This window comes from Actinomadura sp. CNU-125, assembly GCF_001942465.1.
GTDB lineage: Bacteria > Actinomycetota > Actinomycetes > Streptosporangiales > Streptosporangiaceae > Spirillospora.
Map to the genome: position 1 here is coordinate 1 of NZ_MKJY01000543.1, position 43561 is coordinate 43561.

Annotated in this window: 43 protein-coding genes and 8 pseudogenes; 26 read left to right on the forward strand and 25 right to left on the reverse strand. The window is 73.0% G+C overall.

What is annotated here, in order from left to right; all coding sequences use genetic code 11:
- The 3 genes from BJF79_RS40025 to BJF79_RS40035 form a co-directional block, all read left to right on the forward strand.
- On the forward strand, positions 1 to 1352 hold a 1352-nt coding region (locus tag BJF79_RS40025), incomplete at its 5' end, for an aldehyde dehydrogenase (protein ID WP_075905238.1).
- A gap of 1 nt (position 1353) precedes the next feature.
- Positions 1354 to 2547, forward strand: a complete 1194-nt coding sequence (locus BJF79_RS40030; protein ID WP_075905240.1) for a CaiB/BaiF CoA transferase family protein — start codon at positions 1354 to 1356, stop codon at positions 2545 to 2547.
- On the forward strand, positions 2547 to 3458 hold the full coding sequence (locus tag BJF79_RS40035; protein ID WP_075905242.1) for an HpcH/HpaI aldolase/citrate lyase family protein: 912 nt from the start codon (positions 2547 to 2549) through the stop codon (positions 3456 to 3458). Before BJF79_RS40030 ends, BJF79_RS40035 begins: the two co-directional genes overlap by 1 nt.
- Here BJF79_RS40035 and BJF79_RS40040 read toward each other — a convergent pair.
- The gene (locus BJF79_RS40040; RefSeq protein WP_187357128.1) at positions 3455 to 3862 is read right to left on the reverse strand and encodes a DUF5360 family protein; all 408 of its coding nucleotides are present in this window, start codon (positions 3860 to 3862) and stop codon (positions 3455 to 3457) included. The genes BJF79_RS40035 and BJF79_RS40040 overlap by 4 nt on opposite strands.
- Positions 3862 to 4389, reverse strand: coding sequence for a TetR/AcrR family transcriptional regulator (locus tag BJF79_RS40045; protein WP_083734595.1), 528 nt, complete (start codon positions 4387 to 4389; stop codon positions 3862 to 3864). The genes BJF79_RS40040 and BJF79_RS40045 overlap by 1 nt, the downstream gene beginning before the upstream one ends.
- 136 nt (positions 4390 to 4525) lie before the next feature.
- Between BJF79_RS40045 and BJF79_RS66090 the strand changes: the two are divergent.
- Together BJF79_RS66090 and BJF79_RS66095 are read left to right on the forward strand one after the other, a co-directional pair.
- Positions 4526 to 4996: pseudogene (locus tag BJF79_RS66090) on the forward strand (SAM-dependent methyltransferase); the annotation flags it as partial.
- 71 nt (positions 4997 to 5067) lie between these two features.
- Positions 5068 to 5328, forward strand: coding sequence for an SAM-dependent methyltransferase (locus tag BJF79_RS66095; protein WP_316043539.1), 261 nt, complete (start codon positions 5068 to 5070; stop codon positions 5326 to 5328).
- A gap of 6 nt (positions 5329 to 5334) precedes the next feature.
- On the opposite strand, the gene BJF79_RS40055 is transcribed toward BJF79_RS66095, so the two are convergent.
- Positions 5335 to 6012, reverse strand: a complete 678-nt coding sequence (locus tag BJF79_RS40055) for a hypothetical protein (RefSeq protein ID WP_262403276.1) — start codon at positions 6010 to 6012, stop codon at positions 5335 to 5337.
- A gap of 401 nt (positions 6013 to 6413) precedes the next feature.
- Positions 6414 to 6785: a MerR family transcriptional regulator gene (locus tag BJF79_RS40060; protein ID WP_075905248.1), complete on the reverse strand. Its 372-nt coding sequence runs from the start codon at positions 6783 to 6785 to the stop codon at positions 6414 to 6416.
- Between the two features lie 202 nt (positions 6786 to 6987).
- Between BJF79_RS40060 and BJF79_RS40065 the strand changes: the two genes are divergently transcribed.
- Positions 6988 to 7584: an SDR family NAD(P)-dependent oxidoreductase gene (locus tag BJF79_RS40065; RefSeq protein ID WP_262403277.1), complete on the forward strand. Its 597-nt coding sequence runs from the start codon at positions 6988 to 6990 to the stop codon at positions 7582 to 7584.
- Here BJF79_RS40065 and BJF79_RS40070 read toward each other — a convergent pair.
- The 3 genes from BJF79_RS40070 to BJF79_RS40075 form a co-directional block, all read right to left on the reverse strand.
- A complete protein-coding gene (locus tag BJF79_RS40070) occupies positions 7581 to 7859 on the reverse strand; it encodes a hypothetical protein (RefSeq protein ID WP_075905250.1) in 279 nt (92 codons plus the stop codon). The two genes, BJF79_RS40065 and BJF79_RS40070, sit on opposite strands and share 4 nt — an antisense overlap.
- A gap of 32 nt (positions 7860 to 7891) precedes the next feature.
- Complete coding sequence (locus tag BJF79_RS67835; protein ID WP_083734589.1) at positions 7892 to 8137, reverse strand: twin-arginine translocation signal domain-containing protein; 246 nt, start codon at positions 8135 to 8137, stop codon at positions 7892 to 7894.
- Between the two features lie 105 nt (positions 8138 to 8242).
- Positions 8243 to 9274: an AraC family transcriptional regulator gene (locus BJF79_RS40075; protein ID WP_316043540.1), complete on the reverse strand. Its 1032-nt coding sequence runs from the start codon at positions 9272 to 9274 to the stop codon at positions 8243 to 8245.
- A gap of 352 nt (positions 9275 to 9626) precedes the next feature.
- On the opposite strand from BJF79_RS40075, the gene BJF79_RS40080 reads away from it, so the two are divergent.
- From BJF79_RS40080 to BJF79_RS63915, 5 genes are all read left to right on the forward strand, one after another.
- A complete protein-coding gene (locus tag BJF79_RS40080) occupies positions 9627 to 10256 on the forward strand; it encodes a Crp/Fnr family transcriptional regulator (protein WP_075905252.1) in 630 nt (209 codons plus the stop codon).
- Between the two features lie 63 nt (positions 10257 to 10319).
- Positions 10320 to 10829, forward strand: a complete 510-nt coding sequence (locus BJF79_RS40085) for a hypothetical protein (protein WP_075905254.1) — start codon at positions 10320 to 10322, stop codon at positions 10827 to 10829.
- The gene (locus tag BJF79_RS40090; protein ID WP_075905256.1) at positions 10799 to 11074 is read left to right on the forward strand and encodes a hypothetical protein; all 276 of its coding nucleotides are present in this window, start codon (positions 10799 to 10801) and stop codon (positions 11072 to 11074) included. Before BJF79_RS40085 ends, BJF79_RS40090 begins: the two co-directional genes overlap by 31 nt.
- Positions 11071 to 12861: a hypothetical protein gene (locus tag BJF79_RS40095; protein ID WP_075905258.1), complete on the forward strand. Its 1791-nt coding sequence runs from the start codon at positions 11071 to 11073 to the stop codon at positions 12859 to 12861. The genes BJF79_RS40090 and BJF79_RS40095 overlap by 4 nt, the downstream gene beginning before the upstream one ends.
- A complete protein-coding gene (locus BJF79_RS63915; protein WP_262403278.1) occupies positions 12858 to 12989 on the forward strand; it encodes a hypothetical protein in 132 nt (43 codons plus the stop codon). Before BJF79_RS40095 ends, BJF79_RS63915 begins: the two co-directional genes overlap by 4 nt.
- Here the strand turns inward: BJF79_RS63915 and BJF79_RS40105 are convergent, their stop codons facing one another.
- Entirely contained in the window at positions 12990 to 14216 is a 1227-nt protein-coding gene (locus tag BJF79_RS40105; RefSeq protein WP_075905262.1) for a YncE family protein, read from the reverse strand.
- Between the two features lie 127 nt (positions 14217 to 14343).
- Here BJF79_RS40105 and BJF79_RS63920 point away from each other — a divergent pair, with 127 nt between their 5' ends.
- Positions 14344 to 14568 carry a hypothetical protein gene (locus BJF79_RS63920; RefSeq protein WP_262403279.1) on the forward strand — a complete coding sequence of 75 codons (225 nt, stop codon included), beginning with the start codon at positions 14344 to 14346 and terminating at the stop codon, positions 14566 to 14568.
- The gene (locus BJF79_RS40110) at positions 14565 to 15440 is read left to right on the forward strand and encodes a helix-turn-helix domain-containing protein (protein ID WP_262403280.1); all 876 of its coding nucleotides are present in this window, start codon (positions 14565 to 14567) and stop codon (positions 15438 to 15440) included. The genes BJF79_RS63920 and BJF79_RS40110 overlap by 4 nt, the downstream gene beginning before the upstream one ends.
- Positions 15441 to 15480: 40 nt before the next feature.
- Here the strand turns inward: BJF79_RS40110 and BJF79_RS40115 are convergent, their stop codons facing one another.
- Genes BJF79_RS40115 through BJF79_RS40135 form a run of 5 tightly spaced genes read right to left on the reverse strand, consistent with a single transcriptional unit; the run spans position 15481 to position 21121 of the window.
- Positions 15481 to 16569, reverse strand: a complete 1089-nt coding sequence (locus BJF79_RS40115) for an acyl-CoA dehydrogenase family protein (protein WP_075905264.1) — start codon at positions 16567 to 16569, stop codon at positions 15481 to 15483.
- Positions 16560 to 17501 carry a VOC family protein gene (locus BJF79_RS40120; protein WP_075905266.1) on the reverse strand — a complete coding sequence of 314 codons (942 nt, stop codon included), beginning with the start codon at positions 17499 to 17501 and terminating at the stop codon, positions 16560 to 16562. Before BJF79_RS40120 ends, BJF79_RS40115 begins: the two co-directional genes overlap by 10 nt.
- Before the next feature lie 9 nt (positions 17502 to 17510).
- Complete coding sequence (locus tag BJF79_RS40125; RefSeq protein WP_075905268.1) at positions 17511 to 18275, reverse strand: enoyl-CoA hydratase/isomerase family protein; 765 nt, start codon at positions 18273 to 18275, stop codon at positions 17511 to 17513.
- 27 nt (positions 18276 to 18302) lie between these two features.
- Positions 18303 to 19532 (reverse strand): acyl-CoA dehydrogenase family protein, encoded by a 1230-nt coding sequence (locus tag BJF79_RS40130; RefSeq protein WP_075905296.1) that lies wholly within the window; start codon positions 19530 to 19532, stop codon positions 18303 to 18305.
- Positions 19529 to 21121, reverse strand: coding sequence for an AMP-binding protein (locus tag BJF79_RS40135; protein ID WP_075905270.1), 1593 nt, complete (start codon positions 21119 to 21121; stop codon positions 19529 to 19531). The genes BJF79_RS40130 and BJF79_RS40135 overlap by 4 nt, the downstream gene beginning before the upstream one ends.
- Positions 21122 to 21647: 526 nt before the next feature.
- Here BJF79_RS40135 and BJF79_RS40140 point away from each other — a divergent pair.
- Together BJF79_RS40140 and BJF79_RS40145 are read left to right on the forward strand one after the other, a co-directional pair.
- Positions 21648 to 22565 (forward strand): hypothetical protein, encoded by a 918-nt coding sequence (locus BJF79_RS40140; protein WP_075905272.1) that lies wholly within the window; start codon positions 21648 to 21650, stop codon positions 22563 to 22565.
- A 229-nt stretch (positions 22566 to 22794) separates the two neighbouring features.
- Positions 22795 to 23163, forward strand: a complete 369-nt coding sequence (locus BJF79_RS40145; protein ID WP_075905274.1) for a hypothetical protein — start codon at positions 22795 to 22797, stop codon at positions 23161 to 23163.
- A 54-nt stretch (positions 23164 to 23217) separates the two neighbouring features.
- On the opposite strand, the gene BJF79_RS40150 is transcribed toward BJF79_RS40145, so the two are convergent.
- The gene (locus BJF79_RS40150; RefSeq protein ID WP_075905276.1) at positions 23218 to 24792 is read right to left on the reverse strand and encodes an FAD-binding oxidoreductase; all 1575 of its coding nucleotides are present in this window, start codon (positions 24790 to 24792) and stop codon (positions 23218 to 23220) included.
- Between the two features lie 129 nt (positions 24793 to 24921).
- Between BJF79_RS40150 and BJF79_RS40155 the strand changes: the two genes are divergently transcribed.
- From BJF79_RS40155 to BJF79_RS63930, 3 genes and pseudogenes are all read left to right on the forward strand, one after another.
- On the forward strand, positions 24922 to 25521 hold the full coding sequence (locus BJF79_RS40155; RefSeq protein WP_075905278.1) for a hypothetical protein: 600 nt from the start codon (positions 24922 to 24924) through the stop codon (positions 25519 to 25521).
- Between the two features lie 93 nt (positions 25522 to 25614).
- Positions 25615 to 26052: pseudogene (locus BJF79_RS63925) on the forward strand (family 1 glycosylhydrolase); the annotation flags it as partial.
- 242 nt (positions 26053 to 26294) lie between these two features.
- Positions 26295 to 26777 carry a family 1 glycosylhydrolase gene (locus tag BJF79_RS63930; protein WP_262403284.1) on the forward strand — a complete coding sequence of 161 codons (483 nt, stop codon included), beginning with the start codon at positions 26295 to 26297 and terminating at the stop codon, positions 26775 to 26777.
- A gap of 252 nt (positions 26778 to 27029) precedes the next feature.
- On the opposite strand, the gene BJF79_RS66100 is transcribed toward BJF79_RS63930, so the two are convergent.
- The 4 genes and pseudogenes from BJF79_RS66100 to BJF79_RS40170 all read right to left on the reverse strand — a co-directional run bounded on the left by BJF79_RS66100 (position 27030) and on the right by BJF79_RS40170 (position 29948).
- Complete coding sequence (locus tag BJF79_RS66100) at positions 27030 to 27245, reverse strand: hypothetical protein (RefSeq protein WP_316043541.1); 216 nt, start codon at positions 27243 to 27245, stop codon at positions 27030 to 27032.
- Positions 27246 to 27371: 126 nt separating this feature from the next.
- Positions 27372 to 27512 (reverse strand): annotated as a pseudogene (locus BJF79_RS66105) (fibronectin type III-like domain-contianing protein); the annotation flags it as partial.
- A gap of 170 nt (positions 27513 to 27682) precedes the next feature.
- Positions 27683 to 29236: pseudogene (locus BJF79_RS40165) on the reverse strand (glycoside hydrolase family 3 C-terminal domain-containing protein); the annotation flags it as partial.
- Entirely contained in the window at positions 29217 to 29948 is a 732-nt protein-coding gene (locus BJF79_RS40170; RefSeq protein WP_075905280.1) for a TetR/AcrR family transcriptional regulator, read from the reverse strand. The pseudogene BJF79_RS40165 and the gene BJF79_RS40170, both read right to left, overlap by 20 nt.
- A gap of 162 nt (positions 29949 to 30110) precedes the next feature.
- Here BJF79_RS40170 and BJF79_RS40175 point away from each other — a divergent pair, with 162 nt between their 5' ends.
- From BJF79_RS40175 to BJF79_RS63940, 5 genes and pseudogenes are all read left to right on the forward strand, one after another.
- Positions 30111 to 31643 (forward strand): ABC transporter substrate-binding protein, encoded by a 1533-nt coding sequence (locus BJF79_RS40175; protein ID WP_075905282.1) that lies wholly within the window; start codon positions 30111 to 30113, stop codon positions 31641 to 31643.
- A gap of 83 nt (positions 31644 to 31726) precedes the next feature.
- On the forward strand, positions 31727 to 32668 hold the full coding sequence (locus tag BJF79_RS40180) for an ABC transporter permease (RefSeq protein ID WP_075905284.1): 942 nt from the start codon (positions 31727 to 31729) through the stop codon (positions 32666 to 32668).
- Positions 32669 to 32679: 11 nt separating this feature from the next.
- Positions 32680 to 34079 (forward strand): annotated as a pseudogene (locus tag BJF79_RS40185) (ABC transporter permease subunit); the annotation flags it as partial.
- A gap of 192 nt (positions 34080 to 34271) precedes the next feature.
- Entirely contained in the window at positions 34272 to 34421 is a 150-nt protein-coding gene (locus BJF79_RS63935; RefSeq protein ID WP_262403285.1) for a hypothetical protein, read from the forward strand.
- 140 nt (positions 34422 to 34561) lie between these two features.
- Positions 34562 to 34909 (forward strand): annotated as a pseudogene (locus tag BJF79_RS63940) (ATP-binding cassette domain-containing protein); the annotation flags it as partial.
- A 377-nt stretch (positions 34910 to 35286) separates the two neighbouring features.
- On the opposite strand, the gene BJF79_RS40195 reads toward BJF79_RS63940, so the two are convergent.
- The 5 genes from BJF79_RS40195 to BJF79_RS40210 form a co-directional block, all read right to left on the reverse strand.
- Positions 35287 to 35925: a response regulator gene (locus tag BJF79_RS40195; RefSeq protein ID WP_075905286.1), complete on the reverse strand. Its 639-nt coding sequence runs from the start codon at positions 35923 to 35925 to the stop codon at positions 35287 to 35289.
- 6 nt (positions 35926 to 35931) lie between these two features.
- Complete coding sequence (locus BJF79_RS40200; protein ID WP_075905300.1) at positions 35932 to 37086, reverse strand: sensor histidine kinase; 1155 nt, start codon at positions 37084 to 37086, stop codon at positions 35932 to 35934.
- Between the two features lie 49 nt (positions 37087 to 37135).
- Positions 37136 to 39658 (reverse strand): ABC transporter permease, encoded by a 2523-nt coding sequence (locus BJF79_RS40205; protein WP_083734592.1) that lies wholly within the window; start codon positions 39656 to 39658, stop codon positions 37136 to 37138.
- Positions 39659 to 39778: 120 nt separating this feature from the next.
- Positions 39779 to 40000 (reverse strand): hypothetical protein, encoded by a 222-nt coding sequence (locus BJF79_RS67840; protein ID WP_410050204.1) that lies wholly within the window; start codon positions 39998 to 40000, stop codon positions 39779 to 39781.
- Entirely contained in the window at positions 39961 to 40494 is a 534-nt protein-coding gene (locus BJF79_RS40210; RefSeq protein ID WP_410050205.1) for an ABC transporter ATP-binding protein, read from the reverse strand. The genes BJF79_RS67840 and BJF79_RS40210 overlap by 40 nt, the downstream gene beginning before the upstream one ends.
- Before the next feature lie 125 nt (positions 40495 to 40619).
- Between BJF79_RS40210 and BJF79_RS40215 the strand changes: the two genes are divergently transcribed.
- Both BJF79_RS40215 and BJF79_RS67845 read left to right on the forward strand, forming a co-directional pair.
- A complete protein-coding gene (locus BJF79_RS40215) occupies positions 40620 to 41078 on the forward strand; it encodes a hypothetical protein (RefSeq protein ID WP_075905288.1) in 459 nt (152 codons plus the stop codon).
- A 9-nt stretch (positions 41079 to 41087) separates the two neighbouring features.
- A pseudogene (locus BJF79_RS67845) lies at positions 41088 to 41537 on the forward strand (alpha/beta fold hydrolase); the annotation flags it as partial.
- On the opposite strand, the gene BJF79_RS63945 reads toward BJF79_RS67845, so the two are convergent.
- Positions 41477 to 41875, reverse strand: a complete 399-nt coding sequence (locus BJF79_RS63945) for a hypothetical protein (protein WP_262403281.1) — start codon at positions 41873 to 41875, stop codon at positions 41477 to 41479. The pseudogene BJF79_RS67845 and the gene BJF79_RS63945 sit on opposite strands and share 61 nt — an antisense overlap.
- A gap of 49 nt (positions 41876 to 41924) precedes the next feature.
- Positions 41925 to 43276: pseudogene (locus BJF79_RS40225) on the reverse strand (family 20 glycosylhydrolase).
- Between the two features lie 83 nt (positions 43277 to 43359).
- Between BJF79_RS40225 and BJF79_RS63950 the strand changes: the two are divergent.
- The coding region (locus BJF79_RS63950) for a hypothetical protein (protein ID WP_262403282.1) at positions 43360 to 43561 on the forward strand (202 nt) is incomplete at its 3' end.

Below are 43561 nucleotides of genomic sequence, written 5' to 3' on the forward strand. Positions count from 1 at the left end.
CGTCCGTCGCGGGCGCCGCCCCGGCCGACGTCGACCGGGCCGTCGCGGCGGCGCGCGCCGCGTTCGACGACGGCCCGTGGCCCGGCCTCGACCGGCCGAGCGCGCCGCGCCCGTCCGGACGACTCGCCGGGCTGTACAAGGCGCGCCGCAAGGAGATGGCGCAGCTCATCAGCTCGGAGATGGGCGCGCCCATCACGTTCTCCAAGTTCTCGCAGGCCACGCTGCCGATGGTGCTGATGAACGCGTTCGCCGACATCGCCGACACAGTCCCGTGGGAGCAGGCGCGCCCCGGGAAGTTCGGCGCGGACGTGCTCGTCCGCAAGGAGCCGGTCGGCGTCGTCGCGGGCATCGTCCCGTGGAACATGCCGCAGTTCCTGCTCGTCGGGAAGCTCGCACCGGCGCTGGTCGCCGGGTGCACGATCGTCGTCAAGCCGTCCCCGGAAACACCGCTGGACGCGCTGCTGCTCGCCGAGCTCGTCGCGGAGGCGGGGCTGTCGCCGGGCGTGGTGAGCATCCTGCCCGCCGGGCCGGACGTCGGACGGCACCTGGTGTCGCACCCCGGCGTCGACAAGGTGTCGTTCACCGGGTCCACCGCCGCCGGACGGGACGTCGCGCAGGCGTGCGGCGCCGCGCTGAAGCGGGCGAGCCTCGAACTCGGCGGGAAGTCGGCCGCGATCGTCCTGGACGACGCCGACCCGGCGGCCGTCGCCGAAGGCATCAAGGTCGCGGGGCTGATGAACAGCGGGCAGGCGTGCGTCGCGCAGACCCGCGTCCTCGTCCCCCGCAGCCGGTACGACGAGCACGTCGGGGCGCTCGCGGACATGGTCGCGGCGCTGCGGACCGGCGACCCCGCCGACCCCGCCACCGAGGTCGGGCCGCTCGTCGCGCGCCGCCAGCAGGAACGCGTCCAGGGGTACATCCGGGCCGGACGGGACGAGGGCGCGCGGATCGTCGTCGGCGGCGACGGCACGCCGGACGGGCTCGACCGCGGCTGGTACGTCCGCCCCACCCTGTTCGCCGACGTCGGCAACCACATGCGGATCGCGCGCGAGGAGATCTTCGGGCCCGTCCTGTCGGTGATCGCCCACGACGGCGACGACGACGCGCTCAAGATCGCGAACGACTCGGAGTACGGGCTGTCGGGGTCGGTCTGGACGGCCGACGGCGACCGGGGCCTGCGGGTCGCGCGCGGCGTCCGCGCCGGCTCGTTCGGGATCAACCAGCCGTACAGCATGGACCCCGCGGCGCCGTTCGGCGGCATGAAGGCCAGCGGCATCGGGCGCGAGCTCGGCCCCGAGGGGCTCGACGGCTACCTGGAGTCGAAGGCGATCTCGCTCGCGGCGGAGGGCTGAGGTGGCCGGTCCGCTGGAGGGGGTCCGGGTGGTCGAGGCGGCCACGCTCGCCGCGGGCCCGATGGTCGCCACCGCGCTCGGCGAGTTCGGCGCCGAGGTCGTCAAGATCGAGCAGCCGCGCACCGGCGACCCGATGCGCACGTGGGGCGAGCGCCGCGACGGGATCGGGCTCGTCTGGAAGAGCATCAGCCGGAACAAGAAGTGCGTGACGCTCGACCTTCGCCGCCCCGAAGGGCAGCGGCTGCTGTACCGGCTGCTCGGCACCGCGGACGTCCTGGTCGTCGGCAACCGGCCGAGCGCCCTCGCCCGCTGGGGCATCGACTACGAACCGGTGCACGCCGCGCACCCGCACATCGTGTACGCGCACATCAGCGGTTACGGGCGCGGCGGCCCCAAGAGCGACCGTCCGGGATACGGGACGCTCGCCGAGGCGATGAGCGGGTTCGCGCACCTCACCGGGCAGGCCGACGGCCCGCCGACGCTCCCCCCGTTCATGCTCGCCGACGGCGTCGCGGGCCTCGCCGCGACGTACGCGGTGATGATGGCGCTGTACCACCGGGACGTCCACGGCGCCCCGGGCCAGCTCGTCGACGTCAACCTGATCGAGCCGCTCACCCGGCTGCTGGAGACCTCGACGCTCACCTACGACCAGCTCGGCGTCGTCAAGCGCCGGGCGGGCAACCGGCTCGACGCCAGCGCCCCCCGCAACGCCTACCGCACGTCCGACGGCGAATGGCTCGCGATCTCCAGCGCGTCGCCGAGCATCGCGGTGCGCGTGTTCCGCGCCATCGACCGTCCCGACCTGGCCGAACACCCCGACTACGTCGACCCCGTCCGCCGCCAGGAACGGGCCGTCGAGGTGGACGGGCTCGTCGCCGCGTGGATCGCCGACCGCACCCTCGACGAGGCGATGGCGGTGTTCGAGAAGGCCGAGGTCACCGCCGCGCCCGTCTACGACGCGCCCCGCCTGCTCGCCGACGAGCACCTGCGGGCGCGCGGCACGTTCCTGCCGGTGGACGACCCCGACTTCGGCAGCGTCACCGTGCAGGCCCCCGTCGCCCGGCTCAGCGACACGCCCGGACGCGTCGCGCACCTCGGCCGCCCCCTCGGCGCCGACAACGACCACGTGTACGGAGAGCTGCTCGGCCTCGCCCCCGGCGAGATCGGCGCCCTCGAATCGGAAGGGATCATCTGATGCGGCCGAGACGCTCGGAGCTGGCGACGCCCGCGAACGACGCGCACATGTGCGAGAAGGCCGCCGCGTCGGGCGCCGACCTCGTCTTCCTCGACCTCGAAGACGCGTGCGCGCCCGCCGCGAAGGAGGCCGCGCGGGCCACCGCCGTCGCGGCGCTCACCGGGCTCGACTGGGGACGCACCGCGCGCGCCGTCCGCGTGAACGGCCTCGACACCCGCTGGTGCCACGACGACGTCATCGAGATCGTCACCGGCGCCCTCGACGCCCTCGACGTCCTGATCGTCCCGAAGGCCCGCACGGCGCGCGACGTCTGGTGGGTGGACGTCCTGCTCACCCAGCTCGAAGAGAAGCTCGCCCTGTCGAAGCGCATCGGCCTCGAAGTCCTCATCGAGGAGGCCGAGGGCCTCGCGAACGCGACGGAGATCGCCCGCGCCTCGTCCCGTCTGGAAGCCGTCATCTTCGGCGCGGGCGACCTGTCGGCGTCCCTGCACGCCCGCGTCGACGGCAACTTCGACCCGCTCGGCGACTACCCCGGCGACTTCTGGCACCACGCGCGCGTCCAGGTCCTGACCGCGGCCCGCACCGCCGGGATCGACGCGATCGACGCGCCGTACCCCGCGTACCGGGACCCGGACGGCTACCGGCGCGCGGCCGTCCACGCGTCCCTGCTCGGCTTCGACGGCAAGTGGGCGATCCACCCGTCTCAGATCGCGATCGCCAACGAGGTGTTCGCGCCCACCCCGGAGGAGATCGCGGAGGCACAGGAGGCGATCAAGGTCTACACGAGCGCGTCGGATTCCGGCACGGGCGCGATCGGCCGCGACGGCCGTCTCGTCGACGCCGCCCACATGCGCCTCGCCGCCAACACCCTGGACAAGGCGGCCCTCGCGGGCCTCCTCCCGGGCGACTAACGGCCGCGGACCAGCACGGCGAGGGCGGGCAGCGGGAACAGCAGCAGCCACAGGTTGGGCACCCACCAGGCGAGCGTGAAGTCGCCGCGCAGGGCCCAGAAGGCGACCGCCTGAAGCCCCGCGGTGCTGGTCAGCGCCAGCGACACCGTCATCAGCGGACGTGCCGCGAACCGGCCGGCCAGGGTCGCCAGCCCGGTCAGCGCGGCGGCCAGGTCGAGCGGGACGAACGACACGTTCCAGTCGCTCAGGATCGGGTTCGTGTAGTCCTTGTACGCCATGTCGGGCGGGATGAGACCAGAGAAGATCACCACCCAATAGAGCAGCAACCCGACATCGGTGACCAGCATCGCGATCTTCGTCGGCCCGAGCACCCGATCCGCCGGCACGTCTCCGGCGACCGCCATCAGGCGTCCTCGACCATCGCGGCGAGCCTGGCCCGCACCTCCCGGTGCAGGTCGTCGCGCGGCGGCGCGAGGTCCAGCAGCCGCGCCATCCACCAGCCGTCCACGGCGAGCCGGACGAGCGTGGCCGTCGCCGGGTCGATGCCGTCGTCGGCGAGCCGGTCCTGCCAGGACCGGTAGGCCCGCCGGAACGCCGCCAGCACCTCCGGGCCGCCGGACAGCCCGGCGAGCAGGGCGGTCGCCACCTGGTCGGCGTGCGCCCCGGCGGGGACGTCGGTGCCGGGGATCGTCGCGTCCAGCCAGGCCCGCGCGAACGCGCCGGGCGGCGCCCCCGGCCCCGGCAGCTCGTCCTCGAACCGCCGCACCAGCCGGTCGAGCACCCCTTCGAGCAGCGCCTGCTTGGACCTGAAGTGGTGCAGCAGCCCGCCCTTGCTGACCCCCGCCTCCGCCGCGACCGCGTCCAGCCGGATCGCGTCCGCCCCGCCCGCGACCAGCATCCGCTCGACGGCGTCCAGAACCCGATCCCGCATCGTCTCCCCCATCGTCACCGACCGTCCAGACGGTCGGTAACCTAGCCGAGCGCCGCGCGTCCGGCAAGATCGAGAACTCGGCCGAACGCCCGTCCCGGAAGCCGCGGACTCGATAGTTTGTGGGCGAATGCCCCACATGCGAAGGAGCGCGCACGTGAGCGATGTGAACTCGTCCGTCCCGCATTCGGCTCGCATCTGGAACTACTGGCTGGGCGGGAAGGACTTCTACCCGGCCGACAAGGCCATGGGCGACCAGATCATGGAGTTCTTCCCGGAGATCGTGGAGAACGCCCGGGGCAACCGCTACTTCCTGTGCCGCGTCGTCCGGCACCTGGTCGCCGACGCGGGCATCACCCAGTTCCTCGACGTCGGCACGGGCCTCCCGACCGCCGACAACACCCACGAGGTCGCGCAGCGCGTCGACCCCGCGTCCCGGATCGTCTACGTGGACAACGACCCGCTCGTCCTCGCGCACGCGCACGCCCTGCTCACCGGCACCCCCGAAGGCGCGACCGCCTACCTGGACGCCGACGTCGAAGACCCCGAGAAGATCCTGCGCGAGGCCGCCGAGACCCTCGACTTCGACAAGCCCATCGCCCTCGTGATGGTCGGCATCATGCAGTTCGTGAAGGACCTCGACCGCGCGTACGCGATCGTCCGCCGCCTCGTCGAGAGGCCCTGCCGTCCGGCAGCCACCTCGTCCTCACGCACCCGACGAACGCCGTCCGCGGGGCCCGCATGGACGAAGCCGTCCGGCAGTGGAACGACGGCGGCGGCTCCCCCGAACTCACCCTCCGCACCGTCGCCGAACTCGAACCCTTCTTCGCGGGCCTCGACCTCCTCGACCCGGGCCTGGTCTCCACCGCCGACTGGCGCCCCGACCTCGCCGACGACCCCCTCAAGGTAGACGACCACGGCGCCGTCGCGGTCAAGCGCTGACCGGAGCTACGCCGTCCACTCTCCCGGCAGGGCCGCGCGGACGCCGTTCACCGCGGCTTCGGTACGGCCGAGCACCCACAGCCATTCACCCGCGTCCGAACGGAGAAGCACGTCCGGACCGGCGAACCAGCGGATCGTCCCGTCGTCCATCGCCCACATCGGATACTCGGGGAAGGGCAGCGGCGAGTACAGTTCCTCGACTCTGGACGCGTCGGCCGGTTCCATCCACCGGTTGCCGAGGTGGCGTTCGTCGGCGGCCAGAACGGACTCGGACATGACCATCTCCACGCACGCCAGGGAGAACCGTTCGAGATAGTTCCGACGTCCCTCGTACCCGCGGAAGCACACGGGCGGGTCGTCGTCGGCCAGGCGGGAGAGCGGCACGCCCCACTCGACGACATGCTGGTTCTCGACGCGATACACCAGCATCCCGTCGTCCACGCGAAGCTTTTCCGGAGCGAGCAGCCGATCCTGCCGGCTCGTGAGGTCGGCGCGGCGCCCGAACAACGCGTACGCCTCGCGCATCGCGGCGGGCAGCGCCAGCCCGAGCCGTCCTTCCGCCCGCGCGAGCTCGCTCGCCTCGCACCCGTCCCCCGGCACCAGCGGCGTCCGCCACTCCCGCGCGAAGCGCCGGACGAACGCCCACGCACCGTCCCGGTCTCCGTTGCCGCCGATACCCGCCACGCTCCCGACGCCTTCGCCCACGCCCGCGACCCTAGCCCGGCGGCACCCCACCCTCCCCTGACAACCCGCCGGCGAGAAGTGACCGCGATCGGTCAGGCAGGGGCTCGGCACATCACGAGAGTGAGAGAAAAGAGTGGTGGATGTTCCGGTTGAGGCGTGGGCGCGGCTCGTGTCGGAGGGCCGTGGCCCGCGGTTCCGGGGCGGGGACGTGCTGCTCCGGCAGGGCGACGCGGCGACGCGCCGGGCCGGAACGCGATGCCGTCGAACCCCGCCGGTCAGAGGGCCCCTCACCGTGGATCGGCGGGCCGCGTGGAAACGCTGGTGAGCCGGTCGGCGAGGTGGAAGCGTGGTGCCGGCAGCACCGGTCGTCGCTCGCTGGTGCGACGTCCGGCCGACCGCGCCTACGGGTGGGTGTCCGTGATCGCGATGACCTCGTCGAGGCGGTTCAGGACGGCCTGCAAGTCGTCGACCTTGGCCTGGATGCGGTCGCGCTCGGCACGCAGCATGGCTCGTTGCTCGGCGTCGGTGTGCCCGGAGTCCCAGCACGGAAGGAGTTCGGTGATCCTTCGGCTGGTCAGGCCGGCGGCGAACATCTGCTGGAAGAAGCGGACCAGGGGGATGGCGTCCTGCCGGTAGAGGCGCTGGCCGGATGGGCTGCGCTCCGCGACGAGCAGCCCCTGCTGCTCGTAGTAGCGCACGGCGCGTACCGAGACACCGGCACCCCGTGCCACCTCGCCGATGCGGAACAGCCGCTCGGCCTCTGTGACGGTCATGGTGATTCCTCTCACCCCGGCTCTGCCGACCAGCACTTGCCTCTGACGTTAACGTCAGGTTTTAGCGTACCCGGCATGGATATCAACGACTCGGTCGCCCTTGTCACCGGAGCCAACCGCGGCCTGGGCCGCGCCTTCACCCAGCGCCTGCTCGAACGGGGCGCCCGCAAGCTCTAACGCGACGGCCCGCCGTCCGGAGACCGTGGACCTGCCCGGGGTCGAGGTACTGCCCCTCGACATCGCCGATCCCGCATCCGTACGGGCCGCCGCCGAGGCCGCCCCGGACGTCTCGCTGCTCATCAACAACGCGGGGATCCAGACGGGGACCGATCTGGTGACCGGTTCGCTGGACGCGGTGCGACACGAACTGGAGACCAACGTGTTCGGCCACCTGGGAATGATCCGGGAGTTCGCGCCGACGCTCGCCGGGAACGGCGGGGGCGCGAACGTCAACGTCCTCTCCGCCATGTCGTGGTTCGGGGGCAAGGGCGCCAATGCCTACCACCTGACCAAGGCCGCAGCCTGGGCCATGACCAACGGCGTCCGCTTGGAGCTCGCCGAGCAGGGCACGCTCGTGACGGCGGTGCACCTCGGCCTGGCCGACACCGACATGGCCGCGGGCTGGCCCGTGGACAAGATCGCGCCGGCGGACCTGGCCGACGCGGCAATCGACGGTGTCGAGGCGGGCTCCGCCGAGGTCCTCGCCGACCAGTGGAGCCGGGACGTCAAGTCCCGGCTGCCGCTGGCGCCGGAAGAATTCAACGCCGCGATGGACCGAGCCCTGGCGTCGCTGAGTTAAAAGATGTCGAGTATCCAGTCGAAGAATCCCGTGCTCTCGCCGAGGTCGACGTCCGGGGAGGGGGCGACCTCTTGGGCGTTGCCCACGTCGCTCGCCCCCGTCCCAGCGTCCACCGATTCCGGGGCGGCTTTCTCGTCCCCGGTGAAAAGGTCATGGGTGAGGCTGCCCACTCCGGCGACGGCACCGACGCCACCGGTCACCGCGTTGAACACGCCAAGACCTTCCGTCGGCGTCTGTTCCTGATCCTGCTCCGGGTCAGCAGGTTCGACACTCATCTATGAACCTCCACAAGACTCGGGCATTCGCACTACTGGTCGTCCTCGCTCTCGCTGGGGCGGGGACGGCTTCGCGGCCCCTTCCTGCCGGGGTTGCCGCGGGCGGGCTTCGGCGATGAACACGATGGCGCCATGACGCTCACGCCCGCGACCCCGCCGAGCAGGGTGAAAGCCGATCGTTTCAGAAATCTTCTCCTGCTCGACGCGGCATCGTCTGGAGAATTCACGACTTCCCCCCTGAGCGTGCGATTCGGGTCTTTGCTTTGGAGATTAGGCACACTCTGCGGGGGCTGCTATCCGATTCGCGCTGGGGTTGGCCGGTTCGCGCATCCGGTTGCGGCGTGTGGAGTGGCGGCGCCGAGGGCGTTTTGGTTCGGCTGTGGCTATCGGGCCGTGCGGAGGGTGTCTGACGGGAGGACGCCGTACTTGTCACCGTAGGCGGCGGCGAATCGGCCCAGGTGGGCGAATCCCCATCGGTGCGCCACGTCGGACACGGTGGTGCTGGACGGATCGGACGAGAGCAGGTCCGCGTGAGCTCGTTCCAGACGCAGGTTTCGCAGGTAGGCCATCGGCGGCATGCCGACGTGGGCCTTGAACGCCGTTTGGAGGGTGCGGATGCCGACGCCCGCGGTTTCGGCGAGTTCCGCCACGCTGAACGGAGTCTCCGGCGATGCCCGCATCGCATCGATGACCCGTTCGACCGTCCTGGGCCGGCACGGTGGCCCGGGGGTGAGCAGCTCGTCCCGGTAGTCGTGGTCGGCCGCGGCCAGGAGGTGGGAGAGCATGCTGTGCCATAGGGGCGCGCCGATGATCTCCTGCCGGGTCAGGGACTCTTCGCGGCCGGCCTGCCCGGCGAGCAAGCGGGCGAGGTCTCGCAGGACCCGCCCGTAGCCGTGGACCAGGTCCATCGAAGGGGCGAGTTCGATCGGTGACCGGATGGGCCTTTGCAGGAGGCGTTCCAGTTCCGCTTCCAGCGCTTCGCGCCTGATCTTGACGCAGAGGATGCGGCTTCCGGCGCTCCAGTGGGTCAGTCGTACGTCTCCGGTGGGCCCGTACAGGACGGCACGTTCGGGGGTCGCCGTGATCTCGTTGCCCCGGTTCCTGGAGCACAGGCTGCCCGACAACGGAATGTTGAAATGGTAGAACTTGTGAAGTTCGGCGAAGTCCATTCGGATGTCGGCGTCGAACCGGCAGTCTCCGACCAGGCCGGCCCGAGTTGCATGGCGTCGATCGACATCTTGAACCGGTCGGCTCTGCCGATGACGCTCATCCTGAGGGGGTAGTACGTCTGGGCGCCCTGCTCGCTGGCCTCGTCGAGGTCGAGAGTGCGAGTGCTGAAACGCCAGGGCAGCGATGGAACTGCCGGGACAGGAGTGTTCGCCATACTGCCACCATGCGCCGGAATGACCATTCAGCGCAGAACTCTAGCACGATTTCCATCCGCCACAACTCTCATTGTTACTTGTTTTATTTGATCTCTGCGAGTGGCCTGAAAAGAACCTCGGTCGAGGAGATTGGGTCGGTACTTTGTTCGAGGTGGCCACGTCTGAGCATTCTTGCCTCGGTGTGGAAGGAAAAGGGTGGTGGCCGTTCCGGCGCTCCCGCAATCCCCACGGACCGGACACGCCGCTCGTCGCGCAGCGATGATCCGGGTCCCGGTGCCGGATCGGTTAACTCGCATCCTTTGGCCTGACAAACCGATTATCGAAGATGACCATGATCGGTCAGAGCACTCTCGTCCCGCTCCGGGAGTGGGAGAAAGGGGATGTGGATGTTCCGGTTGAGGCGTGGGCGCGGCTCGTGTCGGAGGGCCGTGGCCTGCGGTTCCGGGCCGGGGACGTGCTGCTCCGGCAGGGCGACGCGGCGACGCACGTGCTCGTCCTGGTCGCCGGACGGGTGAAGGTGCTGCTGACGTCGGCGGACGGGGACGTCCTGCTGCTGGCGGTTCGCGGGCCCGGTGAGGTACTCGGGGACGTCTCGGTGCTGGGCGGCGACGGACGTTCGGCGAGCGTGGTCGCCGTCGAACCGTGCACGACCCGCGCCATCACGGCGGAACGGTTCCGCGAACTGGTGCGGGAGGAGAGTTTGGACGGTTTCTTCCTGCGGCACACGATGGCGAGGCTTCGGGAGGGCGAGGCGTGGCGGGCCGAGCTGGCCGCGCTTCCGGCGGGGCCCCGGCTGGCGCGTGCGCTGCTGCGGTTCGCGGACGAACGCGGCGACGTCGTCCTCGGGCAGGCCGAGCTGGGGCAGGCGACCGGGCTCTCGCGGAGCACCGTCGCCGCCGAACTCGCGCGGATGCGCGATGCCGGTCTGGTGTCGACGGCGCACCGGCGCGTCGCCGTCGGCGATCGTCCGGGACTCCACGAATTGGCCGAGTCGGGCCACCGAAGTGTCTGATGCCGGACAGTTCGCGCGCCCGAACGGCCCGATGGTGGAGGTCCGAGAGCGAAGGGGTGTGCCGTGCGCGAGTTCCGCAGTGTGTTCGTCGTCGACGCCGAGAAGTTCAGCCACCACCGGGACGCCGAGTTGCCGGGCGTCCACCTGGAGATCCGCCGCGCGGTCGAGGCCGCGTGCGAGCGCAGCGGGCTCGGTGAGATGTGGGGGGAGGTCCGATTCCTGCAGAGCACCGGGGACGGTCTGCTCGCGGCGCTTCCGCTGGCCGCGATGGCTCCGCTGATCAGCCCGTTCGTGGACGAGCTGCAGCGCGTCCTGGCCGAGGCCGCGCCGAGGATGCGCGGTCAAGGGCTGCGGCCGTTGCGGCTGCGGGTCGCCCTGCACGTCGGGATGCTGGACGACGAGCACTCCGAGGCGGCGGGGATCTCGACGGCGACGAACGACGTCAACCGGCTGCTCGACTGCGGCCCGCTGCGGGACGCGCTGGGCACGAGCGATCCCGACGTCACGTTCGCCGCCGTCGCCGTGTCCGACGAGCGTTCAGGATGTTCGTCGAGGGCGGCTTCACTGACCTGAAGCCGAGCCAGTTCACCGAGGTCCGGGCCCGCGTGAAGCAGTTCGACCGGCCCGCATACCTGTACGTCCCGAAGCCGTCCCGCCGGGAGGACGGCAAGGACCGGCCGGATAGCGGCCCGCCCGTCGAACCGCCGGCCCCGTCAACGCGCGGGCAGTCGTTCTCGAACTTCAAGGTCAGCGGGGACGGGTCGCAGAACTTCGTGGGCGGCCAGATCAACGGCGATGTCCGGCAGGACCGGTCATGACCGCGCAGTCGTTCGCCGACTTTCATGTCTCGGGCGATGGCCAGAACTTCGTCGGTTCTACCGTCGGCGGCGACGCCGTCCTGAACGTGCATAACTTTCTGCGGGGACGCCCGGCGCTGATCCTGCCCGCGAGCGATATCGCTGAGCGCGTCGACTGCCATGTTCCCGCCCGCAACCACGACCTGGTGATCAAGTCGTTGGAGAGGGATCACACCGTCATGCTCGGCGGGCCGCCCGGATCCGGGCGGGAGACCGGTGCCATCGCCGCGCTGCGGTACCTGGTGCCGGGGATGCGGATCCGCCGCTTCTCCGCCGATTACGAGGACGTCGAGGAGGTTCGTGCCGAGGGCCGTTGCGGGTACCTGGTCCGGGCGGCCGACGAGAGTCCCGAAGGCGTGCGCGCGTGCCTGGACGCCGCGCGGGAGGTGGGCGCGTACGTCGCGGTCATCGGGGACGAGACGCAGTGGCGGAGGCTCGCGCCGCCGATGGAGTTCATCGAGTTGCGGCCGCCGGACGCGGTCGAGGTGTTCCGGCGCCGGATGGTGGTGCGCGGGTTCCCCGCGTGGGCGCGCTGGGACGCGGCGCGGTCGCTGCTGGCGGACGCTCGTCCCGGCGACGCCCGGCGGCTCGCGGGCATCGTCGAGGAGGTCGCCGCTCGCGCCGAGGGCCGGGGCGGGACGGACGCGGACGTCGAGGCGGTGCGGGCGGAGGTCACGCGGTCCTATCGGGGCTGGCGGGAGCATCTGCGCACGTGGTTCGCGCGGAACGAGCCGCCCCAGAACCGCGCGTTGCTGCTGTCCGCCGCCGCGCTGGAGCCCACGTCGGTCGAGAACGTCTACAAGGCCGCCGTGGCGCTCGCGCGGCGGCTGAAAGTCGACGTGAACGGTGCCGGGCTCGCCTGGTTCCCGGCCACCGGCCTGAACGAACTGCTGGAGGCGGCGGACGAGGACGAGGGGGTCGTGTTCCGGCGGCACGGGTTCGGCCCGTCCGTGCTGCGGCACGCGTGGATCGACTATCCGGTGATGCGCCCCGACCTGCTGGGCTGGTTGACGGGCCTCGTTCTGGAGAGCGGCACGTCCCCCGAGACGCGGACGCGCATCGCGGAGACTCTCGGGGATCTCGCCGCCGAGCACGGCCACGCGCAGCAGATTCTGGACGCGGCGAAGGCGTGGGCCGAGGCGGATCTGCCCGATCCCGCCTATGTCGTCCTGTCGCGGACGTGCCTGCATGCTCGGGTGGGCGGGGGCGTCCGGCGCGGGCTGTACGAGTGGTCGAAGAGGGGCGGCCTGGACCAGACGTTGAAGCTGACGGTCGCGCGGGTCTGCGAGCCGCTCGGGCAGGCGTACCCGTCGATCGCGCTGACCCGGTTGAAGCATCTGGCGACGCGCGGCAACCCGCAGGTGCGCGCGGAGGTGGCCAAGGCGGCAGTGGAGCTCGCGCGGGCGGGGCATCGGGGTGAGGTCGTCGGCGCGGTGCTCGGCTGGTGCGGTCCGTCCGCGCACGAGTCGTTGTCCGAGGTCGCGCAGGACCGGCGGGCGCGGGCGGGTGCGTCGGTGTTCCTCGCCCTGGCGGCGGACGACGCCGGGGACGGGACGCCGATCGTCCTCGACCTTGTAAACGCTCGCGCTGCGAGCCCGCGTGGGAAGCGGCGATGGCGGGCGTGCCGGCGCTCGGGTGGGAGGGGCCCGCCGTGTTCTGGCTGGACGCCGCGCTCGCGCACCCGCATCTGCGTGCCGGGATCGTCCGGACGTTCGTCGCCGCCGCCCGTCCCGCGCCGGACGCGATGATCGGGCTGGTGCGGGGCTGGGCGGCGGCGGAACCGGCGCGGCGGGAGATCCGGGACGCGATCGTGCTCGGGCTTTCGCGTCCGTGGTGGCTGTGGCTGGTCAGGTGGGTCGTGCTGCGGTGGCGGTGATCAGCCGGTCGGGGGCGTCCAGTTCGCGGGGATGTGGGCGAGGCGGACGCGCTGCGGGTGGTCGCCGACGGGGACGGACGCGACCTTCTCGCCGGTGGCGAAGCTGATCGCGGTGACCTGGTCGGTGCCGCTCTCGGAGATGACGCACGACTTCCCGTCGCCGCTGACGGTCGCCCAGTAGGGCTTGGACGCGGTGACGAGCGGGCCCTCCTGCAAGGTGGCGCGGTCGACGACGGTGGCGTAGTCGTCCATGGTCCCGGCGATGCACAGCTTGGTGCCGTCGGGGCTCATCGACATGCCGTGGTGGCGGGAGTCGTTGACGAACGTGGTGCGGTCGTCGCTGGTCTCGGGGTTCTTCGGCAGTTCCTTGACGCGGGTGATCGTGTCGGACTCGACGTCGTATTCGAGGAAGCCGTTGAAGAACGACACCTGGAAGTACAGCTTCGACTCGTCGGGGGTGAACGCGACGGGACGGACGGCGTCGGAGAGGTCGTCGCGGCCGAAGGCGTCGAGGCGTTCGCGCATGTCGACGGTGCGGACGGTCTCGAAGGTGGTCGTGTCGACGATCGTGATCTTCCGGTCGCCCTTGGCGAAGTCGAGCCACGGGGCGTCGAGGTCGTTGTTGACCTCGCCGATCGACATGTTCCAGAGGTACCGGCCGTTCTGGGTGTAGACGTTCTCGTGGGGTTTGTCGCCCGTGCCGAAAGAGCCGAGTTCCTCGCCGGTGTCGATGTCGAGGACGTGCACGGTGTTGGACGTCGAGGCGGAGACGGCGACCGAGTTGCCGTCCGGCGAGACGGCCATGTGGTCGGCGCGGTGGCCGGAGACGGGGAAGCGCCAGTTGACGTCGCCGGTTTCGAGGTCGATGGAGACGACGTCGGCGAAGCTGGGGCGGGACACGACCATCGATCGGCCGTCGGGGGTGGAGTACATGTCGTCGACGTACTGGTCGTGGCCCTCGCCGACGGTGATGCGGATGCCCAGGAAGAAGACCAGCTTGACGGGGTCGCTGTAGATCTCCTGGAGGCGTTCTTCCTTGTCCGGGACGACGTTGATGCGGCCGATGGCCTCGAAGTCGCCGCGCGCTTCGATGACGTGGGCGGTGCCGTCCCAGTTGTTGCCGACGAACATCACCTCGCGGAGCGGCTCCGCGTGGGCGGGGGCGGTGGTGAGGGTGGCGGTGAGGGCCGCGGCGGCGAGGCCGCAGCTGATCGTCCGGGGCTTCATGGCCGCTCCTCGCGGTGTTACTTTTCGGTAGCCGATAGCAAAGCAAGCGCCCGCCCGGCCTCGATAGGGGTCGGCGGACAAGAAGGTCCATATCGATTGGAACCGGCCCACAACCCCGGCGGTGATCGTGCACGAGGACTTCGCTGCGGTGCTGCACCGGATGGCGACGGACGCAGGCGTGATCGAGGAGGTCGTCCGGGCGGCGCGGAGCCAGTCGCCGCCGGTGGCGCGGCTGCCGGAGGAGGAGACGCGGCGGCACGTCGCGCTGGTGCTGCCGGTGGTGCTCAGCGGGGAGGGCGATCTGGCGGCGGCGGCGCGGCTGGGCGCGGACCGGGCGGCGCAGGGCGTGTGATCACGGCGCTGCTGCACGGGGTGCAGGCGGGACGGAGCCGCGCGGCGCGGATCGCGGTGGTGCGGGGGCGGGCGGCGGGCGTGCCGGAGGAGACGATGCTGTCGGCGCTGCTGGATCTCGAACCGCGCGTCGGGGCGCTGGAGCGGGCGGTGGTGAACGGGTACCGGACGGCCGAACTGGAGCTCGCGCGCACCGCGCGGGACGTCCGGTTCCAGGTGCTGCGGCGGCTGCTGCACCGGGCCGAGGAGGCCCCGCCGGACGAGCACGTCCTGCAGGCGGGCCTCCGGCCGGACGGGCTGTACCGGTGTCTGGCGTCGAACGTCACCGATCCGGTGCGGGCGCGGGAGCTGGAGCGGCGGCTGGCGGTGTTCGGCGGGGTGTTCGGGCTGGTGGACGGGCGGTTCTCGGGTCTCGCGGCGCGGCTGCCGGAGCGGGTCGAGGGGGACGTGCTGGTGGTGTGCGCGCCGCCGGCGCGGCTGGCGGACGTGCGGGGGCTGCACGCGCTGTGCGGGTCGGCGCTGGGCGCGGCGGAGGCGCGGGGGTTGCGCGGGTTGCGGGACCTGACGGAGCTGGCGGGCGAGACGGCGCTGGCGGCGCAGCCCGCGCTGGCGGGGCTGCTGCGCCGGACGCTGCTGGGGCCGCTGGATCCCGGCGATCCGTTCCATCGGCAGCTCGCGGCGACGGCGCTGGCGTACCTGGACCACGAGCGGCGGCTGGACCGGACGGCCGCGGCGCTGCACGTCCACCCGAACACCGTCCGGTACCGGCTGGGGCGACTGGAGGAGATCGTCGGGGCGTCGCCGGGCGCGGAGGGCACGGTGCTCGACACGCTGCGCTGGTGGTGGGCGCTGCACACCTGGCCTGCGGAGTGAGGCCCGGCCGGTCCGTGGCGGACCGGCCGGGCGCGGGCCGTCAGGGGACGCCGAGGTCGGTGGCGAGGCGGTCGAGGTGCAGGGTCGGGTCGCCGTGGGCGAGTGCGGTCGACAGGGCGTGCCGGGAGAAAAGGTGCAGATCGTGCTCCTGGGTGAAGCCGATCGCGCCGTGCACCTGGTGGCCGAGGGCGCACACCCGTTCGTACGCCTCGCTCACCCACGCCTTGGCGGTCGCCACTTCGCGGGACGCGTCCCGGCCGACCGAGAGCAGCCATATCGCCTCGTAGGCGATGAACCGGGCCCCGAGGACGTCGATGGCCATGTCGGAACAGTGGTGCTGAACCGCCTGGAACGTCCCGATGGGTTCACGGAACTGGTGCCGCTCCCCCGCGTACGCGACCGTCATGTCGAGGACGCGCTGGGCCGCGCCGACCATCTCCGCGCAGGTCGCGGCCGCGCCGAACAGCGAGATCGCGTCGGCGGCGGCCCGGTCGGCGCCGAGCGCGTCGTCCGGGGCGACGCGCACGCCCGTCACGTCGACGTGGCACGGACGGTCGAGCCCGAGCGTCCCCACCGGACGCAGGGTCGCGGCGGACGCGTCGATCCGGAACGCGCGGGGTTCGCCGTCCAGGCGCGCCACGACGAGGACGTGCTCGGCGGACGCGGCGAACGGGACGAACGTCGCGACCCCGTCGAGGAGGTATCCGGCCCCGTCGGGCGTCGCGACCGGGCCCTCGCCGGGCCGGTCCCACGGCGGCGGCGCGGCGGTCGCGACGTGCCCGGCGGCGATCGCGCCGAGCCACCGGGCGCGCTGGTCCGGGGTGCCGTACCGGGCGATCGGCAGGCCGCACGCGGCGACGGACGCGGCGAGCGGGCTCGGGACGAGCGCGCGCCCGAGCTCCTCGAACAGCAGGCAGGCGTCGAGGAAGTCGCCGCCGACGCCGCCGTCCGCGGCGGCGAACGGCAGGCCCGTCCAGCCGAGTTCGGTCATCTCCTTCCACAGGTCGGCCGAGTGTCCCGCCGGGTCGCCGGCCATGGCGCGCGCCCCGGCGGCCGCCGCGCGTCCGGCCAGGAGCTCGCGGGCGGTCGCGGCGATGAGCTCCTGGTCCTGCGTGCGGGTCAGGTCCATGGCGGGATCTTGTCGGAGCGGACCCACACGCCCGGCCGTTCCTCCCAGAACAGCTGGACGAGCACGCCGCCGGTGTGCTTCGGGTGGACGAACGCGTCCCGCCACGCGGCGCCGTCGGTCGCGCCCTCGTTCTCGCCGAACGTGGGCGTGTCGTGGTGGCGGCAGGCGTCCATGGCGCGGTCCCAGTCGGCGACCTCGAACGTGACGTGGTGCGCGGCCGCGCCGTTGCGGTCCCAGAACCGTTCGATGAACGAGTCCTCGCCGCGCGGCGAGATCACTTCCCAGCAGATCGCCGAGCCGGGGATGTTGAGCACGAGGTCGGCCATGTCGGGGTGCTCGTCGTCGGCGGTCCGCCATACCTGGACGAACCCGGCGAGGTCGCGGTACCAGCGGGCGAGTTCGTCGCGGTCGGGGAACGCCTGGCAGACGTGGTCGAGCGCGACGATGCCGAGGGACGGGCCGTCCGGTGCGTCCCACGGCCCGGTCGCGGCGGCGTCGGCGGTGTCACCGCACATGTCGAGGCCGCCGGGGCCGCGCAGCCGCCACAGCACGCCGGGTCCGCGTTCGGGCGGGCTGAGGGACGCCTCCAGCCACCGGCCGCGTTCCCCGGCGGTCGGTTTGATGCCGCGCACCTCCAGTTCGGCGCGGGCCGCCTCCAGGTCGGGGACCTCGGCGCCGACGTGATGCAGGCCGGGACGTCCGCCGTGGTCGTCGAGGAAGGTCTGCAGGGCCGAGCCGTCCCCGGCCGGTGCCACGACCTCCCACACTTGACCGCGGCTCCCGGGAATCTCCAGGCGGGCCCCGCGCGCGCCCTCGGCGGGGTTGTCCCATGTGCGCGCGCGCCGGAAACCGAAGAGCCCCTCCATGAGCGTGACCTGGGCGTCGAGGTCGGTGGCCACCTGCGCGACGTGGTCGATCCGGTAGATCTGCACGGGTACCTCCTAGCTCGGGTGGGGCTCGATCCAGTCGTAGCCGCTGGTGACGAGTTCCTTGACGAGGCGCAGGTTGTAGCGGTTCATGGCCGCGATGCGCCGGGCGAGTTCACCGACCCGCTCGTCGAACTCCCCTGCCGGGTACACGTCATTGACGAGGCCGAGCCGCAGCGCGCGCTCTGCGTCGATGCGGGCGCCGGTGAACAGCAGTTCCTTCGCGCGGGCCTTGCCGATGCGTTCCGGGAGCCGCTTGACGCCGCCCCAGCCGGGCGCGGACCCGCCGAACTCGGGTTGGTCGGGGTCGCCGTCCTCGGTCATCTTCGGCCGGTACGGGGGCCGCGCCGACAGGGTGATCTCGACGAGCCCCATCTTGGCGTTTTCGGACGCGACGATGAAGTCGGCGGCGAGCGCCAGTTCGAGTCCGCCGCCGACCGCGTAGCCGTGCACGGCCGCGACGACCGGGACGGACGTGCGCTCCATCATCGCGAACGTCTTCTCACCGAGGCGTCCCTGCTCGACGCGTTCGCGCGGGGTCAGTTTCTCGGACCAGCCCAGGTCCATCCCCGCGCAGAACGCACGTTCCCCCGCCCCGCGCAGGACGACGACGCACACGTCCTCGTCGTCGTCGACGCGGGTGAAGACGTCCCTCAGCTCGTGCATGGTGGTTGGGGTCAGTGCGTTGAGCTTGTCGGGGCGGTTGAGGGTCAGCCAGGCCACCCGTTCGTCGAGCCTGAGGTCGATGGTCTCGTAGTCGCCGTATCCGGTGTCGGGCATGCGTTACTCGCTCCTCCCGGTGGGGGTTCAGCGGGGCAGGTTCAGGCCCCTGGTGGCGATGACGTTCCGCTGGATCTCGGTGGTGCCGCCCAGGAAAGTGGACGCCACCGAGTCGCGGATCATGTGGGTCCAGTACGCGTTCATGGGTGCGTCGTCGCGTTCCCATAGGTCGGCGTGCCGTCCGAACACGCGCGCGCCAGTGCGGGCAAGGCGCTGATGCAGTTCCGCACCGAAGAGCTGGTTGACGGACGCCTCGTACCCCGGTTCCTCACCCGCGGCCTGCCGCGACACGGTGTAGCGGGCGAGGTTGTACAGCACCCGGATCTCGGTGTGGCGGCGGGCGATCTCCCGCCGGAGGTCCCCGTCCGCGCGGGCGAACCGGGCGCCGTCCGGCGACCGCAGGTACGCGACCAGCTCGGCGAGGGCCTGCTCGTACTTGATCGTCGCGCCGATCCCGGCCCGTTCGAACCCGAGCGCGGTCATCGCGACGTACCAGCCCCGGTTCTCCTCGCCGACGCGGTTCGCGACCGGCACCCGCACGCCGTCGAAGAAGATCTCGCAGAACGGCGCCGCCCCGCGAAGATCGCTGATCGGACGGATCGTCACGCCCGGCGCGTCCGCCTCGACCAGCAGGAACGTGATGCCGCGATGGCGCGGATCGGCGGCCGGGTCGGTGCGGACGAGGACGAACAGCCAGTCGGCGTACTGGCCGAGCGACGTCCACACCTTCTGCCCGTCCACCACATAGACGTCGCCGTCCCGGACCGCGCGGGTGCGCAGGGACGCCAGGTCGGATCCCGCGCCGGGCTCGGAGAACCCCTGCGCCCACGTCGCCTCGCCGCGCGCGATGGGCGGCAGGTGCGCAGCCTTCTGCTCATCCGTCCCGTGGACGAGGAGCGTAGGCCCGAGGAGGAACGCGCCGATGCCGTTCACGGTCGGGACGCGCGCGCGCATCATCTCCTCGTGCAGGATGAACTCCTCCATGGGGGACAGGCCCGCACCCCCGAATTCGGACGGCCAGTGCGGCGCGATCCACCCGCGTTCAGCGAGCGCGTCGGCCCACGCGCGCGCGCCGTCCCGTCTTGCCGGATCGTCCGATACACGGTCGACCGGCCAGTTGTAGCCTGCGACGTCCTCCGGTTCGAGGCTCTGCTCCTCGTCCCACGCGGGCTCGTACGACGCCGGGAACTTCTCCCGGACGAACGCGCGCACCTCTTCGCGGAACGCGGCCTGCTGCGGTGTGTCGTCCCAGTTCACCGGCCGTCCGCCTCCCGGTCCCACGTCGTGGGCGTGAGGCCGCCCTCGCCCTGGGCGCGCAGCCGGTACTTCGCGACCTTGTCGGTCGGGGTGCGCGGCAGGGCGTCCACGAACTCGATGTAGCGGGGGACCATCGAGCGCGGCAGCCGCTCCTCGCAGTACGCGACCAGCTCGGCCGGTTCGAGCCCGAGGTCCGGCTGCACCACGACCGACACCTTGATGTCCTCGTCCTCCAGTTCGGAGGGCACGCCGATCGCCGCGCACTCCAGCACCGCCGGATGATCGTTGATCTCGCACTCCAGGTCGAAGGCCGAGATGTTCTCGCCGCGCCGCCGGATGGCGTCCTTCATCCGGTCGAGGAAGAAGAAATAACCGTCCTCGTCGCGCCATACCCGATCTCCGGTGTGAAACCACATGTTCCGGAAACAATGGGTGGTCGCCTCCCAGGCGCCGTAGTACCCGGTCGTGAGGACGAACGGCTGCTTCGGCCGCAGCACCAGCTCGCCCGGCTCGCCCGGCCCGACCTCGCGGTCCTGCTCGTCGACGACCGCGACGTGGAACCGCTCGTCGTGCGCCGTCCCGCACGAGCCCGTCCGCCATTCCCCGTACGGGCTGCCGGTCGCGATGCCCGCCTCGGTGCTCGTGTACGTCTCCACCGACCGGACGCCGAACCGGTCGCGCAGCGGCTCGTCCAGGTTCGACTTGCCCATGTAGAACGTCTCCAGCCGGTGGTCGCGGTCGCGCGGCGTCGGCGGGCGGTTCAGCAGGATCGGGATCATCGAGAACACGCTCATGCACACCTGCGCGTCGAACCGGCGCACGTCGTCCCAGAACCGGGACGCGCTGAACTTCTCCACGATCGCGATCGACCCGCCGCCGAGCAGCGCCGACAGCATCCCGTCCCACAGCGCCGCCGCGTGGAACAGCGGCAGCGGGCAGTAGATCGTCTTGCCCCACCGGTCGAGGAAGTCGAGCGAGTCGTAGGCGCAGGTCAGCGCGAGCGCGTGCGGCACCATCGCGCCCTTGGACGGGCCCGTGGTGCCCGACGTGTACATGATCGCCTGGAGGTCGCCGAACCCGACGGGGACGCGCACGGGGCCGTCGCCGTCGTCCGGCAGGGACGTCAGCTCGCGGGCCGGCTTGCCGAGCCGGTCGAGCGGGACACCGGCCCCGGCCGCGTCCCGGACGAGCACGCCGTCCAGTTTCGGCAGCCGTTCGGCCAGCTCGGGGACCCGCTCGGCGTACGGGCCGTCCACGATCAGCCAGCGGGAGTCGGAGCTGGTCAGCACGTGCCGGAGCAATTCGCCCCGGTAGCCGATGTTGACCGGGACGGCGACGGCGCCCAGCCGCGCCAGCGCGAACACGAGGGGGACGAAGTCGGGACAGTTCGGGAGCATCAACGCAACGTGGTCGCCGCGCCCGATGCCGGCGCCGGACAGCGCCCGCGCCATCCGGTCGGCGGTCGCGTCGACCTCGCCGTAGCTGATCTCGCCGTCCCGGAATCTGAGAAAGGTCTGTCTGCGGTGAATCTGCGCCTGCGACCGGAGAACGTCGCCGAGGACGAAGCTCTCCAGCGTCTCCTTGCGCATCCGGACCTCCGCTTGTCGCTCGAAGGGCATGCGTCGTGACGGTGGTTCGTGGCCGGCGGTCGAATCGAGATCATCCAGGATCTGGACAGTGCGCTAAATATCGGAACACACAACGCCATATACAGCAATAGTGTCTAAAAGGGCACAAAAAGGTCTCTTGGGACGCAAGGTGACAGCGTGACCACGACCACTTCCGGGTACTTCATTTTCGGACGCGCTTGAAATTGTCGTTTTCGGCGTCCGAAATACCTCCCCGCCCTTCGATCGCCATCAGGCTCACGAATGACGGCCGTCCATCGGATCCCTTTTTCGGATCGCCTCTGCCGCTCCGCCCGGAAGGGGCCGGCTCCGGCCCCCGCTCCGGATCGAGGGCGCCGCGCACTACCAGCACGTCGAGCGTCCGGACGCGGTGAACGCGGCCCTCCACAGGTTGTGGACGGGCGGACGACGTTCCCGGGGGCCGCCCGAACTTTCAAAAGAACATCGACGTCCATATAAGCATGGTTCCCACACCGGACGAGGAGTCATGATGCGAACACCGCGACGTGTCGCCGGACTCCTGACCGCCGTTCCGCTCGCCGCCGTCCTGACGGTCGCGGCGGCGCCGCAGGCCGCCGCCGACCCCCTCACCGAAGAGCTGTGCGCCGGCCCGGTCGCCGACCTGAAGGCGGTCCAGGCACGGATCCGAGCCCACAACGCACGTCCCAGCGTCAGCAGCTCCCAGTCTTACGTGAACTCCTACAACGCCGAAGCCGCGACGCTGCGGCGGGAGCAGAACCAGGCCATCTCGCGGCTCATGGACTGCGAGAAGAAGCTCGACCGGGTGAAGGCCAGGTACCCGCGCGGGGAGTTCATGAAGCCGACGAACGACGCCACCAAGAAGATCGACGCCGCGCACCGGGGGGTGACCGACGAGGAGAAGCGCGCGGTGACGCACTGGAGCCCCAAGACCTACGAATTCCTCCGGTACGGGCAGGGGAAGGCCGGGATGACGAAGCGGCTGGACCGGCGCCCGCCCAAGCTGCCGCCGTCCGTCCAGCGCGTGTACAAGGCGCTCGACGAGACGCGCCCCTCGTTCCCGCCCACCGCCTACCTCCAGGGCGTGCGGGCGCCCAGGACGGGCACGCCCGACCCCGCCTACCCGTCGTCGAGCGGCCGCCGGATCGGCAGCGTCCACATGGACCACATCGTCCCGCTGCGGCGGCTCGTCGCCTTCCCCGACTTCCTGAAGCTCACGCCCCGCAACATGTTCATCGTCGCGAACTCGCCCGCGAACGCCCAATGGCTCTCCGGATCGTCGAACCTCTCGAAGGGGTCGGGCAGCGCGGCCTTCGCCTCGGGCACGTCCCCCGCCTGGCGGCGGGAACAGGCGAAGCTCCGCGAGAAGGCCGAAACGGAACTCAAGGAACTGATCGACGTGCTGCTCAAGAACCAGAGGAGCTGAGCCCCATGGATCGAAGGGTCGCGGGCCCGCCGCAGTTCCCCCCGCCACAACCGCCGCCCCGACAGCAGCAGGCACCCCTGCCGCCGCACTCGCCCCCGCCCCCGCCCCCGTCCCAGCCGCCGCCGTCCCAGCCGCCGCCGTACCAGCCGCCGCCGTACCAGCGCCGCCGACCTCGCCGCGGCACGTTCGCCGGTCGCGCAAGCGGCCGATCGCGATCGTCGGGGCCCTCATGGCGGTGGTGGTGCTCTCCGCCGCGGGCTACGGCGCGTTCTGGTGGACGCATCGGGACGAGGGTCGGATTCGCGCGGCGGCCGAGGAGTTCGCGCACGCGGTCGACCGGGAGGACACGGCCGCGGCGCTCGACCTGATGTGCGCCGAGGAGGCGCGCGGCGCCGCCGAGTCCGGGGTCGCCGAGGACGGCGACGGCCTCGGCGCGGATGCGGAGCGGCCGGTCGAGACGTCCGGCGTCGAGGTCTCCGGCGACCTCGCCCGGGTGCGCGTCGCCCGTCCCTCGCAGCCGCCCGCGACGCTCTACCTGCGCAAGGAGGACGGCGCCTGGAAGCTGTGCGATCCCGAGCGCCTGCGCTGGCCCGGATAGCCGCCCCGACGGATCGTCCCGCCCCCCCGGCGGGTCCGCCCGCCGGGGGGGGCGTCAGCGCGGGTCGAGCAGGGCGCCGGGGTTGAGGATCCCGGCGGGGTCGAGGGCCGACTTGGCGGCGCGGAGGGCGACCGCGAACGGGCCGGGGCGCTGCCGGTCGTACCAGGGCCGGTGGTCGCGGCCGACCGCGTGGTGGTGGGTGATCGTGCCGCCGTTGGCCGCGATGGAGTCGGAGACCGCCGCCTTGATCTCGTCCCACTGCTCGACCGTGCGGCCCCACGTGCCGGACGCGTAGATCCCGAAGTACGGCGCCGGGCCGTCCGGGTAGACGTGGGTGAACCGGCACGTCACCACGCCGGTCTCGCCGAGGGACGCCAGCGCGCGTTCGGCGGCCGTGCGGACGGCGTCGCGGAGGGCGTCGAAACGGTCCCAGGTGCAAGCGGTCTCGAAGGTCTCGACGATCATCGAGCGCGCGGCCAGCGCGTCCCGCCGGTAGGGCATCCGCAGGAACGCCGACCGCCACGTGTCGGACGCGCCCGTCCGCTCCGCCGGGATCTCGCCGCCGTGCTCGCGGCAGGTCTCCGCCGCCCGCGCCAGCTCCGCGTCGACCGGACGGTCCGCCGACTCGAAGCCGAGGACCAGGACGCCGCCGGGCGCGGACGAGCCCGCGTTGAGGAACGCCTCGGCCGGGTCGAGCAACCGGCAGTTCGCCGGGGACAGGCCGGACTGGGCGATCACCCGGGTGGCCGTCACGGCGGCGGCGTGGTCGGTGAACTCGACGGACGCCCCGGCCCGCCACCGCGGCCGTTCGCGCAGCCGCATCCACGCCTCGGTGATCACGCCGAGCGCGCCCTCCGAGCCGAGGAACATCCGGTCGGGCGACGGGCCCGCCCCCGAGCCCGGCAGCCGCAGCGACTCGCCGACCCCGGCGGGCGTCACGACCCGCATCGACTCCACCAGGTCGTCGATGTGGGTGCAGCCGGTCGCGAAGTGCCCGCCCGAACGCGTCGCGAGCCAGCCGCCGAGCGTGGAGAACTCGAACGACTGCGGGTAGTGCCGCAGCGTCAGGCCGTCCCGGCGCAGCTCCGCTTCCAGGGCCGGGCCGAGGATCCCCGCCTGGACGCGCGCCGCGCGGCTCGTCCGGTCGACCTCGACCACCCGGTCGAGGCCGGTGAGGTCGAGGGAGACCACGCCCGGATAGCCGTCGAGGTGCCGGGGCTCGACTCCCCCGACCACGGACGTCCCGCCGCCGAACGGGATGACCGCGATGCCGGCGCCGGTGGCCCAGTCCAGGGCGTCCACGACGTCCTGTTCGGTGCGCGGGCGCAGCACCAGGTCGACCGTCCGGTCGAGGCGGCCGAGCAGGCAGCGGACGACGTCGCGGAACGCCTGCCCGTGGCTGTGCGCGGCCCGGTCCGCCGGGTCGTGCGACGCCAGCGGTTCCAGCGCGCCGGGCACCCGCACGCGCGGGGCGGGGACGCCGAGGTCCGCGACCTCGGGCGGACGGTGCGGCGTCAGGTCGGCGTCCGGCAGGAGCGCCGCCACCCGGGCGGCGAGCGCCGCGGCCTCCCGTCCCGTCACCGCGTCGGCGACGTTCCCCCAGCCCCACCACGATCGCCCGTCCGGCATCGCCCGTCCTCCTCGCTCGTCCGTCGACGGACACGCTGCACGCCCGGCCGTCCGGAAGCAAGATCCCCGCCGGAACCGCCGGTGGTCCGCGGCCGTCGAAACGGCCGGGACGGAGGCTGCGCGAGGCTTATGGACGACGAGCACGACGAAGGCGGCCGCCCGGGCGCGGCCGGGCGGTTCGGGTCCCGGGGGTTCGCGGCCCTGGCGTTCGGGGTGCTGCTGCTGGTGGCGTCCTCGAACATGTTCCACGACCGCTACCAGGAGCCGGGCGCGGTCCTGCGCGACGGCGTCCCGGGGATGTTCGAGCTGGACCGCTGCAAGAAGATCCGGAACCTGACGGACTCGTGCCACGGCTCGTTCCGGTCGGACGACGGGAGGGTCGTCCGGGAGCGGATCCGGCTCTTCAACCGGTACGACGCGGCGGACGTGGAGAGCGGGAAGGAGTTCCCGGCGCGGCTGCGGGTCCGGGAGCCGGGCGGCCACGTCGCCGAGATGCTCGTGCGGTCGGACGGGGTGGGCCGCGACAACGTCCGGGAGCGGGGCATCGGCGCGGCCGGGCTCGGCGTGGCAGCGCTGGCGATGTTCGGTTTCGCGGCGCGGCGGGCGGTGACGGCGCCGGGCTCGGCGGCGCGGCGGGTCACGGGATACGTCCTCGGGTGCGCGGTGTTCGCGGGCGTCGCCGTCTGGCAGCTCCTGGAGAGATGGGGCGGCGGCCCGTGGGGTCCCTGAGCGCCTCCGGCCCCGCAGCCCGCGGACGTCGAGGTCGACAAAACTAACCAGGTGGTAGGTTTTGCTCGGCAGCGGCGAACGAGGAGGACGAACGTGGGCTTTCCGGACGGGTTCCTGTGGGGCGCGGCGACCAGCCCCCACCAGACCGAGGGCAACAACGTCGCCAGCGACTTCTGGGCGCTGGAGAATCGGCCGGACGGGTTCCTGCCGGAGCGGAGCGGCGACGCGTGCGACTCCTACCACCGGTGGCCGGACGACCTCGACATCGTCCGCGACCTCGGCCTGAACGCCTACCGGTTCGGCATCGAGTGGGCGCGGATCGAGCCCGTCGAGGGGCGGGTCTCGCGGGCCGCGCTGGCGCACTACCGGCGCGTCGTCGAGGGGTGCCTGGAGCGGGGGCTCACGCCCGTCGTGACGCTGCACCACTTCACGAGCCCGCTGTGGTTCGCCAAGGCCGGGGGCTGGACGGCCGACGGCGCGGTCGAGCGGTTCCGGCGGTACGTGCGGGCGGTCCGGCCGATCCTCGACGGGGTGCCGTGGGTGTGCACGATCAACGAGCCGAACATGCTCGCGATGATGGCGAACATGGTGAAGCGCGAGGAACGCAGCGAGAACGTCGCGGGCGCCATGCCGCCGCCCGACCCGGCCGTCGCGGACGCGCTGACCGCCGCGCACCGTGCCGCGAGCGCGGAACTCGGGCCGCTGAAGTCCGGGTGGACGATCGCGAACCAGAACTTCGAGGCGGTCGGCGGCGCGGAGGCCGAACGGGACGAGTGGGCCCGGTCGCGCGAGGACCGCTTCCTCGACGCGGCGCGCGGCGACGACTTCGTCGGCGTGCAGGCGTACACGCGGGTGCGGATCGGACGGGACGGCGCCCTGCCGGAACCCGACGGCGTGCGGCGCACGCTGACCGGCTGGGAGTTCTACCCGGCGGCGCTCGGCAACGCGGTGCGGCACACGGCGGAGCGGGTGCCCGGGGTGCCGATCCTCGTGACGGAGAACGGCATCGCGACCCGGGACGACGCCGAGCGGATCGAGTACACGCGGGGCGCGCTGGAGGGCCTGCGAGCGGCGCTGGCCGACGGCGCGACGTCCGCGGGTACCTGCACTGGTCGCTGCTCGACAACTACGAGTGGGGCACGTACGCGCCGACGTTCGGGCTGGTCGCGGTCGACCGGGACACGTTCGCCCGCACCGTGAAGCCGAGCGCACGATGGCTGGGCGACGTCGCGCGCACGAACGACGTCCCGGCGTAGTCGCGCGGTTCAGGCGGGCTCGCGGGTGTAGGTGAGGAAGATCGCGCCGCTGTCCGTCACCGTGGGGGCAGGCGTCGGCTGCCCCCGGCCTTGAGCTCGATCTCGTAGGTGTTGCGGCCTTCCAGGCCTGTGTCGAAGCGGGTGCCCGGATCTGTGACGCCCAGAGCCTCCCGCGCCGGGCCCGGAGCGGCCTTGCGGGAGGCCGGTGGCCGGAGGGGGCCGGCCGCGGCGCGGTGCGGCCGGCCCCCGGTCTCACGAGGTCTCGGACTCTACGGCGGTGACGAGCTCGTCCACGACGTCGCCGGACAGGCCGATCCCGAACGTGCTGAACTTCGCCAGAGGGATTCCCCGGGCGAGTGCCAGCAATGCGGGCGAACCGCCCGAGGTGAAGCCGCCGGCGTCGCGCAGCCGCGACTTCAGCACCCGCGAGCCGACGGGGTGGTCGAGCCACTCGCCGAGCGTGGACATGCGCCCGAGCGCGGTGACGTGGCCGTCCCCGGGCGTGGACAGTTCGGTGCGAAGGCGGATGTCTCTGGACGAGGCGCCGATCTCGACCGCGAAGGTGCCCGCGTCGACGCGCCAGCCGCCGCGCGACGGGGACCACTGCGCGACGTCCCGTCCGGTGAGCTCGAACCGGACGCGCGAGCGCTCGCCCGGCGCCAGCTCGATCTTCGCGAATCCGCGCAGCTCGTGCCGGGGGCGCGTGGGGAGTGCCTCGTCGAACGCGACGTACAGCTGGACGACCTCGTGGGCCGTCCGGTCGCCGACGTTCGCGACCGTCGCCTCGACCGTCCACTCGTTCGCGCCGGTCTCGCGGGCGCGAGGTCGGAGTACTCGAACCGCGTGTAGGACAGGCCGTGCCCGAACGGGTAGGCGACGTCGAGGCCGAGCGTGTCGTAGTGGCGGTAGCCCACGAACCGTCCCTCGCCGTACCCGACGCGTCCGTCCGCACCGGGGAAGTGGAGGTGGGACGGGACGTCGGCGAGCCGGTTCGGGATCGTCTCGGTGAGCCGCCCGGACGGGCTGTGCGCGCCCAGCAGGATGTCGGCGATCGCGGAACCGCCCGCCTGGCCGGGCAGCCACCCCTCCAGGACGGCCCCGGCGGCGTCCTGCCAGTCGGCGACCGCGACGACGCCGCCGTTGGCGAGGACGGCGACGACCCGCGGGCACACGCCCGCGACCCGGCGGAGCAGGTCGGTCTGGACGGCGGGCAGGTCGATGGTGGTGCGGTCGAAGCCTTCGGACTCGGCCTCGTCGGGCAGGCCGAGGACGACGACGGCGACGTCGGCGGCCGAGGCGGCGGCGACGGCCTCGGCGGCGAGGGACGCGTCGGGCTCGCCGTCCAGCCGGTATCCGGCGGCGAACGCGGCGTCGATGCGTTCGCGCAGGGCGTCCCACGCGCTGTCGAGGCGGGTCGGGACGACGTGGGAGCTGCCGTGGCCCTGGTAGCGGGGGGTGCGGGCGAGTTCGCCGACGACGGCGACGCGGCCCGGGTCCGCCAGCGGGAGCACGCCGTCGTTCTTCAGCAGGACGATCGAGCCGCGTGCGGCCTCGCGCGCGAGTTCGTGGTGCTCGTCGACGTCCCAGCCGTCGAACCGTTCGGCGTCCCGAACCCGGCCGGCGAGGGCGGTCACGCGGTCGGCGGCGCCGGTGACGGCGTCCTCGGCGAGGCGGCCCGCGCGGACGGCGGCGACGACCTCGTGGTCGGTGCGGGTGGGCGGCATCTCGAGGTCGAGCCCGGCGGCGAGGGCGGCGGCGCGGTCGTTGACGGCGCCCCAGTCGGAGACGACGACGCCGTCGAAGCCCCATTCCCCGCGCAGGACGTCGGTGAGCAGCCAGTGGTTCTCGCTCGCGTACACCCCGTTGATCTTGTTGTAGGAGGACATCACCATGAACGGGGCGGCGGTCCGGACGATGTGCTCGAACGCGGGCAGGTAGATCTCGCGGAGCGTCTGCTCGTCGACGTCCGCGCTGACCCGCATACGGTCGGTCTCCTGGTTGTTGACCGCGAAGTGCTTGACGCACGCGCCGATGCCGCGCGACTGGATCCCGGCGACGAGCGCGGCCCCCATGACGCCGCTCACGTGCGGGTCCTCGGAGAAGTACTCGAAGTTGCGGCCGCACAGCGGCGACCGCTTGATGTTGACGCCGGGGCCGAGGAGCACGTCGGCGCCGAGCGCGGACGCCTCGCGGGCGAGGGCCGCGCCGACGCGGCGGGCCAGGTCGGCGTCCCAGGAGGAGCCGAGCGCGACGGCCGGGGGGAAACAGGTCGCGGGGACGCTGTCGGTCAGGCCGAGCGCGTCGCCGGATCCCTTGCGCTGGCGGCGGACGCCGTGCGGGCCGTCCGCGAGGGTGATCGAGGGGACGTCCCGCACCTGCTCGGTGCGCCAGGTGTCGCGGCCCGAGGTGAGCGACGCCCGCTCCTCCAGGGTGAGGGGTTCACGGTCGGTCTGTGTCATGCGGTTCCTTTGCGGGCGGGACGGGCGAGGACGGTTCGGACGTCGCGGGCGTCGGCGGCGCGGGCTCCGCGGACAGTTCGAGGGTGAGCCCGAGCTGGCGGAGGAACGCGACGACGGACGCGTGCATGTCGACGGCCTCGGGTTCGAGGAGCCACTGCGTCTGCAGGCCGTCCATGAGGGCGAGGAACTGCCCGGCGACGATGCCCGCGTCGTGGTGCAGGGGCGGGTCGGGCCGTGCGAACAGGTCGGCGAACGCCCTGGTGAGCGCTTCGCGGAGCACCCGGTAGCGCTGGACGAAGTAGTCGTGCGCAGGATGCTCGGGGTCGGCGGCCTCGCCGGAGATCTTGACGTAGAGGCCGACCATGCCGGGGGTGGCCATGTTCCGGTGGACGATCCGGACGATCGCGTCCAGCAGCGCCTCGGGACGTTCGCCGGCGTCGGGGGCCCACAGCAGTGCGGCGTCGGCGCGGTCGCGGCGGCCGAGCACCTTGATCAGCACGTCCTCCTTGCCGGGGAAGTGGTGCAGCAGTCCCGCGTGGGTGAGCCCGGCGTGCGCGGCGATGTCGCGCAGGGAGACGGCGTGGAACCCGGACCGGGAGAACAGCTCGGTGGCCGCGTCGAGGATCGTCGCGCGGGTGCGCTCGCCCTTCGTGGGCCCCTTGCGGTCGGTTTTCCGGCCGCCGGACGCCCGTCGCGGGGTCTGTTCGCTCATGGTGCGGGCCTTCCTGGGATGTCGGGCTGGGCGGGTTCATCCTTCAGCGCATCCTTTGACCGAGCAAAACCTACCACGTGGTTAGTTTCGCATGTATGCTCACCGGCACCCCGGCGGCACCTCCGCTGAACACGGCCGTTGCGCCCGGAGAACGGAGTAGCGATGAAGAAGATCCCGAGAGGCGTCGCGGCCCTCGCGGCGTGCGCCGCGGCGGCGGCCGCGCTCACCGCGTGCGGCGGTTCCGGCGGTGAGGACGGCTCGTCCGACTCCCTCACCGTGGCGACGATGACGCTCCCGCAGAGCCTCGACCCCAAGGACGCCGCGGGCAGCGCGATGCCGTTCTTCCAGGCGGCCTACGACACGCTCGTCAAGCGCGAACCGGACGGGACCTACAGCCCGATGCTCGCCACGAAGTGGGAGTACGGCGAGGACCGGACCGAGCTGACGCTCACGCTGCGCGACGACGTGAAGTTCGACGACGGCACGCCGTTCGACGCGTCCGCCGTGAAGGCGAACATGGAGCGGTTCGCGAAGGGCGGCGGCGGGATGGCCAAGACGCTGGCCGACGTCGAGAAGATCGAGGTCGCCGACGCCGCACACGTCGTGCTGCACCTCAAGCAGCCGAACCCCGCGATGCTGTTCTACCTGAGCGACGCCGCCGGGCTCATGGCCAACCCGGCCAGGTTCGACGACGCGGGCGACCCGCTGAAGACGAAGCCGGACGGCACCGGCCCCTACGACCTCGACTCCGGCAAGACGGCCATCGGCACCAAGTGGACGTACACTGCCGACACCGGCTACTGGGGCACGAAGCTTCCGTACAAGGAGCTGACGTTCCGGTACTTCGACAACGAGACCGCGATCGTCAACGGGCTCAAGACCGGGCAGGTCGACGCGGCCGTCCTGCAGACCGCGAACGCGCAGGCCCGCGTCGAGAAGGACCCGGGCGTCGAGACGAAGAAGCAGGAGTTCGACTTCCAGGGCATCCTGCTGTTCGACCGCGGCGGCGAGATCGCGCCCGCGCTGGCCGAGCCGAAGGTGCGGCAGGCGCTGAACTACGCGATCGACCGCAAGACGATGCTCGACAAGATCCGGCAGGGACGCGGCGAGGCGACGAGCCAGATCTTCGGCACCGAAAGCGTCGCGTTCCAGGAGGAACTCGACTCGTACTACTCCTACGACCCGGCGAAGGCGAAGCGGCTCCTCAAGGAGGCCGGGTACGCGGACGGCTTCGAGCTGAAGCTGCCGCGCATCTCCGCGATCGTCCCGGACGCGCTCGCCTCGTCCCTCCAGACGTACTTCGAGGCGATCGGCGTCGAACTGACCTGGGACGACATGGACCAGTCGGCCGTCCGGCGCATCTTCACCGACCGCGAGTACCCCGGCATGGTGATGAACATGGGCCAGTCGGCCAACGACTGGGTCGCGATCGGTGAGCTGGTGCTGCCCAGTACCTTCAACTTCTTCGGCACCACCGACGGCACCGTGCAGAAGCTCCTGCCGCAGATCGCCGGGACCGCCGCGAAGGACGCCGAGGCGCAGCTCCACGAACTGAACCGGCACCTCGTGGAAGAAGCCTGGTTCGTCCCGTTCTATCGGCTGTCGTACCTGCACGTGTCGGACGGCGGCGTGACGATCGAGCCGCAGTCCGGCATGGCCCTGCCGTCGATCTACAACTACGCGCCCGCCGGATGACGGCGCGGGACGCCGGACGGCCCGCTCCCCGACCGGCGTCCCCCGTGCCCCGGCCACCCTCCCGACCACAGAAGCCGAGTCACATGCTGAGCTTCGTACTGCGCAGGATCGCGGCTGGCGTCGTGCTCCTGTTCGTGATCTCCGTCCTGTCCTATCTGCTCCTGTCGATCCCCGACAACGACGTGGGCCGCCAACTCCTGGGCAACCGTGCCGCGCAGGATCTCGTGGACGCCAAGAACGCCGAACTGGGGCTCGACCGTCCCGTCCTCGTCCAGTACGCCGACTGGCTCGCGCACGCGCTGCGCGGCGACTTCGGCACGTCGTGGTTCACCGGCGAGGACGTCCTGCGGTCCATCACCACGCGGCTGCCCGTCACCCTCAGCCTGATGGTCGGCGTGACGCTCGTCAGCGCCGTCCTGTCGCTGCTGTTCGGCGTGTGGGCCGGTGTCCGGCGCGGGCCGATCGACCGGTTCGTCCAGATCCTGGGCGTCGTCGGGTACGCGCTGCCGGGCTTCCTGGTCACCCTCGTGATCGTCGTGGTGTTCGCGGTGAAGCTGGGCTGGTTCCCCGCGATCGGCTACGTCGGGTTCACCGAGTCGCCGTCCGGCTGGCTGTCCACGGTGACGCTGCCGATCGCGTCGCTGTCGGTCGCCGCCGTCGCGGGCGTCTCCCAGCAGGTGCGCGGCGCCGTCATCGACGTGCTCCGGCAGGACTACGTCCGGACGCTGCGCGCGCGCGGCCTGCCGCCCGGCCGGATCCTGTTCCGGCACGTGCTGCGCAACGCGGCGGCGCCGCCGCTGACCGTCCTCGGGCTGCAGTTCGTCGGGATGCTCGGCGGCGCGGTGCTGGTCGAGCAGATCTTCGGCCTGCCCGGCATCGGCAGCATGACCGTCACCTACACCACCCGCGGCGACATCCCGATGATCATGGCGATCGTGCTGTTCACGGTGGTCGGCGTCATCGCGGTGAACCTGCTGGTGGACGTCCTGATCGGCTGGCTCGACCCGAAGGCGAGGACGGCGTGAGCGAGACGACCGTGCACAAGGCGCCCGCCGCCCGGCGGCCCCGCGGCGGCGGCGCGCCGCGGCGGCTGCTGCGCAACCCGCTCGGCCTGATCCCGGCGATCGTCCTCGCGGTCATCGTCGTCGCGGTGCTGTTCGCGCCCGTCCTCAGCCCGCAGGACCCGAACACCGCCGACCTCGCCGACTCCTTCGGCGGCGCCGCCCCCGGGCACCCCCTCGGCTTCGACTCCGCCGGGCGCGACCTGCTGTCCCGGCTGCTGCACGGCGGCCGGTTCACCCTCGGCGGCGCGGTCATCGCACTGCTCGTCGCGCTCGCGCTCGGCGTCCCGTCCGGGCTGCTCGCCGGATACCGGGGCGGACGGTTCGACGCCGCGGCGAACTGGACCGTCGACCTCGTCATGGCGCTGCCCGCGATGGTCGTGCTGCTGGCGTCCCGCGCGATCCTCGGCAACACGGTGTGGGTGCTGATGGTCGTCCTCGGCGTGCTGGTCGCGCCGAGCTTCTTCCGGCTGGTGCGCGGCATCGTCGCGGGCGTGCGCGGCGAACTGTACGTGGACGCCGCGAAGGTGTCGGGCCTCACCGACCTGCGGATCGTCGCGCGGCACGTGCTCATCGTCGTCCGCGCGCCGATCATCATCCAGATCGCGCTCGTCGCCGGGCTCGCGATCGGGCTGCAGGCCGGGCTGGAGTTCCTCGGCATCGGCAGCGGCGACACCCCGACCTGGGGCGCGATGCTGAACGAGGCGTTCCAGAACATGGAGCGGGCCCCCGCGATGATCGTGTGGCCGGGGCTCGCGCTCGGGCTGACCAGCGCGTCCCTGGTGCTGCTCGCGGGCGCGCTGCGGGACGCGCTGGAGGACCGCGGCGACCGTCCGGCCGAACGCCCGCGCAAGGCCCCGGCGGCCACGGCCCCACCGGCGGACGCGGACGCGTCCGAGCGCGCCGACCTGCTGTCGGTCCGGGGGCTCGCCGTCTCCTACGGGACGAACGAGGTCGTGCACGGCATCGACCTGGACGTCCGCGCGGGCGAGATCGTCGGGCTCGTCGGCGAGTCGGGGTCGGGCAAGTCGCAGACCGCGTTCTCGATCCTCGGGATCCTGCCCGAGGGCGGGCGCGTCAGCGGCGGCAGCGTCACCGTGCGGGGACGCGAGACCGTCGGGCTCCCCGAACGCGAGCACCGCGCGCTGCGCGGCGGCGTCGTCGCGTACGTCCCGCAGGAACCGATGAGCAACCTCGACCCGTCGTTCACGATCGCGCGCAACTCGTCGAGCCGATGCGGTACAAGCTGGGCATATCGAAGGCGGAGGCGAAGCGGCGCGCCCTCGACCTGCTGCGGCAGGTCGAGATCCCCGACCCCGAGCGGACGTACGGTTCGTACCCGCACGAGATCTCGGGCGGCATGGCGCAGCGCGTCCTCATCGCGGGCGCGATGTCCTGCGACCCCGAACTGCTCATCGCGGACGAGCCGACCACCGCCCTCGACGTGCTGGTGCAGGCCGAGGTCCTCGGCCTCCTCCGCCGCCTGCAGGCCGAACGCGGACTCGGCGTCCTGCTCGTCACGCACAACCTCGGCGTCGTCGCCGACCTGTGCGACCGCGTCGGCGTGATGCACGACGGACGCATCGTCGAGGCGGGCCCCGTCGAGCGGGTGCTGGGCGAGCCCGCCGAACCGTACACGCGCCGCCTGCTCGAAGCCGTCCTGGACGACGTCCCGGCCCGCGGCCCGTGGCGTCCCGCGCAGAAGGAGCCGACGTGACCGACGAAGCCGTGACCGACGAACATCTGCTCGCCGTCGAGGACCTTCGGGTGTCCTTCCCCGGCAAGGGCTTCCGGGCGCCGCGCAACGAGGTACTGAAGGGCGTGTCGCTGCACGTCAGGCCGGGTGAGACGCTCGGCATGGTCGGCGGTTCGGGCTCCGGGAAGACGACGATCGGACGCGCCGTCCTCGGGCTCGTCCCCGTCGCGTCCGGCACGATCACGTTCGCCGGGGAACGCATCGAGCACGCCTCCGCGAGGCGGCGGCGACGGCTCAGCCGGGACGTCCAGGTCGTGTTCCAGGACCCGTACACCTCGCTGAACCCGTCCCTGGCCATCGGCGACACCCTCGCCGAGCCGCTCCTGGCGCAGGGCACCGGCCGCCGCGACGCCCGCCGCCGGGTCGGCGACCTGCTGGACCGCGTGCACCTGCCGTCCGACGCCGCCGCCCGGCTGCCCCGCGAGTTCTCCGGCGGCCAGCGGCAGCGCGTCGCGATCGCCCGCGCGCTCGCGATCGGCCCGAAGCTGATCGTGTGCGACGAGCCCGTCTCCGCGCTCGACCTCACCACCCAGCGGACCGTCCTGGACCTCCTGCTCGAAATCCAGGAGCGGACGGGCGTCGCGTACCTGTTCGTCTCGCACGACCTCGCGGTCGTCCGCTTCGTGAGCCACCGCGTCGCGGTGCTGCACGGCGGCGAGATCGTCGAGACGGGCGACGCCGCGCAGGTCACCGGCGACCCGCGGCACCCGTACACGCGCGACCTCCTGCTGTCCGGCGCCGTCGCGGACGTCGCCGCGCAGCGCGCGCGGCGCGCGGCGTCGAGCGCGAACGCGCGTCCTGACGTCCGTCCGGCTCGGGGTCGGCTTCAGGAGCGGGTGATGAGGCCGCGTTCCAGCGCGGTGACGACCGCGTGGGTGCGGTCGCCGACGTCGAGCTTGGCGAAGACGCGCAGCAGGTGGGTCTTCACGGTGGCCTCCGCGATGACCAGCCGCCGGCCGATCTCGGCGTTGGACAGGCCGTCGGCGACCGCGTTGAGGACGTCGACCTCGCGGGCGGTCAGCGCGACGGGCGCGGGCCGCCGCATCCGGGCCACGAGCCGCTGCGCGACGCGCGGCGCCAGGACCGTCTCGCCGCGCGCGGCGGACCGGACGGCGTCGATGAGCTGGTCGCGGGTGGTGTCCTTGAGGAGGTAGCCGACGGCCCCGGCCTCCACCGCCCGCTCGATGTCGTCGTCGGTGTCGTAGGTGGTGAGGATCAGCACGCGGGTGCCGGGCCCCGCCGACACGATCCGGGCGGTCGCGGCGACGCCGTCCAGGTCGGGCATCCGCAGGTCGAGGAGCGCCACGTCGGGACGGTGCCGCGCCACGAGCTCGACCGCCTCGCGGCCGTCGGCGGCCTCGCCGACGACGGTGATGGCGGGTTCGGCGGCCAGCAGCGCGACGACCCCGGCGCGCATCGCCGGATGGTCGTCGGCGACGATGACCCGCAGTTCGGCTTCGGGCATGGCGTGTCACTCCTCGACGGGCGGGACGGGCGGCGGCCCGACGGGCAGGACGGCGAGGACGCGGGTGCCGTCGCCGGGCGAACTGGTCACGGTGAGCTCGCCGCCCAGCTCGGCGAGGCGGCGGCGCATCCCGGCGAGGCCGAACCCGCGGGCGGCGGCGACGTCGAAGCCGCGGCCGTCGTCGGTGACCTCCAGCTCGACGGCGTCCGGCCAGCCGGTGAGGACGACGCTCACCGCGGCCGCGGCGGCGTGCTTGCGGACGTTGGCGAGCGACTCCTGGGTGCAGCGCAGCAGCGCGATCCGGGTCGCCTGGTCGCAGTCGACGTCGGCGAGGTCGCCGTCGACGGCCAGGCCGGTGTCCTCGGCGAACCGGTCGAGGGTGCGGCGCAGCGTCCGGGCGATCGAGCCGGACGCGTCCCGCTGGACCGAGCCGACCAGGACGCGCGCCTCCGCGAGGTTCTCGCGCGCGGTCCGCTCGATCGACACGAGCCGGGCGGAGGTCCCCGGATCGTCCGCGAGGTCCGCCCGCGCCGCCTCGGCCAGGACGACGATGGACGCCAGGCCCTGCGCGAGCGTGTCGTGGATCTCCCTGGCGAACCGGTCGCGTTCCTGCGCCGCGCCCTCCCGGCGGTGCGCGTCGGCGAGTTCGAGCCGGGCCGCGGCCAGTTCCTCCGCGAGCCGCCTGGACCGTTCCGCGGCCCGCCTGAGCAGCAGGTGCACGAACGCGCCGAGCACCGCCCCGGCGGCGAAGGCGGCCGCGGTCACGACCTGGTTCCCGGCGAGCGGATCGCCCGTCCGCACGGCGCCGCCCGCGAGGGTCGCGGCGGCCCCCAGCGCGCTGACCGCGACGGCGCGCGGGACCGTCGGGGCGAACAGCCAGAACGTCGGGAGCGACACGACGAACAGGGACGCGCCGCCGCCCCGCAGGTAGGCGACGGCGCCGAGCCCGGCGACGAGGACCGCCAGGAACGCCGTCCGGTGGCGCGGGAACCGCAGCGCGGCGAGGTGGGCGGCGCCGAGCGCGATCGGCGCCCAGATCGCCCAGTGCCGCAGGGCGCCGTCGTCCTGCAGCCCGGCGGCCGCGTAGGGCGCCGCACCGAACAGCAGCCACAGGACGGTGTTCCATCGCAGGATGCGGAACCGGTCGTCGGGGGGCGCCATGGTGATCACCTTACGTTTCCTCTCCGCGCGTCGGTCCGGACGGCGGCCGTTATCCGCGCTCGCCCGCGACCGCGGCGGCGGGACGGTCGCGCAGCAGCGCGAGCGTGGGCAGCAGCGTCGCGGCCAGGGTCAGCCCGAGCGCGGCGGCGATCACCGCGGCCAGGATCCACGGGGAGCCCGCCGGGACCGGGGCGTCCAGGACGCTCAGGCTCAGCGGCACCAGCGTCGCCGCGGCGACCAGCAGTCCCGCCGCGACGCCGACCGCGGTGACCAGCAGCGCCTCCACCGCCATCATGCGGAGCACCTGCCGCCGCGCGGCGCCCGCGAGCCGCAGCAGCCCGAACTCGCGCCGCCGCTCCCCCGTCGCGATGATCTGGGCGTTGACCAGGGCGATCGCGGCGTAGCCGACGACGACGGCGAGGACGAGCCAGGCCATCCACGCCTGCGTGTCGTCCTGCTCGGCGCGCAGTTCCGACAGCGTCTCCCGGTCGACGACCCGCAGGCCGGGGCCGGTCTCGGCGAGCGCACGGGCGAGCCGGGCCCGGTCGGCGCCGGGCTCGGCCGTCACCAGGATCTGCGGGACGAGACCGCCGTCGGTGTGGGGCAGCAGGCTCTCCGCGGGGAGCAGCGCCGTCTCGTAGCCGGGCCGGGACGCCACGGTCGCGACGAGTTCGAGGGCGGCGCGACTGCCGTCGCCGAGCCGCATCGGGACCGTGTCGCCGATCTCGTAGGGTCCGGCGTACCGCTCGGGCAGCGCGACCGTCGCACCGTCGAGGGCGTCCAGGCTGCCGCTCGCGGCGCGGAACGCCGTCGTCGGTTCCACCGCGCCCGCGGTGACGCCGAGCAGCGCCATCGTGGGCGGCTGCGGGGCGCCCTCGCCCGCGTCGCCCTCGTGGACGAGCGGCCCGGACAGTTCCGCGGGTTCGATGTAACCGGTGCTGGTGACCTGCGCCGACGCCGCCGCGACACCGGGGTGCCGGGCGATCTCGCCGACCGTCGCCGGGGACAGGCCACCGGCGGCGGAGGTGACCGCCAGGTCGGCGCGCAGACCGTCCTCGAACGCGTCCCGCGCCCCCTTCGCCTGCGTGGTCTGCATGTAGACCAGCGACAGGGCCAGCCCGGCGGCCAGCATCACCGGCACCACCACGCCGGTCAGCCGCGCGATGCGGGCCCGGGCGTTCTCGGTGGCCAGGTGACCGGCGAATCCGGTCACGGCGCGCAGCGGCCGGCGCAGCGCCGCCGTCACGACCGCGGCCAGGACGGGCCCCAGCAGCGCGACCCCGGCCGTCCACACCATCGCGGCGGGGGTCGCGACCCCGGCCGCGTCGGGACCGTCCGCCCGGGCCGTGCCCAGCGCCAGGGCCGCGCCGCCCGCGACGAACCCCAGCCCCGCGACGATCCGGACCGTCCCGAACCGGCGCTTCTCCACGGACGCCTCCGCGAGCGCCTCGACGGGACGGGTGCGGGCCGCGCCGTGCGCCGCGACGAACGCGGCGGCCAGTGCGGTGAGCAGCGCGGTGCACACTCCGGCGATCAGCGGGACGCTCCCCGCCCGGTACGCCAGCGTCTCCGGCACCGCGCCCGCCTCGGCGAACGCGGCGAGCAGCCACCGCCCGACGTACGGGCCGGGCAGGCAGGCGAGCCCGGTGGCGGCGGCCGCGAGCAGCATCGTCTCGCCGACGACCGACCGGCGGACCTGGCCGGGGGTGGCGCCGACGGCCCGCAGCAGCGCCGTCTCGCGCTGCCGCCGCCGGATCGCCAGACCCAGCGTCGCGGCCACGCCGAACACCGTCACCATGGCCGACAGCCCGCCGAACGCCGCGGCGAGGGGGATCAGGTCCTCGCCCTCGGACATGACGCCCGGGTCCTCCGCGCGGCCCCGCTCGTCGCCGGTCAGCACGGCGGCCTGCCGTCCGTCCACCACGGCGGCGACGTCGCGCTTCACCGCCGCCGCGTCGGTCCCCGGCGCGGTGAACACGCCGAGGGAGTCGACCTTGCCGGGACGTCCGGTGGCCCGTCCGGCCTCGGCGTCGGTCAGGTAGATCGCGCCCGCGCCATCGACCAGCCCGGACACCCGGTAGCGCGCCGCGCCGCCGCCCACGAGCAGCTCGACCGTCGCGCCGACGCCCGTCCCGAACCCGGCGGGCAGCACGACCTCCCCGGCCTCGGACGGTGCCGCACCCCGGACGAGCGCGGCGGGTGCGAGCCGCGCCGACGACCAGCCGTGCCCGGTCAGCTCCCGGCCGTCGTCCGTCCGCCGGACGGGGAACGACACGTCGGCCGCCACGCCGGTCACGCCGGGCACGGCCGCCAGCTCGTCCGCCAGTCCCGCGTCCAGCGGGACCCGCTCGGCGAACACCTCGTCGGAGGCGGTGCCGTGGTAGCGCTGGTCCCCGGTCACCACGATCGGCGCGGCGCCGAGCCGCTGCGGCGGCGCCGCCCGGTGGATCCCGGACTCCAGCAGCCCGCCGCAGCCGATCACGATCACGGCGCCGAGGAACATCGCGACGAACGCGGCGAGGTACCCGCCCGCGTGGAAGCGCAGCATGCGCAACGAAATGCCGATCACCACAGCTCCCGCACGTTCTCGTCGCCGCCCGCGCCGCCCGCGCGCCCGTCCCGTCCCCGGCCTGCGGCGCCTCGCCGCGCAGCCGGGTCATCCACTCGGCCACCCGCTCGGTCGTGGGCCGGTTCAGCGCGCCCGCGATCCGGCCGTCCGACAGGAACACCACCCGGTCGGCGTACGAGGCCGCCACCGGTCGTGGGTGACCATGACGACCGTCCGTCCCGCGTCCGCGACGACCTCCCGCAGCAGCGCCAGCACCCCGCGCGCGTTGCCGGTGTCGAGCGCGCCGGTCGGCTCGTCGCCGAAGATCACCGCGGGCCGGGTGACCAGCGCCCGGGCGATCGCCACCCGCTGCTGCTGCCCGCCCGACAGTTCCGCGGGGCGGTGGCCGCGCCGGTCGCCAGCCCGACCCGCTCCAGCACGTCCGCCACCGCGTCCCGGTCTGGCCGCCGCCCCGCCAGCCGCAGCGGCAGCGTCACGTTGTCCACCACGGTCAGCGCCGGAAGCAGGTTGAACGCCTGGAACACGAACCCGATCCGCTCGCGGCGCAGCCGGGTGAGGGCCCGCTCGCCGAGCGAGCCCAGGTCCGTACCGTCCAGCCGCACCGATCCGGACGTCGGCCGCTCCAGTCCCGCCGCGCAGTGCAGGAACGTGCTCTTGCCCGAACCGGACGCGCCCATCACCGCGGTGAACGTCCCGCGCGGCAGCCCGACGGTCAGGCCGTCCAGGGCCGCCGTCCCGCGCTTGGGACCTCCGTACACCTTGCGCACGGCCTGCAGCCGCACCACCTCGTCCGGCTCCGTGACCGGACTCCCGCTCGCCGACTCCGCAACTCTCGTCATGCCGTCAATGCTGGTCGCGGGGGCGGCACCGCCGACAGCCTCGACCGGCTGAACCCGTTGTCCACCGACCGGTGGACGGCGCACTACTTGACACTTCATAGCAAGTACTTGCTATCGTCCGTCAAGTGACGACCACCGACGAACACGTCGAACTGGCGGCCGAGCTGGCCGGACTGCTGGAAACACGGCTCCTGGACCCGCTGGAGATCCTGCTGACGTCCGGCGAACTCCTCGAACCGATCAGGGACCGCCTGCGCGTGGAGGCCGAGGTCTGGGCCGCCCAGCTGCTCGGCCCCGACCGGCAGCGGGCCACCGCGACCGCGGCCCGGCTCATCGCGGCGCTGTTCCCCGGCGACGCGCCCTTCGACCCGCCCGCCGCATGGTGGCGCACCGCGCTGGGACGCGCCGTGGCGCGCGTGACCGGCCACCCCGCGGCGGACGCCGTGCCGTACTCGACCGCCGGAGCGATGCTCGGCATCACCCGGCAGGGCGTCCACGACCTGGTCAAACGCGGCAAGCTCGGCAGGCACCCGGACGGCGGCGTCACGACCTCCTCCATCCGCGACCGACTCGACCGCCCGTAGGAGCGCACCGTGCCCGCACGAGACTCGATCATCGACGACCGTCCCGTCCGCCTCGCCGTCCGCGACCACGGCGGCGACGGCCCGCCCGTCCTGCTCCTGCACGGACTCGGCGGCACGCTGCTGCACTGGAACGCGCTCGCACCGCTGCTCACCGGCGCCCACCGGGTCGTCGCCATGGACCTGCGCGGCCACGGGCTGTCCGGTGACGGGCCGTGGGACTGGGAGGCGGTCCTGGACGACGTGCAGGCGGTCATCGACCGCCTCGAACTGCGGGCGCCCCTCCTGGTCGGCCACTCCCTCGGCGGCATGGTCGCCGTGCGGTGGGCGCTGCGGCACCCGGACGGGCCCGGCATCGTCAACCTCGACGGCCTGCGCTCCGCCGAGACCGACCCGCACCACTACGACGGCATCGCACCGGACGAACTGGTTTCGCTGCTCGCCGAACTGAAGGCCGTCTTCGACGCCCAGGCCGAGGCGATGGCCCGGCCGCTCGCCGAGCGCACGCCGCGCTGCTCCCCGAGCGGGCGCTGCGCACCACCGGCGAAGGCGTCCACGTCCGGCCGGACGCCGCGCTCGCCGGGCAGGTCCGGTACGACCCGCACTTCCGGGACGGCGTCCCGGCCGTGGCCGGCGTCCGCTGCCCGGCCCTGTTCGTCCTCGCCACCGAGAACCTGCCCGGCCTGCCCGGACGCGTCGGCGACCTCATGCCCGCGCTCCGCGCCGGCCTCCGCCGCGACCTGCTCCCCCTCCTCGCCGACCGGCCCCACCTGCGCGTCCTCGAACTGGACGCGAGCCACGACATGGTCGCCGAACGCCCGAGCGGATCGCCCGGGCCGTCCTGGAGCACTACTCCGCGAACGCGACCGTCGAGCGGTAGTGGCCGCGCCAGCCGAGCGCCTCCCACCACGCCGGATGGCAGGCGAGCCGGACGCGGTGGCCGTCCCACCCCGTCCGTCCGGGCGTCCACGCCTTCTCGGCGATGCCCGCGAGCCTCGGCAGCAGCAGGAACGCGAGGTCGTCGAACCCCTCGACCGTCTCGCACCAGATCGCCGCCTCGACGCCCGCGAGGCGCGCACCGGCCGGGATCTCGGCGAGCGTGCCGGGCGTCCAGTCGAACAGCTCACGGCAGGTGCGCGGCTCGTACGACTCGTGCCCCACGACCGTGCGCCGCGCGGTCTGCGCCGCGTCCCGCGAATCCTCCGCGTACCGCCGGTCGAGGTACAGGACGCTGCTCGCCGACGCGAGCACCGGCGCCCCGGCGGCGACGGCCGCCGGGACGTCGCGCGCCGACTCGGCGAACGCCGCCGCCATCGCCTCGACCAGCGCGTGGTACTCCGACGGGATCCGCTCGCGGGCGGCGTCGGCGTCGAACTCGTCGCCCGCACCGACCCACTCCTGCACCACGTCCGCCGGGTCGAGCGCCCCCGAACGCGCCGCCTCCTGCCACGCGACGACCCGCTTGCCGGTCGCCCGTCCGGCCTCCAGCGCGCGCGCCGCGAACTCCCGGTACAGCTCGTCGGGCATGCCGAACGCCTCGTCCCCGCCGATGTGCACGAACGGCCCCGGCGCGAGCGCCGCGACCTCCCGCAGCACGTCGTCGACGAACCGCCACGTCGCGTCCCCGCGCGGATGCAGGTACGCGAGGAGCTTGTGCACCGGCTCGTCCGGCCCCTGCAGTCCGGGGTACGCGCGGACGGCCGCGAGCGTGTGCCCCGGCATGTCGAGCTCCGGCACGACGGTGACGAACCGCGCCTCCGCGTACTCGACGATCTCGCGGAAGTCGTCCCGCGTGTAGTAGGGCCGGACGCCCTCGTCGGCGTGCGTCAGCCGACCAGGCCAGTTCGCCGGATCGGTCAGCCCCGGCCACCCGCCGATCTCCAGCCGCCACGCCTGGCTGTCGGTGAGATGCAGGTGCAGGACGTGAACTTGTAGAGGGCGAGCAGGTCGACGACCTTCTTCACCTGGTCGACGGTGAAGAACCGCCGGACCACGTCGAGGGACAGCCCCCGCCACGCGAACGCGGGCCCGTCCGCGATCCGCACCCGGGGCACGACGCCCCCGCCGTCCCCGTCCGGCCGGACGAGCTGCGCGAACGTCACCGCCCCCCGGAACACCCCCTCGACGTCCCCGGCCGTGACCGTGGCCCCGCCGCCGTCCGCGACCAGCTCGCACCCCTCCCGCCCCCCGAAGTCGCCGATCCCACCACCCCCCGCACCGGACGAGCCGTCGCCAGCGCCGTAAGCACCGGGAACACCCGCCTCGACACCGGACGAGCCGTTCGGTGCGCGTCGCCAGACACAGCCGACACATCACCCGACGCGCCACCGGCAAGGCCATCGGCACCGGGAACACCCGCCTCAACATCGGACGCCCCGACGCCGCGGCCCGTCCGCCGGACACAGCCGACACATCACCCAACGGACCACCGGCACCGGACGAGCCGTCGGCTGGAGCGGGATCGGGGGCGGGATGGAAGGTGCCGG

What these genes read in the sequence shown, in the direction of transcription:
- BJF79_RS40060 (WP_075905248.1), bottom strand. Translation starts at nt 6,785, where the DNA reads ATGACCGTCACAGAGGCCGAGCGGCTGTTCCGCATCGGCGAGGTGGCA.
- BJF79_RS40135 (WP_075905270.1), bottom strand. Translation starts at nt 21,121, where the DNA reads ATGCGCAAGGAGACGCTGGAGAGCTTCGTCCTCGGCGACGTTCTCCGG.
- BJF79_RS40140 (WP_075905272.1), top strand. Translation starts at nt 21,648, where the DNA reads ATGATGCGAACACCGCGACGTGTCGCCGGACTCCTGACCGCCGTTCCG.
- BJF79_RS63935 (WP_262403285.1), top strand. Translation starts at nt 34,272, where the DNA reads ATGCACGACGGACGCATCGTCGAGGCGGGCCCCGTCGAGCGGGTGCTG.
- BJF79_RS40045 (WP_083734595.1), bottom strand. Translation starts at nt 4,389, where the DNA reads ATGCGGGATCGGGTTCTGGACGCCGTCGAGCGGATGCTGGTCGCGGGC.
- BJF79_RS40180 (WP_075905284.1), top strand. Translation starts at nt 31,727, where the DNA reads ATGCTGAGCTTCGTACTGCGCAGGATCGCGGCTGGCGTCGTGCTCCTG.
- BJF79_RS40155 (WP_075905278.1), top strand. Translation starts at nt 24,922, where the DNA reads ATGGACGACGAGCACGACGAAGGCGGCCGCCCGGGCGCGGCCGGGCGG.
- BJF79_RS66100 (WP_316043541.1), bottom strand. Translation starts at nt 27,245, where the DNA reads ATGTCCACGCTCGGCGAGTGGCTCGACCACCCCGTCGGCTCGCGGGTG.
- BJF79_RS40070 (WP_075905250.1), bottom strand. Translation starts at nt 7,859, where the DNA reads ATGAGTGTCGAACCTGCTGACCCGGAGCAGGATCAGGAACAGACGCCG.
- BJF79_RS40210 (WP_410050205.1), bottom strand. Translation starts at nt 40,494, where the DNA reads ATGACGAGAGTTGCGGAGTCGGCGAGCGGGAGTCCGGTCACGGAGCCG.
- BJF79_RS40150 (WP_075905276.1), bottom strand. Translation starts at nt 24,792, where the DNA reads ATGCCGGACGGGCGATCGTGGTGGGGCTGGGGGAACGTCGCCGACGCG.
- BJF79_RS40175 (WP_075905282.1), top strand. Translation starts at nt 30,111, where the DNA reads ATGAAGAAGATCCCGAGAGGCGTCGCGGCCCTCGCGGCGTGCGCCGCG.
- BJF79_RS40095 (WP_075905258.1), top strand. Translation starts at nt 11,071, where the DNA reads ATGACCGCGCAGTCGTTCGCCGACTTTCATGTCTCGGGCGATGGCCAG.
- BJF79_RS40170 (WP_075905280.1), bottom strand. Translation starts at nt 29,948, where the DNA reads ATGAGCGAACAGACCCCGCGACGGGCGTCCGGCGGCCGGAAAACCGAC.
- BJF79_RS40200 (WP_075905300.1), bottom strand. Translation starts at nt 37,086, where the DNA reads ATGGCGCCCCCCGACGACCGGTTCCGCATCCTGCGATGGAACACCGTC.
- BJF79_RS40145 (WP_075905274.1), top strand. Translation starts at nt 22,795, where the DNA reads ATGGCGGTGGTGGTGCTCTCCGCCGCGGGCTACGGCGCGTTCTGGTGG.
- BJF79_RS63915 (WP_262403278.1), top strand. Translation starts at nt 12,858, where the DNA reads ATGATCGGGCTGGTGCGGGGCTGGGCGGCGGCGGAACCGGCGCGGCGG.
- BJF79_RS40125 (WP_075905268.1), bottom strand. Translation starts at nt 18,275, where the DNA reads ATGCCCGACACCGGATACGGCGACTACGAGACCATCGACCTCAGGCTC.
- BJF79_RS40035 (WP_075905242.1), top strand. Translation starts at nt 2,547, where the DNA reads ATGCGGCCGAGACGCTCGGAGCTGGCGACGCCCGCGAACGACGCGCAC.
- BJF79_RS40195 (WP_075905286.1), bottom strand. Translation starts at nt 35,925, where the DNA reads ATGCCCGAAGCCGAACTGCGGGTCATCGTCGCCGACGACCATCCGGCG.
- BJF79_RS40115 (WP_075905264.1), bottom strand. Translation starts at nt 16,569, where the DNA reads ATGGACCTGACCCGCACGCAGGACCAGGAGCTCATCGCCGCGACCGCC.
- BJF79_RS40090 (WP_075905256.1), top strand. Translation starts at nt 10,799, where the DNA reads ATGTTCGTCGAGGGCGGCTTCACTGACCTGAAGCCGAGCCAGTTCACC.
- BJF79_RS40105 (WP_075905262.1), bottom strand. Translation starts at nt 14,216, where the DNA reads ATGAAGCCCCGGACGATCAGCTGCGGCCTCGCCGCCGCGGCCCTCACC.
- BJF79_RS40040 (WP_187357128.1), bottom strand. Translation starts at nt 3,862, where the DNA reads ATGGCGGTCGCCGGAGACGTGCCGGCGGATCGGGTGCTCGGGCCGACG.